General features: G+C 60.1%; 51 protein-coding genes, 1 tRNA gene and 1 riboswitch (2 of these 53 cut by a window edge). Of the genes, 25 read left to right on the plus strand and 27 right to left on the minus strand.

The window, feature by feature from the left end; all coding sequences use genetic code 11:
• The 3 genes in view from ACEWPJ_RS11380 to ACEWPJ_RS11390 are tightly spaced (at most 3 nt apart) and all read right to left on the minus strand, a layout consistent with a single transcriptional unit that may run on beyond the window.
• Positions 1-628, minus strand: partial view of an ImcF-related family protein gene (locus ACEWPJ_RS11380; protein WP_416513188.1) — the start only. The gene continues 1811 nt to the left of window position 1, outside the view; 628 of the gene's 2439 nt are visible here — the first part of the coding sequence; its start codon is at positions 626-628; its stop codon lies beyond the left edge, outside the window.
• Complete coding sequence (locus ACEWPJ_RS11385) at positions 625-1509, minus strand: M15 family metallopeptidase (RefSeq protein ID WP_416513189.1); 885 nt, start codon at positions 1507-1509, stop codon at positions 625-627. The genes ACEWPJ_RS11380 and ACEWPJ_RS11385 overlap by 4 nt, the downstream gene beginning before the upstream one ends.
• Before the next feature lie 3 nt (positions 1510-1512).
• Positions 1513-2268, minus strand: a complete 756-nt coding sequence (locus ACEWPJ_RS11390) for a PP2C family protein-serine/threonine phosphatase (protein ID WP_416513190.1) — start codon at positions 2266-2268, stop codon at positions 1513-1515.
• Between the two features lie 116 nt (positions 2269-2384).
• On the opposite strand from ACEWPJ_RS11390, the gene ACEWPJ_RS11395 reads away from it, so the two are divergent.
• The 5 genes from ACEWPJ_RS11395 to ACEWPJ_RS11415 all read left to right on the plus strand — a co-directional run bounded on the left by ACEWPJ_RS11395 (position 2385) and on the right by ACEWPJ_RS11415 (position 8291).
• Positions 2385-3113, plus strand: coding sequence for an OmpA family protein (locus ACEWPJ_RS11395; protein WP_416513191.1), 729 nt, complete (start codon positions 2385-2387; stop codon positions 3111-3113).
• Positions 3114-3195: 82 nt separating this feature from the next.
• Positions 3196-3474 carry a hypothetical protein gene (locus tag ACEWPJ_RS11400; RefSeq protein WP_416513192.1) on the plus strand — a complete coding sequence of 93 codons (279 nt, stop codon included), beginning with the start codon at positions 3196-3198 and terminating at the stop codon, positions 3472-3474.
• A gap of 14 nt (positions 3475-3488) precedes the next feature.
• The gene (locus ACEWPJ_RS11405) at positions 3489-5948 is read left to right on the plus strand and encodes a caspase family protein (protein WP_416513193.1); all 2460 of its coding nucleotides are present in this window, start codon (positions 3489-3491) and stop codon (positions 5946-5948) included.
• Between the two features lie 189 nt (positions 5949-6137).
• Complete coding sequence (locus ACEWPJ_RS11410; RefSeq protein ID WP_416513194.1) at positions 6138-7583, plus strand: caspase family protein; 1446 nt, start codon at positions 6138-6140, stop codon at positions 7581-7583.
• Positions 7584-7625: 42 nt separating this feature from the next.
• Complete coding sequence (locus ACEWPJ_RS11415) at positions 7626-8291, plus strand: hypothetical protein (RefSeq protein ID WP_416513195.1); 666 nt, start codon at positions 7626-7628, stop codon at positions 8289-8291.
• A 34-nt stretch (positions 8292-8325) separates the two neighbouring features.
• Here the strand turns inward: ACEWPJ_RS11415 and ACEWPJ_RS11420 are convergent, their stop codons facing one another.
• Positions 8326-9015, minus strand: a complete 690-nt coding sequence (locus ACEWPJ_RS11420; protein WP_416513196.1) for a UTRA domain-containing protein — start codon at positions 9013-9015, stop codon at positions 8326-8328.
• A 414-nt stretch (positions 9016-9429) separates the two neighbouring features.
• Between ACEWPJ_RS11420 and ACEWPJ_RS11425 the strand changes: the two genes are divergently transcribed.
• Positions 9430-9687 (plus strand): hypothetical protein, encoded by a 258-nt coding sequence (locus tag ACEWPJ_RS11425; RefSeq protein WP_416513197.1) that lies wholly within the window; start codon positions 9430-9432, stop codon positions 9685-9687.
• 110 nt (positions 9688-9797) lie between these two features.
• On the opposite strand, the gene ACEWPJ_RS11430 is transcribed toward ACEWPJ_RS11425, so the two are convergent.
• Entirely contained in the window at positions 9798-10121 is a 324-nt protein-coding gene (locus ACEWPJ_RS11430) for a hypothetical protein (RefSeq protein ID WP_416513198.1), read from the minus strand.
• 213 nt (positions 10122-10334) lie between these two features.
• On the opposite strand from ACEWPJ_RS11430, the gene ACEWPJ_RS11435 reads away from it, so the two are divergent.
• The 3 genes from ACEWPJ_RS11435 (at position 10335) to ACEWPJ_RS11445 (ending at position 17060) form a co-directional block, all read left to right on the plus strand.
• Complete coding sequence (locus ACEWPJ_RS11435; protein ID WP_416513199.1) at positions 10335-13553, plus strand: site-specific DNA-methyltransferase; 3219 nt, start codon at positions 10335-10337, stop codon at positions 13551-13553.
• A 3-nt stretch (positions 13554-13556) separates the two neighbouring features.
• Positions 13557-16334, plus strand: coding sequence for a BPTD_3080 family restriction endonuclease (locus tag ACEWPJ_RS11440; protein ID WP_416513200.1), 2778 nt, complete (start codon positions 13557-13559; stop codon positions 16332-16334).
• Positions 16335-16868: 534 nt separating this feature from the next.
• Positions 16869-17060 carry a helix-turn-helix transcriptional regulator gene (locus ACEWPJ_RS11445; protein WP_416513201.1) on the plus strand — a complete coding sequence of 64 codons (192 nt, stop codon included), beginning with the start codon at positions 16869-16871 and terminating at the stop codon, positions 17058-17060.
• A 75-nt stretch (positions 17061-17135) separates the two neighbouring features.
• On the opposite strand, the gene ACEWPJ_RS11450 is transcribed toward ACEWPJ_RS11445, so the two are convergent.
• A tRNA-Leu gene (locus tag ACEWPJ_RS11450) sits at positions 17136-17222 on the minus strand.
• Positions 17223-17349: 127 nt separating this feature from the next.
• Positions 17350-18693: a peptidoglycan-binding domain-containing protein gene (locus tag ACEWPJ_RS11455; protein ID WP_416513202.1), complete on the minus strand. Its 1344-nt coding sequence runs from the start codon at positions 18691-18693 to the stop codon at positions 17350-17352.
• A gap of 148 nt (positions 18694-18841) precedes the next feature.
• Here ACEWPJ_RS11455 and lipB point away from each other — a divergent pair, with 148 nt between their 5' ends.
• The 5 genes from lipB to ACEWPJ_RS11480 all read left to right on the plus strand — a co-directional run bounded on the left by lipB (position 18842) and on the right by ACEWPJ_RS11480 (position 23015).
• Complete coding sequence (gene lipB / locus ACEWPJ_RS11460) at positions 18842-19504, plus strand: lipoyl(octanoyl) transferase LipB (RefSeq protein WP_416513203.1); 663 nt, start codon at positions 18842-18844, stop codon at positions 19502-19504.
• Positions 19505-19591: 87 nt separating this feature from the next.
• A complete protein-coding gene (locus ACEWPJ_RS11465; RefSeq protein ID WP_416513204.1) occupies positions 19592-20077 on the plus strand; it encodes a c-type cytochrome in 486 nt (161 codons plus the stop codon).
• Positions 20078-20223: 146 nt separating this feature from the next.
• Positions 20224-21894 carry a cytochrome c oxidase subunit I gene (gene ctaD / locus ACEWPJ_RS11470; protein WP_416513205.1) on the plus strand — a complete coding sequence of 557 codons (1671 nt, stop codon included), beginning with the start codon at positions 20224-20226 and terminating at the stop codon, positions 21892-21894.
• Positions 21895-21969: 75 nt separating this feature from the next.
• Positions 21970-22521: a cbb3-type cytochrome c oxidase subunit I gene (locus ACEWPJ_RS11475; RefSeq protein WP_416513206.1), complete on the plus strand. Its 552-nt coding sequence runs from the start codon at positions 21970-21972 to the stop codon at positions 22519-22521.
• A 2-nt stretch (positions 22522-22523) separates the two neighbouring features.
• Positions 22524-23015, plus strand: a complete 492-nt coding sequence (locus tag ACEWPJ_RS11480) for a DUF2244 domain-containing protein (protein WP_416513207.1) — start codon at positions 22524-22526, stop codon at positions 23013-23015.
• Here ACEWPJ_RS11480 and ACEWPJ_RS11485 read toward each other — a convergent pair.
• Together ACEWPJ_RS11485 and ACEWPJ_RS11490 are read right to left on the minus strand one after the other, a co-directional pair.
• Complete coding sequence (locus ACEWPJ_RS11485; RefSeq protein ID WP_416513208.1) at positions 23012-23197, minus strand: DUF3008 family protein; 186 nt, start codon at positions 23195-23197, stop codon at positions 23012-23014. The genes ACEWPJ_RS11480 and ACEWPJ_RS11485 overlap by 4 nt on opposite strands.
• Before the next feature lie 88 nt (positions 23198-23285).
• Complete coding sequence (locus ACEWPJ_RS11490; RefSeq protein WP_416513209.1) at positions 23286-23741, minus strand: GFA family protein; 456 nt, start codon at positions 23739-23741, stop codon at positions 23286-23288.
• 805 nt (positions 23742-24546) lie between these two features.
• On the opposite strand from ACEWPJ_RS11490, the gene ACEWPJ_RS11495 reads away from it, so the two are divergent.
• Together ACEWPJ_RS11495 and ACEWPJ_RS11500 are read left to right on the plus strand one after the other, a co-directional pair.
• On the plus strand, positions 24547-24888 hold the full coding sequence (locus ACEWPJ_RS11495; protein WP_416513211.1) for a DUF4440 domain-containing protein: 342 nt from the start codon (positions 24547-24549) through the stop codon (positions 24886-24888).
• Positions 24889-24945: 57 nt separating this feature from the next.
• A complete protein-coding gene (locus ACEWPJ_RS11500; RefSeq protein WP_416513212.1) occupies positions 24946-25872 on the plus strand; it encodes a DMT family transporter in 927 nt (308 codons plus the stop codon).
• A 78-nt stretch (positions 25873-25950) separates the two neighbouring features.
• On the opposite strand, the gene ACEWPJ_RS11505 is transcribed toward ACEWPJ_RS11500, so the two are convergent.
• A complete protein-coding gene (locus ACEWPJ_RS11505) occupies positions 25951-26409 on the minus strand; it encodes a GatB/YqeY domain-containing protein (protein ID WP_416513213.1) in 459 nt (152 codons plus the stop codon).
• Positions 26410-26612: 203 nt separating this feature from the next.
• Between ACEWPJ_RS11505 and carA the strand changes: the two genes are divergently transcribed.
• Both carA and ACEWPJ_RS11515 read left to right on the plus strand, forming a co-directional pair.
• Complete coding sequence (gene carA / locus ACEWPJ_RS11510; RefSeq protein ID WP_416513214.1) at positions 26613-27800, plus strand: glutamine-hydrolyzing carbamoyl-phosphate synthase small subunit; 1188 nt, start codon at positions 26613-26615, stop codon at positions 27798-27800.
• Positions 27801-27889: 89 nt separating this feature from the next.
• Positions 27890-29800 carry a glycosyltransferase family 2 protein gene (locus tag ACEWPJ_RS11515; protein WP_416513215.1) on the plus strand — a complete coding sequence of 637 codons (1911 nt, stop codon included), beginning with the start codon at positions 27890-27892 and terminating at the stop codon, positions 29798-29800.
• On the opposite strand, the gene ACEWPJ_RS11520 is transcribed toward ACEWPJ_RS11515, so the two are convergent.
• Complete coding sequence (locus ACEWPJ_RS11520; protein ID WP_416513216.1) at positions 29791-30441, minus strand: GntR family transcriptional regulator; 651 nt, start codon at positions 30439-30441, stop codon at positions 29791-29793. The two genes, ACEWPJ_RS11515 and ACEWPJ_RS11520, sit on opposite strands and share 10 nt — an antisense overlap.
• A 102-nt stretch (positions 30442-30543) precedes the next feature.
• Here ACEWPJ_RS11520 and ACEWPJ_RS11525 point away from each other — a divergent pair, with 102 nt between their 5' ends.
• Positions 30544-31191 carry a pyrimidine 5'-nucleotidase gene (locus ACEWPJ_RS11525; RefSeq protein WP_416513217.1) on the plus strand — a complete coding sequence of 216 codons (648 nt, stop codon included), beginning with the start codon at positions 30544-30546 and terminating at the stop codon, positions 31189-31191.
• 62 nt (positions 31192-31253) lie between these two features.
• Positions 31254-32453, plus strand: coding sequence for a UbiH/UbiF family hydroxylase (locus tag ACEWPJ_RS11530; RefSeq protein ID WP_416513218.1), 1200 nt, complete (start codon positions 31254-31256; stop codon positions 32451-32453).
• Positions 32454-32458: 5 nt separating this feature from the next.
• Here ACEWPJ_RS11530 and ACEWPJ_RS11535 read toward each other — a convergent pair whose 3' ends face one another.
• The 3 genes from ACEWPJ_RS11535 to ACEWPJ_RS11545 all read right to left on the minus strand — a co-directional run bounded on the left by ACEWPJ_RS11535 (position 32459) and on the right by ACEWPJ_RS11545 (position 34572).
• Positions 32459-33592: an alanine--glyoxylate aminotransferase family protein gene (locus ACEWPJ_RS11535; RefSeq protein WP_416513219.1), complete on the minus strand. Its 1134-nt coding sequence runs from the start codon at positions 33590-33592 to the stop codon at positions 32459-32461.
• A gap of 66 nt (positions 33593-33658) precedes the next feature.
• Positions 33659-34117 carry an Lrp/AsnC family transcriptional regulator gene (locus tag ACEWPJ_RS11540; protein WP_416513220.1) on the minus strand — a complete coding sequence of 153 codons (459 nt, stop codon included), beginning with the start codon at positions 34115-34117 and terminating at the stop codon, positions 33659-33661.
• Positions 34114-34572 (minus strand): Lrp/AsnC family transcriptional regulator, encoded by a 459-nt coding sequence (locus ACEWPJ_RS11545; RefSeq protein WP_416513221.1) that lies wholly within the window; start codon positions 34570-34572, stop codon positions 34114-34116. The genes ACEWPJ_RS11540 and ACEWPJ_RS11545 overlap by 4 nt, the downstream gene beginning before the upstream one ends.
• A 128-nt stretch (positions 34573-34700) precedes the next feature.
• Between ACEWPJ_RS11545 and ilvC the strand changes: the two genes are divergently transcribed.
• Positions 34701-35723 carry a ketol-acid reductoisomerase gene (gene ilvC / locus ACEWPJ_RS11550; protein WP_416513222.1) on the plus strand — a complete coding sequence of 341 codons (1023 nt, stop codon included), beginning with the start codon at positions 34701-34703 and terminating at the stop codon, positions 35721-35723.
• Positions 35724-35815: 92 nt separating this feature from the next.
• Entirely contained in the window at positions 35816-36760 is a 945-nt protein-coding gene (locus tag ACEWPJ_RS11555) for a DMT family transporter (protein WP_416513223.1), read from the plus strand.
• Here ACEWPJ_RS11555 and glmM read toward each other — a convergent pair.
• The 8 genes from glmM to ACEWPJ_RS11595 form a co-directional block, all read right to left on the minus strand.
• Entirely contained in the window at positions 36757-38100 is a 1344-nt protein-coding gene (gene glmM / locus ACEWPJ_RS11560; RefSeq protein ID WP_416513224.1) for a phosphoglucosamine mutase, read from the minus strand. The genes ACEWPJ_RS11555 and glmM overlap by 4 nt on opposite strands.
• Positions 38097-39116: a dihydropteroate synthase gene (gene folP, locus ACEWPJ_RS11565; RefSeq protein WP_416513225.1), complete on the minus strand. Its 1020-nt coding sequence runs from the start codon at positions 39114-39116 to the stop codon at positions 38097-38099. Before folP ends, glmM begins: the two co-directional genes overlap by 4 nt.
• 38 nt (positions 39117-39154) lie before the next feature.
• Positions 39155-40087: a dihydroneopterin aldolase gene (locus ACEWPJ_RS11570; protein WP_416513227.1), complete on the minus strand. Its 933-nt coding sequence runs from the start codon at positions 40085-40087 to the stop codon at positions 39155-39157.
• A 95-nt stretch (positions 40088-40182) separates the two neighbouring features.
• Positions 40183-40875: a cell wall hydrolase gene (locus tag ACEWPJ_RS11575; protein WP_416513228.1), complete on the minus strand. Its 693-nt coding sequence runs from the start codon at positions 40873-40875 to the stop codon at positions 40183-40185.
• 168 nt (positions 40876-41043) lie between these two features.
• Entirely contained in the window at positions 41044-43650 is a 2607-nt protein-coding gene (gene ppdK / locus ACEWPJ_RS11580; RefSeq protein WP_416513229.1) for a pyruvate, phosphate dikinase, read from the minus strand.
• Positions 43651-43761: 111 nt separating this feature from the next.
• Positions 43762-45924 (minus strand): glycine--tRNA ligase subunit beta, encoded by a 2163-nt coding sequence (gene glyS / locus ACEWPJ_RS11585; protein WP_416513230.1) that lies wholly within the window; start codon positions 45922-45924, stop codon positions 43762-43764.
• Position 45925: 1 nt separating this feature from the next.
• Positions 45926-46447 carry a DUF6446 family protein gene (locus tag ACEWPJ_RS11590; protein WP_416513566.1) on the minus strand — a complete coding sequence of 174 codons (522 nt, stop codon included), beginning with the start codon at positions 46445-46447 and terminating at the stop codon, positions 45926-45928.
• Positions 46447-47376, minus strand: coding sequence for a glycine--tRNA ligase subunit alpha (locus ACEWPJ_RS11595; protein ID WP_416513231.1), 930 nt, complete (start codon positions 47374-47376; stop codon positions 46447-46449). Before ACEWPJ_RS11595 ends, ACEWPJ_RS11590 begins: the two co-directional genes overlap by 1 nt.
• A gap of 148 nt (positions 47377-47524) precedes the next feature.
• Here ACEWPJ_RS11595 and ACEWPJ_RS11600 point away from each other — a divergent pair, with 148 nt between their 5' ends.
• Positions 47525-49267 (plus strand): trypsin-like peptidase domain-containing protein, encoded by a 1743-nt coding sequence (locus ACEWPJ_RS11600; protein ID WP_416513232.1) that lies wholly within the window; start codon positions 47525-47527, stop codon positions 49265-49267.
• Positions 49268-49310: 43 nt separating this feature from the next.
• Here ACEWPJ_RS11600 and ACEWPJ_RS11605 read toward each other — a convergent pair whose 3' ends face one another.
• The 4 genes from ACEWPJ_RS11605 to metZ all read right to left on the minus strand — a co-directional run bounded on the left by ACEWPJ_RS11605 (position 49311) and on the right by metZ (position 54754).
• Positions 49311-50888 carry a 5-guanidino-2-oxopentanoate decarboxylase gene (locus ACEWPJ_RS11605; protein ID WP_416513233.1) on the minus strand — a complete coding sequence of 526 codons (1578 nt, stop codon included), beginning with the start codon at positions 50886-50888 and terminating at the stop codon, positions 49311-49313.
• Entirely contained in the window at positions 50888-52336 is a 1449-nt protein-coding gene (locus ACEWPJ_RS11610; protein WP_416513234.1) for a TrkH family potassium uptake protein, read from the minus strand. The genes ACEWPJ_RS11605 and ACEWPJ_RS11610 overlap by 1 nt, the downstream gene beginning before the upstream one ends.
• A 44-nt stretch (positions 52337-52380) precedes the next feature.
• The gene (gene folE2 / locus ACEWPJ_RS11615) at positions 52381-53484 is read right to left on the minus strand and encodes a GTP cyclohydrolase FolE2 (protein WP_416513235.1); all 1104 of its coding nucleotides are present in this window, start codon (positions 53482-53484) and stop codon (positions 52381-52383) included.
• A gap of 88 nt (positions 53485-53572) precedes the next feature.
• Positions 53573-54754: an O-succinylhomoserine sulfhydrylase gene (gene metZ / locus ACEWPJ_RS11620; protein ID WP_416513236.1), complete on the minus strand. Its 1182-nt coding sequence runs from the start codon at positions 54752-54754 to the stop codon at positions 53573-53575.
• Between the two features lie 64 nt (positions 54755-54818).
• Positions 54819-54897, minus strand: a riboswitch (SAM riboswitch).
• Between the two features lie 153 nt (positions 54898-55050).
• Between metZ and ACEWPJ_RS11625 the strand changes: the two genes are divergently transcribed.
• On the plus strand, positions 55051-55992 hold the full coding sequence (locus tag ACEWPJ_RS11625; RefSeq protein WP_416513237.1) for a hypothetical protein: 942 nt from the start codon (positions 55051-55053) through the stop codon (positions 55990-55992).
• Positions 55993-56025: 33 nt separating this feature from the next.
• A complete protein-coding gene (locus tag ACEWPJ_RS11630; RefSeq protein ID WP_416513238.1) occupies positions 56026-56733 on the plus strand; it encodes a glutathione S-transferase N-terminal domain-containing protein in 708 nt (235 codons plus the stop codon).
• A 9-nt stretch (positions 56734-56742) separates the two neighbouring features.
• Here the strand turns inward: ACEWPJ_RS11630 and ACEWPJ_RS11635 are convergent, their stop codons facing one another.
• Positions 56743-57193 carry the 3' portion of an inner membrane-spanning protein YciB gene (locus tag ACEWPJ_RS11635; RefSeq protein WP_416513239.1) on the minus strand. It continues 161 nt past the right edge of the window, so the window shows 451 of its 612 coding nt (coding positions 162-612); its start codon lies off the right edge, out of view — the gene reads right to left on this strand; its stop codon occupies positions 56743-56745.

The following is a 57193-nucleotide window of genomic DNA, read 5'->3' on the forward strand; positions in this document are numbered from 1 at the left end:
CGGCGCTGCTTGCGACCCGGTCGAGCGTCGCAGAAAGATCGGCGGGTTGAAGCGCTGGCGTCACGTGGCTGATCGCCGCCTCTGTATCGAAACTTGCCAACAATTTCGCGTGGTAGCGATAGTCGAGAAAGATGGCATACCCGCCGAGCGCCGCACAAAACCCGACGACCGCCAGTGCTGCAAACAACGGCCATCGGCTGCGCGTTCGGCGCAGCGTTGGGCTGTCCGCTTCCAAACGCTCCAGCAGCATCGTTAGAAACTGCGCCAGATCGCGGAATTCAGGGCCGGAGGACTCTGCCGTGTCGCGAAATCCGCGAAGCCGTGCGACGTTCATCTCTCGCCCGTCAAACAGCATCGGATGCGCGCCGGAAGACCACGTTTTCAAATTAATCCGCCGATTCCGCCGCGCCGCCTGGTCAATGACGACGGCCAGCGCGTATCGGGCGGGGGGGATAGTGCTGGAGAGCGCTCCGTCCCGCACTGCACGTTCCGCGAAGGTCGCCAATAGCTCCGCCGCGTCGGCCAATAGCGCCTTTTCGTCCGGACGGCGGGCCTTTTTCAGTGTTTCGGCGAAATGCAACAGCGGGCGCGCCAGCCCGGCGAACCGCCCCGGAGCGCGCTGCGTCATTCCGCGCCCGGGGTCAGCAGCCCCTCCGCCTGCCAGCGGCGCAGCGTTTCGACACCGACCTCGAAATGCATCGAATCCTCGCGGTTATAAGTCGCGCCCCAATACCAGCCTTCGTCGTTGAAATATTCCGCAAGGATCAGCAGTCCGAACTGCGTCCCACCATCCGCGAACCGGTCGAGCACGCCTTCCAGCTTGATGTCAATCGCGGTGCCCCAGCTATGGTTCGACACGGACCGCGATGACCCCCGGATTAGCCGCGCACATAACGCGCCCGCGGTGCCGACCTTGGCGTGAATATCGGGGTCCGACGCCTCCAACCGCGCCATGATCCGTTCGAGGGACTCAATCGCGGGCTGGATCATCGTCACCCGGATATTCGCGACTTGTGCGGTCTTAAGCAGCCCTTTCAAATTCGGGTTCGTGACCGGCTGGCAATCGGTGCCGTAGCTGCTGCGCGGCGGGCCGAGGATTTCGTGCATCACACGATTGTTCGGCTGTGAAACGCCGGTGTTGAAACGCGCCTTGGCCAGCTGCATTTCTTCGGTCAGTTCCTCGGTCTCACCGTGGTCAAACAGGACCACGGGAACATCCCCAGACGGCGTGGCAATCGGCACATTGCTTTGGGCGGTGGGGGCACGGTTCGCAACCAGTGACAGATCCTCACGTAGCGTGGCGATATCGGCCCGGACCTGCGAAAGCTCTGTTTCCAAAGCGCGGGCCTTTTCCTGCCATTCGACGGCCTCAGCCTCCAGCCGTTGCAGGCGAAGGTCAGTGCCGCCGTCGGCGGTCTGCAACAGCGCGCCGACCACTGAAAACGCGATGGCCGCCACGACCATCCCGATGGCGATAATCAATGCGCCCGCGATCTGGCCCGGCGACATCGCTTAACCCGCCCCGACGAAAACGGTGATGACCGACACATTGTCGGGGGCGCCCCGTCGCAACGCCTCATCAATCAGCGATTTGCAGGCGGTGCTGGGGTTCCGGGCGTCGTTCAGTAGTGCGGCAATGGTCTGTTCGTGGACGCAAGCGGTCAGCCCGTCACTGCAAAGCAGCAGCCAGTCGCCGGCGATCAGCGGAACCGCGCGGTGATCGACCTCAATCCGTTCATCGCCACCTATGGCCCGCGTGACCACATGGCGTTCCGGGTGGTGCGGTGCATCCTCCTGCCGCAAAAGCCCATCATCGACGAGGTCCTGCACAACCGTATGATCCCGCGTCAAAAGCCTGAGTTGCCCCGCCCGCATCAGATAAGCTCGGCTGTCGCCGACCCACGACACTTGCGCCATCGCGTTGTGTATCTGGACAACCACGACGGTAGACCCAAGCGCCCGCATTTCCTTCTGCCGCGCGGTCTTGCGGATGTCGCTGTTAGCCTGCCCCAGCGCGGTCGTAACCTGCGCCTTCAAATCACCATCATCGGGCAGCGTCACCAGATGGTTGATCACCGTCTCCGACGCCAGATCGCCGTGGCCATAGCCGCCCATCCCATCGGCAATCGCCCAGATCGCACCTTCTGGATCGGTCAGGATCGTGTCTTCATTCTCGGCCCGCACTTGCCCCGGATGGGTCAGCCCCGCCCCGAAAACACCGGGCGGCGTTCCACTGTGGATCGGGATAATGGTGGTCGGAGAATTCATTGACCGCATAAAGCCCCTGTTTGATCGGCGCCGCCGTACCCGCAGTGGCACATTGAACGGATGTCCATAATACAGTAGAATAGCTTACATATTAATTGTTTTTTGACGGCGTACCGATGACGAGACTGGCGATATTCGCCCTGTGCTTGTCCGGGTTGGCGGTCGTGTCGCAGGCTCAGGCACAGGATTATACCAGCGAAGAGCTTATCGAGCTTTTCGAAGCCCAGAGGGATGCCTTCACCGAAGTGCGCACCACCGGGCAGTCGCAAACCCGCGGCCTTTCGATCGTCACGGTCGACGATCTGCAAACCGATCCCGACATCAATACTGATACAGTTGCCCTTGATGGCCTGACCCCCGAAACCCCCAGCACCGACGCAACAGAACTGCAGCCGCTCCAACCCCTCGCGCCCGACACTGGCACGACGGAAGTTGCAACGGTTGTTGCTGGGGTCGAGGATAACGCAACGCCGGGTGTGACCCCCGTGGCGTTCGGAAAACTCGCGCCGGAGTTGCAGGTGAATGTTCGGATCGAATTTGACTTCGACTCCGCCGTGGTTGCGGATGCGCAGAAGCCGAAACTGTTGCAGCTTTGCGAGGCGATGCAGGCTGCGGATGTAAAACTGTTCCGTATTGCCGGGCACACCGACACGTCCGGCACCGATGCCTATAACGAAAGCCTATCGTTGTTGCGGGCCGAGGAAGTCATGCGCTTTCTGGTCGGCGAATGCGGTATAGCCGAAAACCGTCTGGAAGCCATCGGAATGGGCGAACGCTTTCCCTACAACACCGACGTTCCTAAAGCCCCGGAAAACCGCCGGGTGGAATTCCAAGCACTTAGCTAACGACGGGGCGGGCCGATGTGCAGACCGCCAGAAACAATGCTGCGCCAATACGACCGAATTGATTGTCGATAGGAGAGTTTTGATGCCTGCCAGATTGCTGAAGTCTTGTGTTGTCGTTCCATTTCTCGGGCTGGGTCTGTCCGGCTGTCTGGAAACACCGCCACCGGAACAACCACCAGCACCTGTTGTCCAGGCCCCCGCACCAGCCCCTGTCGCGGCCCGCCGGGTCGCTGCACCGGCACCGGCAGCTTCAACGCCCGCAGCCGCGCCGACGGCTCCGGCTGAACCTGCTGCGGTCAATCCTCTGCTGCTTCCTGAAATCGGCGGCGATGGCGGCGAAGGTGGTGGCGGCGGCTGGTAAAGGGGCGACCTGACATGCTGAAATCCATTCTCGGACGAACACTCGGCGCAGCTGCGCTGGCCTTGTTCATGTGCCCGGCCACGGTCAGCGCACAGCAATCGCAGTTCCTTGATACGATCATCCGGGGTGGCAACGCGCCCGGCCTTACCGGGCGCAGCATCGACCTTAGCGCACGTGCCACAAACCGCTACGCCATCGTGATCGGCAACGGGAATTACAGCGACGCGCCCTCACTAAAAAACGCTGTTGCCGACGCGCGGCTGGTCGCGGATTTCCTCAAGCTTCAGGGCTATGAGGTCAAGGAACACTACGACACCAGCAAGCGCGACTTCGAGGAAATCCTGCGACGCGCCCTGTTCGACATCTCCGAGGATTCTGAAGTCGTGGTTTACTACGCCGGGCACGGGTTTCAGATCGGGTCGGACAATTACATCGTCCCGGTCGATGCGAATTTCGATACCGCCTATGATGTGCCATTTGAAACGGTTTCCCTCGGCAGCCTCGTGTCGATCATCGGCGCGCGGGCGCGGGTGCAGACTGTGATCTTGGACAGTTGCCGCGATAATCCCTTCGCCGGCAGCAGCGCGATAACCCGGATCGGGAATGAACTCCGCGAAAGCGAAACCGGGTTTGCCACGCTCGCCGCCCCGGTCAATTCGCTGCTGGTCTATTCGACCTCGCCGGGGGCAGTCGCCTATGATGGCGACGGCGAAAACAGCCCCTTCACCAGCGCCTTTATTGAGGTCGCTGCCGAAGCCCCCGAACAGTCTGTGAACGAACTATTCGACCGGGTCCGACGGCTGGTCTACCAGCGCACCGAGGGCCGTCAGGTGCCTTGGGAAAGCTCAACTCTCGTCGAAAGCGTCAGTTTTCATTCCGAACCGGTCGAGATTACGACGCCGACCGACTCAGGCTCCGACGGCGGGGAAACCCGCGGGCTAACGCCGATTTCCGCGAACGTCCTCACCGCAACCCAAATCTCGGTGAATGCCGAGGCTGACCATGTCATCGGCGCGGCCCTTGAACGCGAAATTAACCTTGGAGCTGCGCTGGCCGAAGCGCTCACTCCGGCACCGGGCGATCAGTTCCGGATCATCGCGCCGCCTTCAAACGGCCGCCTCGCGCTCAGCGTTCCGGGTAGCACACAGACCCGGCCCGCCAGCGGCACTCTGACCACGGACGATCTGGCTAACCTCGTCTTCATCAGCGAATTTCAGCAGCAAAGCGGGCTTTCCTATGACGGCCAACCCTTGCTCGACACGGTGCAAATCGAAACGGGCGGCCAGCCAAAAACCATCGGATTGGAACTGCGCCCCTTCGCTTGTGATGTCGAAGCGGGTGATTACCTCGACCCGGACGGCACCGTTTTCGCGCGCTTCCCGAATGAAATCGTGCCCGAAGACGCGCTGAACGCCTGCCAGACCGATGTCGGCAATTACCCTGAAAATGGCCGCTTTCGCTATCAACTGGGCCGCGCCCTGACCAGCCTGCGCCGCTTTGACGAAGCACAGGCCGAATACGAACGCGCCCGCGATCTTGGCCATGTCCGCGCTTGGAACGCCCTTGGCGATGCGATCTCTGACAGCGTTCGCGAAACTGGCGGGGCCGCCCAGATTGAAGCGTCGGAAGAGGCGCTCGCCCACTACGCCGCTGGCGTCGAACGCGGCGATCCCTACGCCTATTATTCACTTGGCCGAGAGTTGATGCGCCACGAAACCGACCCCGAACGGCAAATCCAAGGCTACGACCTGATGATGCGTGCGCTTGAGGTCGGGCATACCTTCGCGATGAATGAGCTTGGGTATTTCTACCTCGATAGCGACAGCAAATATTATGAGCCTGAGCGTGGGTTGCGTTACTTACGCGAAAGTGCAGCGCGCGATGACATCTATGGGTTCAACAACATGGGCCTTGTCTACCTTAACGGCATGGGCGGTGTGACGCCCGACATGGCCGAGGCGCAGGAGTGGTTCGAAAAGGCCGCCAATGGCGGGCACCCGATCGCCCCGGCAAACCTTGGCCGCATGTATATGCGCGGCACGGCGGTTGAAGGCACCGACCTTGCCAAAGCGGTTGAATGGTTCGACATCGGCCTTGCCCGTGGCGACGCCTGGGCGGGCACCAATGTCGGCTTCCTGCTGGCCAGGAATGAAGTCCCCGGCCTGACCCGGGCCGATGGTGTGTTGCGCGCTGCCAAGGCCGCCGCCCTGCGCCATCCCGAAGCGGTCGCCGAAGCGCGCCGCCTGCTTGACGCCCTGCCCGCCAGCGATGTTGACGCTGGAACGCAAGCGCTGATGAACGAACTCGGTGCCGATCTGGTGGTCGACGGCGCGTTTGGCGAACAAAGCCAGCAGATGCTGAACGACATGCTATCCGCAAGCGGCGCGACCCCGCCCGAGGACCGGGTCGAACGGCTGATCGCGCTGGCCCGCGTCTTTTGGGAATCCTCGCCCTTTCGCGTTGATCTTTACTGAGCGCCACGAAATAGCGGCCGGCCCGTTTTCGTGCTATGATTGTATGTATTGAAGGTTAAGTCTTTTCTGGGTTGGAGTTTTCCGGTGTTCGTCGGAACGTCCGTTTCACATCAAAAAAGCCCTGTCTTTGGCAATTGCCCTGCCAAGGCATGCCGCCTGCGATCCCTAGGTCTGATCGCCGCGCTTCTAATGCTGATCCCCGCCGCCGCGACCGCTGCGGACCGCGTGGCGCTGGTTGTGGGCATGTCCGACTACAAACACATCCCCGCCCTCGACAACACGCTGAACGATGCGCGCGGGCTGGCTGAGACGCTCGAAGATATCGACTTTGACGTGACACTGGCCCTCGACACGCCATTGGCGGAACTTTCCGGCATCCTCGGAGATTTTGCCTTCAAAGCCGAAACATCCGAACTCGCGCTGGTTTATTTCGCGGGTCATGGGGTCGAGGTGCAGGGCGAAAACTTCCTGATCCCGATTGATGCGAACGTCCAATCCAACGCGGATGTGCAGCGGCAGTCTGTTTCGCTCGACCAACTGCTCGCCACCGTGGAACGCGCCCGGAAGATGCGGATCGTTATCCTTGACTCCTGCCGTGATAATCCATTGGGGGATCTTATCGACCTGACCTCCGCTGATACCGACGGCACTGCGGAAGCGTCAGGCGGCGGCCTCGCCCCCGCCTCCCCTGATCGCGGGCTTCTTGTTGCCTATGCTGCGAAGGACGGACAGGTCGCACTTGATGGCAGCGGCGACAACAGCCCCTATGCCACGGCGTTGATGGAGCGGCTGCCGGAACCCGGCCTCGAAATCAGTCTGATGTTTAGGCAGGTCCGCGATATGGTGCTGCAAACCACCGGAAACCGGCAAGAACCGCATACCTACGGATCGCTCAGCGGCGTGCCCTTCTACCTCGCCGGGGCGGCTGAGGGTCAGGAAGATGTCATCGCCGAAGACCGCAGCGTTGCATGGTCGACCCTGCGGCCTGAGCAGGAAGAACAGTTGCTTGCCCTCGCAGACACGGGCGACACGCGATCGATGTTGGGGCTGGCCTATATGCGCCTCAACCCGAATGTGAACACCTTCGACCCGGAATCCGCCGTCGGCTACCTGACCCGCGCCGCCGAAGCGGGTGCGCCCGAGGCGCAGTTCGAACTCGCCAAGCTCTACGAACGCGGTATCGGGGTGGAACCTGACCCCGCCCGAGCGTTGGAGCTTTATCGCGCCGCCGCCGAACAGGATTTTGCCGACGCGATCAATGATCTTGGGTTTTTCCATCACCAAGGCTCGCTGGGATTGATCCCAGACCCGCAGCGCGCCCTGACCTTCTTTGAACGCGCCGCTGACCTTCGGCATCCGCAGGCGCAGTTTAACTTCGCGGCCCTGATCGACGACGGGCTGATCCCATCGAAGGGGCCGGAGGACGCTGCGGGTTATCTGTATCAGGCGCTAAGGTCCGGCAGCATCGACGTGCTGAACCTGCTGACGGAACGCCCGACCATGTTCAAAACCGAAACCCGCCGCGCCTTGCAGGCCGAACTGCAAACGCACGGGTTCTACGACGGCGGCCTCGACGGGCAGATCGGCCCCGGAAGCATAACAGCGATCCGCCGGGCGTTCGGTTTGGAGGGGTAAAGCCGCCACCACCCGACGCCCAAAACGCCACAGGAGATCGATATGACACCGCTATTGAAATCCCGTTCCCTGCTCCGCGCCGCTGTGATCCTAAAGATCGTCTTAGTCGTCATCCTGTGTTCGGGTGCCCCGGTGATGGCGCAAGATGGTCAAGGACGATCTGATCCGCCAACCGGTGATGAAGACGATAACTACCGCCCCCCGCCCGGCACCGATGGGCTGGGTGTCATTCTGTCTCCGTTGCCCGACAATCTCAGGAACGTCCCGACCAACGTGATCGTCAAAGCCTTGAACGAAGTGCAGGATTTCTGCCGCAGGATTGAGCCGAAAGAATATCAAATCGACTGCCTCGCCGAACGGCTAGAGGCGACGGCGCGCAGCCTGCCGACCACGGGTGAATACGCCGATGTCCGCAGCGCAATTCTGGAGGCGTCGGAACGGCTGGCGGCGGTCGCTCGCAGAAACCGCAGCCCGTCGCTCCCCGCCGCGACGGCCCGCGCCGCAAACAACCCGACCCGCACGACATCCCGTCCGCTGGTGCCAGTTGCATCCGAACGGCTCGCCGCCGCAAATCGACAGGCCACCGCGATTATTGAAGAGGCCGAAACCACCCTCCTCCGTTCTGCCGAAAGCCCCGAAAACCGGATGAGCCATTATCAAAGGATCGCCGCCGCTGTCGGATCGAACAAAGTGCTGCTGCGATCCTAAGGCCCACCCGTAATGTCCGCTGGCCTCCGCCCGCCTAAAGCGCCGTCGTCATCTTGTATCCGCGTGCGAAATATAGCCGGGCGTGGGTGATGTTTTCCCCGTTCAGCCATGTCGTGCGTTCGACTGTGAACACCGCGTCGCCTTCGCTCTGATCGAGGAAATCGGCAACGTCCTGCGTCGCGTTCGTCGCGGAAAACGCGATTTCGGCCTCGGAGAAGGGAACTTCGCGGACCAGCCATTCGTTCGGCCCGATATCCTCGAAATCCTGCGTCCGCGCTTTCGGGATCGTCGCCAGATTGATCCAGCGATCTTCAAGCTGATAGGGCGTGTTTGCGGCGAAATGCATACATTTCAGGTGCAGCACCTCGCCCCCCTTGGGGATTTTCACAAGCGCACGCAACCATCCCGGCGCGGCGATGATTTCACGTTCGACAAGGGCGTAGCGGTATTCGGCCCCGGCTTTTTTGATCTCTTCCCGGATCAGCGAAATTGAAAAACGGGCGTTGCGGGTCGGAGACGCCTTGACGCGGGTTCCCGCTTTCCGGCGACGTTCAAGGATACCTTCGTCCACAAGCTCTCGCATAGCGCGGTTGACGGTCGCCCGGGCACAGCCAAACTCCTCTGCCAGCTCAATCTCGCCGGGCAGACCCGCGCCTGGGGGCCAGATATTCTGCCTGATCCGGTTGAGCACATCGGCCTTTATGTCGAGATAGCTCGTCCGCAATAGCTGTGCACCTTGCTGTTATGTCTGTAGTTAATATGGCTTTTGTCTAAACCCAGACAATGCCAATCGCAAGCTGTTCGTCAGTTTGAACAGCCATCAACACAACCATGCAAAGTGTCCCCAGCGTGTCCCAATTTGTGTCTCAGGAGGGCGCTAACATCATGATATATTTGAAAAACAATGCCCTCAAGGGGCTGTTCTGGTGCGGTCGAGAGGCACCGAACACCCGCAAAAACAAAAACATTTGAGAACAGACTTGAACAAGCTTCCCACCGTATGTATCTGAATACAAAGTGGAAAGCGTCCATTGACGCACACTCCGACACAAACAAATCACAGCAACCCCTGGCATGCTAGATGGCAGGCTGATTGTGCGGTCGGCCTCACCTGAAATCGTTATACAGGAGCCGTGCTATGAAGCTTACGGCAAAGGGCTTTAGATCTGGTGACTGGAAGCACCTGATCGAGCGCTGGTGCGGGCGATATATCAGTGACGATGACGTTCAAGTGGCTGCCCTTATGCATCCAAACATTCAAGGAAAATTCCCAAGCCTCAACATCGGGAAACGGTTGGTTCTCCCAAACGAGCGACGGCTAAAGTCCATACGACAAGCTGGCGCTCACTCCTATGAATCAGCAAGCGGCGACCGCTACGCTCACATTGAAGCCTGACAAGAGGTCAACTGGAAAGGAATTTATCGATGTTCAGCATCATTGGGCGAAAGGCCCGGAGAATGAAAGCCGACTATGAGGCCGCTGAGAGGCAAACTCTCGAGATCATCTCAAACGGCGATCGAGAGTACCCCACCTGGATTAACGATCCAAAGTGACAAAAAACCTTTGCGACGTCCACTTTGGAGGAAGCCGTGAATAATGGCATGTCCCACGAACAGGCCAAGATCTGGTTTTCTCAACAGGACGTCGCTGACGGTATCATGACTATGACCGCTCAACTCGAAAAAGCGAACTTCAGTAAGCTGGATCAGATATCGGGCGCAATGGAGTTCACGGGCAAGCTGGCCGCGGCTCAAGCCCGTCACTGGAACACATGAAGTGACCACATAATTTGGCATGGCCCAAAAATGCCCAACGACCTCGGATACCATTTCATGCTCCGCCAACACCCTTTGGGCAAACGCCCCCCCCGGGGTGCTTGAACCAGAGGCAACACCTCCCCACCCCTTCAATTCGATGAACCAGAGGAACACCACTACACCCGTAGGAGATAGCACTACCGAAAGAACCCGGTGGGCATCTGCTCAACCTCAGATTACGTTGTGCAAGAATCGTGTAATATTCCAGAGATTTGAGCAGCCCTAATGTCCGATCCCCTTGCAAACCTGATCCTGTCGCTCACGCCCGACGATGGCAGTACCATTGGCAACGGGGCAATGTACGCACTCTTGCAAGACCGGATGCCTGGCATCTCGGAAGAGGCCTACCAGACCACTCGCGACAGCCTGATCGACCAAGGGCTGTTGGTCAGGGGCAAAGGCCGCGGTGGGTCCATTGCAAGAAATCAGAAATATTCCGGAAATGCCGATGACGACACGTTTCAGCTGCAACCCACCGAAGCCCCTCAACTGCGCCAACGCGCGTCAGCAACGCGCAAACCTGGCGCGAAGCGGCGGGATGATCCGACCGAGGTGCTGTCGTATCGGCACGGCGAAACCCGCGTGAACAACCCCGAGGTGGGAATGGTCCATGCGGACACGGACCCGGATGGGGAAAAGACGCCTTGGCAGTATGATCCGCATCTGGACCCGGTGCTGAACTTTGACTCTGCGCGCGGGGCGATTGAGACGCTGATTGATGATGCACTGGCCAGCGATGATCCGGTGCGGATGAAGGACGCGTTGACAGAACTCAAACGCTTGCAGGCCCCCTACCTGAACTGGACGGGCAAGGCGGAGAAGACGAGCTTTGAGGTAGATACCGTATCGCTCCATGTCCATGAACGGGTGGACCCGGCGACGATCCTGGCGAATGCAGCCAAGCGGCTGAAGGGGCAGGACGCAAGCGCGCAGTGGCGGCAGCCGGACCTTTTCGCGGCCCCGTTCGAGAACCTGCCGCTGCGCCAGGCGCTGGATTTCTACCACCACGAAAAGGGCTGGTCGAACCGGCTGGTGGCGGGTGACAGCCTTCTGGTGATGAACTCGCTGCTTACCAAGGAAAGCATGGGCGGCAAGGTTCAGATGATCTACATCGACCCGCCATATGGGATCAAATACGGGTCAAACTTTCAACCATTCACCAACAAGCGCGATGTGAAAGACCGGTCAGACGCGGACCTGACGCAAGAGCCCGAGATGATCAAGGCGTTCCGCGACACATGGGAACTGGGCATCCATTCCTACCTCACCTATCTGCGCGACCGGCTGATGCTGGCGCGGGAATTGCTGACCGAGAGCGGGTCGGTGTTTGTGCAAATTTCAGATGAGAACGTGCATCGCGTTCGCGCTGTTCTAGACGAGGTGTTTGGTTCAGAGAATGCCATTTCAGAGATTGCCTTTCGGACGACATCTAGTCTGGGCGGTGACTTTATCGGGAAGAGCTTCGATTACATTCTTTGGTATGGCCGCGACAAAGCCAAAACTAAGTCGCATGATTTGTTTACTCCTAGAGGAATCGAGGACGATGTTGGTGGCCGCTACACGCGCTGCCAGTTGTCGGAGTATTCACGCCGGACGATGACAAAGCCCGAAAAGGCGCAACCTGAATCGCTTCCTGAGGGAGCAAGGGTCTATCGACACGACAACCTGAAATCGCAAAGCGGATCAGAAGCCTCCGATTTCCCGATCTTGCATCAAGGTGTGTCTTTTCGTTCGGGGAAGGGATTCTGGAAAACTAATGTTCTGGGTATCAGCCGGCTGGAGCGTTCGTGGCGTCTCGCAGCCCCAACACAGAACTCAGTCAGCTACGTCCGCTTCATTGATGATTTTCCTTACACGGGTTTGGCTAACGTCTGGGGCGACACGCAAACTGGCGCTTTCACGGCCAGCAAAGACTACGTTGTCCAGACGAATGAAAAGGTCATCGAACGCTGCCTCCTGATGACCACCGATCCCGGCGATCTGGTGCTTGATCCCACCTGCGGCTCCGGCACCACCGCATTTGTCGCCGAGAAGTGGGGGCGGCGTTGGATTACCTGCGACACCTCTCGCGTGGCGATCACGCTGGCCAAACAGCGGTTGATGACCGCTAGTTTCGACTATTACGCGCTGCGCTATCCGCATGAGGGGCTGTCAGGTGGGTTTGACTATGAAACCGTGCCGCATATCACGCTGAAATCCATCGCCAACAATCCAGACATCGACACGATCTATGACGAGGATCACCCCAAGATCACGGCGGCGCTGGAGGCTCTGAACGCCGCGCTCAAATCCGCGCCCCCGCTGCCGATCAAACCCACCCAAGGTTATCGCAAGGGCAAGCAGGTGTCGTTCCGCGATGGCGACGTGCTGGAGGAATGGGAGGTGCCCTTTGATCTGCCCGAGGGTTGGCCGGAAGCGGCCAAGGCCTCGTTCGAGGCCTTCCACAAAGCCCGTCAGGCGATGCAGCGCCGCATGGACCAGTCCATCGCCGATCACGCCGATCAGGAAACGCTCTACGACAAGCCCCGCATCGACAAAAACAAGCTGCGCATCACCGGCCCCTTCAGCGTCGAGGCCGTTCCTGCGCCCACCGTGCTATCGCTGGACGAAAGCCTGCCCGCGGAAGAGGCCGACAGCACCGTCGCCCGCTCTGGCGAAACCTCGCGCCAATCACTCTGGCGCGACGAGCTGTTGAAAACCGGTGTGCGTGGCAAGGGCGGCAACATGATGCGCTTTGCCGAATTCGAGGTGATCCCCGGCACCAAGTTCCTGCACGCCAGCGGATCGCTTACCGATACGGGCGAGCGCGTGGTGGTCAGTTTCGGCCCAGAGCACGCTGCATTGGAGCAGCGCCAGGTCGAAGAGGCGATGAACGAAGCCTACACGCTGATGCCCAAGCCCAAATTCCTGCTTTTTTGCGCCTTCACCTTTGATCCGGAGGCCGCCAAGGACATCGACGAGATGAACGTGCCGGGCATGACCTTCCTCAAGGTGCAGATGAACACGGATATGCTGACCGAGGATCTGAAAAAGGCGCGATCCTCGAACCAGTCCTTCTGGCTGATGGGTCAGCCCGAGGTCGATGTGCGCAAGCGCGCTGACGGGATGTGGGAGGTCGAGGTGCATGGCTTTGACTACTTCAACCCCAAGACCGGCGAGATCGAGGGCGGCGGCACCAAGCAGATCGCCATGTGGTCGCTGGATACGGATTACGATCAACGGTCGCTCATGCCGCATCAGGTGTTCTTCCCCATGGCGGACGCCAAGGGCGGCTGGAATCGGCTGAAAAAGACGATCCGGGCAGGGTTGGACGAAGACCTGCTGGAGCAGTTCCACGGCACGGTGTCGCTGCCGTTCGAGACCGGTGACAACAAGCGGATCGCGGTGAAGATCGTGGATGATCGGGGGATTGAATCCCTCAAGATCGTCGCGCTGGAGGGATAGGACATGTCCCTGATCATCAACCGCCCGTGGGAGCGGCCAGAGCAGCATTGGGTCGAGGGCAAAGGCGGTAAGCTGGAGATCAAGCCAGAGCGGCGGCCAGCGAGTTATGAGGTGTTTGACGCACGCAACAACACCAAGCGGACTGAGGTGCTGGCTATGGTCAACACGATCCGCGACCGCGTGGATCAGTGGCGCGAGGATGGCTGTCCCGGCGTGACCATTGTGACGCGCAAGCTGTTGGAGCATTGGCACGATGAGACGGCGCGTCAGCACCCGTTCTATTTCTGCCAGCTTGAGGCGATTGAGACGCTGATCTGGTGGGTCGAGGGCGCTGAGGCCTACAAGCAGGGCATCCATGTGCCCGGCGATGGCGGGGCCTGGGAACGTCTCTGCAACAAGATGGCCACCGGCGCGGGCAAAACGACTGTGATGGCGATGATCATCACCTGGCAGGTGCTAAACGCCCTGACATACCCGAAGCGCAACAAGGATTTCAGCCGCGCAGTGCTCATTGTGGCACCCGGCCTGACGGTTAAGGGCCGGTTGCAGGTGCTGATGCCCAGCGAAGGCAGCTACTACGACGAATTCAACCTCTGCCCGTCGGAGTCGATGCGTCAGAAGCTAAACCAGGCCGAGGTGCTGATCGAAAACTGGCACACGCTGATGCCCTTGAAAGATGTTCAGCGGTCGGTCGTTCAGAAAGGCAAAGAGTCAGACGAGGCCTTCACCCGCCGCGTTCTGGGCAAGCTGGCTGCGCATAAGGACATCATCGTCATCAACGACGAGGCGCATCACGCCTACCGCAAACCGCCAGAGGTGAAGATTTCGAAGAAACAGGCTGCGGATCAGGGGATCGATCTGGACGAGGCGACGCGCTGGATAGAAGGCCTGGACCGTATCCACAAAACCCGGCGCATTCAGCGCTGTTTCGATCTCTCAGCGACACCGTTTGCGCCAACCGGGAAACGGAACACTGACACCGCGCTCTTCGGCTGGATCGTGTCTGACTTCGGGTTGAACGATGCGATTGAGGCTGGGCTGGTCAAGACACCCCGCGTGGTCGTGCGAGACGACGCCTTGCCTGACACACAAACCCTGCGTTCACGGCTTTACCACCTGTATCGTGATCCCAGCGTTTCCGAAGACTTGAACAGAGCCAAGGCAGAGCCACATGAAGCGTTGCCCAAGCTGGTACAGGACGCCTACACATTGCTGGGCGCGGATTGGCGCAAAGCGCGGAACCAGTGGGAAAGGCAAGGGCACCACTCCCCACCCGTGATGCTCACGGTCTGCAACCGGACCGAAACCGCTGCAAGAATTGAGCATTATTTCAATAATGGTGATGCCAATTGGCCAGAGCTGCAATCGCCCGATCAGACACTTCGGGTGGACTCGAAAGTCTTGGAGAAAGCGGAACTGGGTGACACAGCCGCGTCCGATAAGGGCTATGACGAGCGCCTCAGGAAAATCGTAGATTCCGCGAATATTCCGGAAATGTCGCGACGGCGGCTTTCGATTATGAAGAAAGAGGAACTGCTGCGCGAAATCATCGACAATGTTGGAAAACGTGGGGGCGCCGGGCAAGACCTGCAGAACGTCATATCCGTTGCAATGTTGTCCGAAGGCTGGGACGCCAAGAATGTCACACATATTATGGGCTTGCGCGCTTTCACATCTCAGTTGCTTTGTGAACAAGTCGTCGGGCGAGGCTTGCGTCGTGTCTCATATGACACCGATGAAAACGGCTTGTTCCTTCCAGAATATGTGAACGTCTTTGGCGTTCCCTTGACAGTATTTGAGACCGATGAAGGGGGCGACGCCCCACCCCCACCAAGACCTTCAACCCAGATTGAGGTTTTGCCTGAACGCGCCAACCTGGAAATTCGCTGGCCCAATATCTTGCGGGTGGAAACAGTCATGAAGCCCGAGCTTCAAGTGATTTGGCAGCAGGTGCCCCCTCTGGTTCTGGATCCGAGCGAAACACGGATCACAGCGGAACTTGCCCCCGCGCTTGGTGGCGCAGCAGATATGGGCAGCATTTCGGCCATCGACCTTGAGCAGCTCCCGGACGGCTTTCGATTGCAGCGCGTCGTTTTTCAAGCCACCCGAAAGGCCTTTGCAGACCTAAAACACGGGTTTACGGCACCCCCAGAGTATCTGGCAGCACAACTGGTTCGGATCACCGAGGCTTTTCTCGGGTCCAGCAAGCTGGAGATCCCGTCACTGTTCCACAATGATCGCTTGCGACGGCAAATCTTGATCGCCTTGAATATCGATCTGATCGTTCAGCATCTGCTGCGCCATGTAAAGGAGCAGAACACAGAGAGACTGACACCCGTCTTCGACGAGGAAATCCCGATTGGCGCGACCGGACAGATGCGGACTTGGTTCACGACGAAACCCAACTTCCCTGCCGTGAAGTCGCACATTAGTCACCTGGTTGGCGATTCCACTTGGGAAGGGCATGCTGCAAACGTGTTTGAGGGCAGCGGATCTGTTGTCGCGTATGCCAAGAACGATCACCTTGGCTTTCAGGTCTACTACATGTGGGCCGGATCAAGACGCCGTTACGTCCCAGACTTTCTTGTTCGGCTGAACAACGGGAAGACCCTCGTGTTAGAGATCAAAGGCCAAGATAGCCCCCAGAATAGAGCTAAGAGGGAAGCGCTGGGTCAATGGGTCAATGCAGTGAACATGACCGGCGGCTTTGGTCAGTGGTGCTGCGATGTTGCCTTCGCTCCAAACCAGATGCAGGACATCATTGCCAAGCATTCTCACTGATAAAACCACGTGAGCAATTCCCCGTTTACGGTGATGAAAATGCCAGAACCTAAATGTCGCCAAGGTTGTCTTGCCGCCTATACACCGCCTAAACATCAAAACCCGGTCTTACCAAAGAAGTGTTCAAATCGACTCTCATTCAACCAACCCGAACCAGAGGCAAACCGAACACTGATGACAGCCTAAAGATCAAACTTTGATGGCAGCACAAGCCTGCACGACAAGCCACCTAAAACAAGATTACTGCAATACTTCGGGCATGCTGAAATCCGCATGATTATCTATATAAATTTTTGAAATTAATTGTATTTTCTGTTGCGCGGCCAATGTTGTTCTCGTATGGATTGATTTGTGGTTGAACACCATGATCGCCACCATTGAGACGTCTTGATGACCAAGGCTGCAAAGCCAGTCAGAAAGCATGACTGCAGCGCATACGCTGCTCTCTGGTTCCCCAAATGTAGATCCGTCGGCGTCCAGCTGGACAACGCTCCGGCTCTTGAGCATTGGCCCCGACACCATGAGGACCACATCATGACATCGAAAACTGAAAATCTTCCCCTCCTGCTAAACGTGCAGCAAGTCGCGGCATTGCTTGGCTGCCACAAGAACACGATCTGGAATCGTGTTCGCACTGGGTCCATCCCGAGCCCCATCAAATGGGAAGGCAAGACTGTTTGGAAGCTGAAGGAGATCGAGGTCTTCGTCGACCAACTCGCCGCGTAAGTGGCATGCCAATTGGCAGGCTGCGCAGCAGCCTGTCGGCTGACGCTTTTCTTTTCAGCATCTTACGAAGAATGATGGTGCGGTCGAGAAGACTCGAACTTCCACGGGTGTTACCCCACAGCGACCTCAACGCTGCGCGTCTACCAATTCCGCCACGACCGCACGTGATCAGGTAGGCTCGCGCCGTATAGCAATGGGTTTGGGGGATGTGAAGAGGGTTTTTTTTCCCCGAAATCGCAATTCGCGTTCGGCGGGGTGGTCGGGGGGCGTTTTGGCCCCCCGATCCGCTTTATTGATCGACAGAGAATGTCGGCAGCGTCGTCACCGGTTGCACCGCTTCGGGCGACGGAATCGCCGCTTGATCGCCCTGCCCGTTCATCTGAAACGCAGCTTTGCGGATCAGCGATGTGCGGTCCGGGTTGCCCGGCGCGAACACCGATGTTCCGCCGTTTTCCAGCGCGTCAAATCCGACCTGATACCAGGCCAGCGCCAGATCCGGGCGGGTCGATGTGCCGAAGCCTTGGGTCAGGTGATGGCCCATCAATTCGCCGTAAGCCTGTTCGCCAAGCACCGTCAGCAAAAGGGCCGATCCCAGCGTGACATCCATATTATCCGTGCGATAGCCGACGGACAGGCAGATCTTCGCGGTGCCGGATAGCTGCGCCGGCGACATGCCGGTCGACAGGATAAAGCCGCTGACGTCCTGCATGACCTCGGTATGCGGTTTCAGCGACAGCGCCGCGACGTGGTCTTTCATCGCCGGGCCGAACGCTTCGCATTGGGTGGCGATGTCAGCGCTGGTCGCGCCCTGGACGTTTGAGGCGAGCTGTTCGCCTTCGGCAATCGCGTAGGTGCGTGCAAGGCAGAACTGTTCGTTCAACGCGAAAGACGGGTCGGACATCGACGCCTCTGTCACGAATCCGCCATTGCTGTTGGTCAGCAGGCTGACCTGATTGCAATGCGAGGCGAGCGACACCTGCGCGCTGTCCCCGGCAAGGAAGTTCGGCAGTGCGGCGAACGTGGTCGCGCTGTCATCCGTCGCGACTGCGTCACCGCCTTCCGGGTCGGCTTTCAGCGCGAGCACGCCCTCTTCAGATCCTTCCGGGTCGCCATTCGGCAGCACTTTGCCGCCCTGAACCGGCGCGGTTGCGGTCGTAATGCCCGCAGCCTCATCCCGATAAAGATGCAGCAAACCACGCGAACCGTTCGGGTTTGATGCTATTTGCTGCGACGTCGTTATCCCGCCGGAAATGGCGCGATGATAGCTTCCGACAAGGAATTGACGCTCATACTCCGTCAACTGCCCGGTCGCGGGATAGCCCATGAAAACCTGATAATTCGACGCAGCCGCACGGGTCCGACGACCAAACACGCCGTCGGGCGAACCAGCCGGGAAGCCAAAGTAATTGAGCGATGTTTGCACTTCGCGATTTTGCTGCCGCTGGGCGGAACTGACGCGCGGCGCGGTGCGGCGCACGGTCGTCCGGCGATTCTGCTGTGCGCGGTTGCGGTTGCCTTCGTTCACGATGGCGCCGCCAATGATCCCGCCGATGATGCCGCCGACGATATCGCCGCCATCAGCCGCGACGCGACCCGCCGGTGTCACGGCCAGTGTTGCGGCGATGCATGTCATTACAATCTGCTTTGAAAACATCTCTCTCCTCCGATAATACCCTTAAATGCAATCGCCTGATCTTAGCACAGCTATTGCGGTTTCACGTTAAAAAAGTCTTTCCTGAACACTATATCAGAAGACTCTACGGCCAATTTTCGGGGGCGCAATGGTGGAATGGATTACCTCTGACGGGCTCACCCCCTATGAGGACGCGGTCGCAAAGATGGAGTCGCGGGCCGAACGAATCGCCCGTGGCGAGGCGGATGAAGCCGTCTGGCTGGTCGAACATCCGCCGCTTTATACCGCCGGAACCAGCGCCAATCCCGCCGATCTGACCGACCCGGATCGCTTTCCGGTATTTCCGACGAAACGCGGCGGGCAATACACCTATCACGGCCCCGGACAGCGGGTTGCCTATGCGATGCTGAACGTCGGTGCGCGCGGGCGCGATGTGCGGAAATTCGTGAACCAGCTTGAGGAATGGGTGATCGCCACCCTTGCCGAGTTCAACGTCACCGGCGAACGGCGGCTGGGCCGCGTCGGTGTTTGGGTCGTCCGTCACGACAAACCCCTGACCGCGGCCGGAGAGCCGCCCGAAGACAAGATCGCCGCGATCGGCGTGCGCCTGCGCAAATGGGTCAGCTTTCACGGGGTGTCGATCAACGTCGATCCCGACCTTAGCCATTTCGACGGAATCGTGCCCTGCGGCATCCGCGAACACGGTGTGACCAGCCTCGTCGACCTGGGCCTGCCGGTGACGATGGCCGATGTCGATGTCGCGCTGATGCGCTGCTTTGACCGGGTGTTCGCCGCCGAACAGGACGCCTAGCGCGCCCTGCGACATCGCCTACCCTTTAACCTCCCCCGAGAATCGTGGCAGGCTTTACCACCTAAAGTCACAACTCACGAGGTTCCCATGAAGACCGTAGCCATGATTGCCGCACTCGCCGCATCCACAGCCGCGTTGCCCGCCTTTGCCGAAGGCGACCCCGCAGAAGGCGAAGACGGCTTCAAACGCTGTAAGTCGTGCCACATGGTCGTCGACGGCGACAACGAAATCCTCAAGGGCGGCCGCACCGGCCCGAACCTGTTTGGCATTGTTGGCCGTCAGGCCGGCACCGTCGAAGATTTCAACTACGGCGATGATCTTGTTGCCGCAGGCGAAGCGGGCCTTGTCTGGGACGAAGAAAATCTTGTCGCCTACATGACCGACCCGACCGCCTTCCTGCGTGAATTCCTTGAAGACGACAGTGCGCGGTCGAAAATGACCTTCAAACTGCGCAATGGCGGCGAAGACATCGTGGCGTTCCTTGCCTCTGTCGCGCCTGACGCTGGCGAAGGCATGGAAGAGGGTGCCGAAGAAGAGGGCGAAGAAGCGGAAAGCACCGAAACATCCAATTGACGCCCATGCTCGTATAAAGAACGACAAAAAAACGCGCCCCGCGGCACTTAGGAACATTGCCCGCGGGGAACAACCGTTCTAATACAGGGTCGGAACGTGCCGCAGAGTCTGCTCTGCGCCTTAATTTTGGGAACTGGGAGGCAGATATGGCCGACGCAGCCATTCATGGCCACGAACATCACGACGAACGCAGCTTCTTCACCCGCTGGTTCATGTCAACGAACCACAAGGATATCGGTATCCTTTACCTCTTCACCGCAGCGGCGGTTGGCCTGATCTCGGTCATCTTCACCGTTTACATGCGGATGGAGCTGATGGAACCCGGCGTTCAGTATATGTGCCTTGAAGGCGCACGGATGATCGCCTCTGACGCGGTCTGCACCCCGAACGGACACCTTTGGAACGTGATGATTACCTATCACGGCGTCCTGATGATGTTCTTCGTGGTGATTCCGGCGCTGTTTGGCGGCTTCGGCAACTACTTCATGCCGCTCCAAATCGGTGCGCCGGATATGGCGTTCCCGCGGATGAACAACCTTAGTTTCTGGATGTTTGTAACCGGTGTGGCGCTTGGCGTTGCGTCGCTGCTGTCTCCGGGTGGCAACGATCAGCTTGGCTCTGGCGTGGGCTGGGTGCTCTATCCGCCGCTGTCGACGACCGAAGGCGGCTATTCGATGGACCTTGCGATCTTCGCGGTTCACGTGTCCGGTGCCTCGTCGATCCTTGGCGCGATCAACATGATTACGACCTTCCTCAATATGCGTGCCCCGGGCATGACGCTGTTCAAGGTGCCGCTGTTTAGCTGGTCAATCTTCATCACCGCATGGATGATCCTGCTGGCGCTGCCTGTGCTTGCAGGCGCAATCACCATGCTGCTGACCGACCGAAACTTCGGCACGACGTTCTTCGATCCGTCCGGCGGCGGCGATCCAATCCTCTACCAGCACATCCTCTGGTTCTTCGGCCACCCCGAGGTTTACATCATCATCCTGCCGGGCTTTGGCATCATCAGCCACGTCATCGCCACGTTCAGCCGCAAGCCCGTGTTCGGCTACCTGCCGATGGTCTGGGCGCTGATCGCGATTGGCGCACTCGGCTTCGTTGTCTGGGCGCACCACATGTATACCGTGGGGATGAGCCTGACGCAGCAGTCCTACTTCATGCTCGCAACGATGGTCATTGCGGTGCCAACGGGGGTCAAGATCTTCAGTTGGATCGCGACGATGTGGGGCGGTTCGATTGAGTTCAAGACGCCGATGCTGTTCGCCTTCGGCTTCCTGTTCCTGTTCACCGTCGGCGGTGTCACGGGCGTTGTGCTGGCGCAAGCCGGCGTCGATCGGGCCTATCACGATACCTACTACGTCGTGGCCCACTTCCACTATGTGATGAGCCTTGGGGCCGTCTTCGCGATCTTTGCCGGGATGTATTACTGGTTCGCCAAGATGTCCGGCCGCCAGTATCCGGAATGGGCGGGCAAGCTGCACTTCTGGATGTTCTTCATCGGCGCGAACCTGACCTTCTTCCCGCAACACTTCCTGGGTCGCCAAGGTATGCCGCGTCGCTACATCGACTACCCCGAAGCGTTCGCCTACTGGAACGTCTGGTCCTCCTACGGCGCATTCCTGTCCTTTGCCTCGTTCCTGCTGTTCATCGGCATCGTGTTCTACACACTCTTCGCCGGGAAACGCGTGACCGAGAATAACTACTGGAACGAATACGCCGACACGCTGGAATGGACCCTTCCGACCCCGCCGCCCGAACACACGTTCGAGCAGCTTCCGAAGCAAGAAGACTGGGACAAGGGCCACGCGCACTAAGTCGAAAGATCAAACACCAAAAACGGGGTCCGGGCACAAAACCCGGACCCCGTTTGCTTTCACGGATCACGCCTGATGCTGTATGCGCTTCTTCCCGTCGCCCTGCTGATCATCGTCCCGCTGGCGGAGCAGTTGCGCCGCGCCCGTCCCTTCATGCTGTTCGCGCTTGTCGCGGCGGTCTATGTGGTCCTCGCCGGGCTGACCGTGGCGATCTTCCGAACCCCTGCGCTGTTGGATTGGGTCACGCAGCCCGTGACCTCAGACCGCACGTATCACGATACCTATTACGTCGTCAGCCACGCCAACTTCACCCTGTCACTCGCCCTGATATTCGCCGTCATCGCCCTGATCACGTGGGGTCAAACTAAGGCGCACGCGCTTTATTACACACGCCTGACGACGTTCGCCTTCTGGGGGCTGCACCTTAGCATCCTCGGCACCGCCATCGCCCCGGTTGTCCTGCAAACAAACATGCCCCGTCGCTACGCAGATTACCAAGAGGTGTTCGATGGTCTGAACCGGATCACTAGCCTGCTTAGCTTCGCGGCGTTCCTGTTCCTCTGCATGCTCGCGGTTCTGCTGCTTTTGTCCATCGTCCGCAGGATCAGCAAGCGGTCCCACGATTAGCCATGCCCTACGAATGGACCACCACCGACGACAGAACAGAGGTGCTGAGCCTCTGGCCCTACCGCTCTCTTCCGAAACGGGGATTCGTGGTGTTCATCGGGATAACCGCCGGGCTTCTCGCCCTGCCGCTTTTGCCGCTGCTTGGAACGCAACTCTGGTGGGGTCTGCTGCCCTTCATGATCGGGGCCGTCGCGCTGATCTGGTATTTCCTGAACCGCAGCTACCGCGATGGCGAGGTGTTGGAAACCCTCACCCTGACGGCCGATGAAATCTTCCTGTTCCACACCGACAGCCGGGGGCGGATGCAGGACTGGTCGGAAAATCCCTACTGGGTCCGCGTGACGCTGCACCCGACGGGCGGCCCGGTGCCGAACTACCTGACCCTGAAGGGCAAGGGGCGCGAGGTCGAACTCGGCGCGTTCCTGACCGAAGACGAACGCGCCGCCTTGCGTGACGACCTCACGGACCGCCTGCGCCGCGTTACTGCGCGTTAGCGGCGCTCCTGCACTGGCAAACCGTCGTGCGAAACCAAGGCCATCTCCCTCAGTTCCCCTTCGGTCAACCACTCATACATATCTTTCGAGGCACCCCGCAGATCACCGACCCTGATGTCCCCCCGTTTTGCCGACAAGGCAGCCCCCGCCGCACACTGCCGAACTACCGATTCTGCGCGCATAATGGTCTCCTTTCGCTTGATGCAATAAAGCGGAACGCATGAGGGCAAAAGTGGTTCCCAAAAAATTGAAAGCGACCGCCAACGCCATTCACTCCACCTCCGCGAACGCCTCCATCAAGCCGATAAACTCCTCCATCGACGGAAACCCCGCGAACCCGTGCGGTGCAGGCGTTTCAGCCCAAGCTAGCTTCTCATCGGTCATGGTTTCGATGAACGGCGAAAACCAGTTTCGGTCGTCAAACAGGGTTGGGCGGACGTTGACGAACGCATCCAAACCAGTGATCCGGGTGAACATCCAAGTCATACACTCCGGGCAGAAGTAGTGGCTGAGGTCCGGGCCTTTCAGGCCGCCAACAACTGGGGCGCCTTGCGTCACTGAGAGTGCATCCACCGGGAAGGTCGCCGTCAGGGAATAGGCGCTACTGCTCATGCTCTGGCACCCGGTGCAGTGGCAGGCCGCAGTCATCACCGGAGGCGCAGTGACTTCAACAGTGACCTGCCCGCATCGGCACGCACCGCTCAGGGGGAATTTCGATGGTTTCATGCCGTGGGCTCCTCTCAAAAATTACGCCGTGACGCTTAGGCAGACCTACCCCAACCCAGGCGCTACCGCAATTTTCACCGGCGCGGACGAAACCCATCCGCGCCCGCCGCCCTCTGCTGTGCTTTTGATTCTGCGGGCATGGAACCCTCCTTTTTCGCTTCGGTTACGCAAAGGGAACGCTGGCGGTTTGGTGGGGGTTCCGGGGGGTAGTTACAACAGTTGTATTGAATAGCTACAATCTCGGGACGGAGGTGATTACACCACGCAATACCACGTCACCGTCGACCTCAATGGTGCACGCTCCCTCAATACGCTCGCCGGGGTTGTTTCCTCTCCGTTCTAAGAAAGCCCTAGCCTCTTCCTCGTTCGGAAGAGTGCAAATCGACCAAGCATCAGTGAGGTAGAACGGGACCTCCGATGGAAACCCCAAATATCGTCGCGATGATCGTTCGTCGGGAACATCGACCAAGATTGCCCGCATCCCGTTCTCAAACGACAACGAAAATGCACCCTCAGGCATCTCGGGCCTCTTATGCAGACCCAAGCGATAATAGTCGTAGATCGCGTAACCAACGCCGACCACAATCAGAAATCCGACTATTCGCTTCCACACATCACTACCCTTCAACCGTTACTGTTTTCTTTCACAGCAATAGTGGGCTTGCAATCGGGAGGGAGACGTTCGCCAACCATTTTTTCAGTAGGCATAGAGCGGCACATATCACGAATAGGCGGGAGCTTTGAAACCCATCCAGCCCCGCCCGCGTTACCCCCACATGGCCAACACAGCAAAGGAGGGCGCCTGATGGACGAAGAAATCCTCTGGGACAATGAACAGAGCTTCTGGCTCGACGGGCCGGACTTTTTCCGCGCGAATATGACCAAGGACGCCCGGATGGTGTTTCCCGACCCGGTCGGCATTCTGAAGGGCGACGAAATTCTCCAAGGGTTGGAAGGCGCGCCGCGCTGGGCCTCGGTTTCGTTTGATGAAAAATCCCTGTCGCAGACCGCGACGACCGCGGTTCTGACCTACAAGGCAACCGGAGAGCGGGACGGCGATGATCCCTATGCGGCGCTTTGCTGTTCAACCTATGTGAAGGCGTCGGGCGATTGGAAACTCCTCGCCCATCAGCAAACACCGGTCTAGGCCGCTTCCCGCAAGTTCCGGGTCGCCCCGACCGAGGCGCTCGCCTATCGTCGGAGCATGACACAACAACGCTCCATCCCCACCCGCGTCTGGGTCGACATCCTGCTTCTCGGCCTGATCTGGGGCGCGAGCTTTCTTGCCATCAGGCTTGCACTGTTCGAAATCGGGTTCGTGACCTCGGTCGCGCACCGGGTGTTCTGGGCGGCGCTGATCCTGTGGGGCTGGGTCTGGGTTCGTGGCTTCGACGTGCCGCGCGGCGCACGCGTCTGGGGTGCGTTCCTTGTCATGGGGCTGCTCAACAACGTCATTCCCTTTTCGCTGATGGCATGGGGGCAGCTTCACATCGAAACCGGGCTGACCTCGGTCTTCAACGCGGCCACGGCGATTTTCGGTGTGGTCGTCGCGGCCCTGATCCTGCCCGACGAACGGATGACTCTTCGCAAGGCTTCTGGAGTCGGTCTCGGCTTTGCCGGGGTGGCGGTCACCATCGGCCTTGACAGTTTTCAAAGCCTCGATCTGCGCTCCCTCGCGCAGCTTGCGGTGGTCGGGGGCACGATCTCCTACGCATTTGCGAGCGTCTGGGCGCGGATGCGGCTGTCCGGCCTCAGGCCCGAAGTCGCCGCGGCCGGAATGCTGACCGGATCATCGCTGGTGATGGTGCCGGCGGCCTTCCTGATCGACGGGGTGCCTTCCTTCGCGCTGTCGTGGCAGGCCACGCTGTCGGTCGGCTATTACGTCGTGTTCGCGACGGCGGGGGCATACCTGCTCTACTACCGGATTCTCGCGACGGCGGGGGCGGCGAACACGATGCTCGTGACGCTCATCATCCCGCCGGTGTCGATCATCCTCGGCGCCCTCGTGCTGAGCGAGGCTTTACCCCCAAACGTCTTCGCGGGGCTTGCGCTGCTGATCCTCGGATTGGTCATTCTCGACGGTCGACTGCTGCCCAAACGCAAAACCGCGCCCGCCCGGCCCAAGGCCTAAACGTATGCACAGTGTATGCACAGGTTGTGCACGCCCGGTGCATGAGGGTCATACGCGATTTTCGGGGGTTCGGGCGGCCTAGCCCAGTCGGTCTTTCACCATCGGTCCGACCCGGCCGAAATCCATCTGCCCGGTGTATTTCGATTTCAGTTCACCCATCACCTTGCCCATGTCACGGATCGAATCCGCACCGACCGTCTTGATGGCGTCCTGAACCGCTGCGTCGGTCTCTTCCTCGGACAATTGCTTGGGCAAGAAATGCTCAATAATGCCGATCTCCGAAAGCTCCTGCTCGGCCAGCTCAAGCCGCCCGCCCTCTTCATAGGCGCGCGCACTTTCTTGCCGTTGCTTGACCATTTTCCCAAGAATTCCAAGGATTTCATCGTCGCCGACGCTCTTGTCGTCGTCGCCTCCGCGCAGGGCGATCTCCCGATCTTTGATGGCCGCACTGATCAGCCTCAGCGTTGACAACCGCTTGCTGTCCTTAGCTTTCATCGCTTCTTTGAGTGCATCGTTGATCCGGCTTCGCATATCCATTGGCATCCCCATTCCACGGTCCTGCGGTTCATATCCGAAGGTCCGACCCTATCCGTTGCCGCCGCGCCTTACAACCTCTGGCGAAAATGCCAAGCCGTTGAAAACATGGCAAAACCCAAATTTACGTTGCGAAAGCGGTGTTTTGCTTGACCCCCCGCGCCACCCCCCCTAGTTTCTCGCAAGTTTGAGCCGGGAGTCGCACCATGCCTGCCACCAGCACCCAACCTGCTGACGTGAAAGAAAAAGACGCAAAACCAACAGCTTGCTTGGCGTTGGCGGACGGAACAATCTTCTACGGAAAAGGGTTCGGCGCGACCGGAGAGGCGGAAGCGGAACTTTGCTTTAACACCGCCATGACCGGCTATCAGGAGATTATGACAGACCCCTCCTATGCCGGGCAAATCGTGACCTTCACCTTCCCCCATATCGGCAACACCGGCGTCACCCCAGAAGACGACGAAACCGCCGACCCGTTCGCCGCTGGCATGGTGGTGAAATGGGACCCGACCGACCCATCGAACTGGCGCGCCGCCGAGACGCTTGGCACATGGCTGTCGCGTCGTGGTCGCATCGGTATTGGCGGCATCGACACCCGCCGCCTGACCCGCGCCATCCGGCAGCAGGGCGCCCCGCATGTCGCGATTTCGCACAACGCGGACGGAGAGTTCGATATCGAAGCGCTCACGAAAAAAGCGCGTGCATTCAGCGGGTTGGAGGGGTTGGACCTTGCCAAAGATGTCACCTGCGCACAGTCTTATCGTTGGGACGAAATGCGGTGGGCTTGGCCAGAAGGCTACACGCGCCAGAACGCGGCAAAGTTCAAGGTCGTCGCGCTCGACTACGGTGCGAAACGCAACATTTTGCGCTGCCTCGCCTCCGCTGGATGTGACGTCACCGTCATGCCCGCAACCGCAACAGCCGCAGAGGTTTTGGCGCACTCACCCGATGGTGTTTTCCTGTCAAACGGCCCCGGCGACCCTGCGGCGACAGGCGACTACGCCGTGCCGATGATCCGCGAAATCCTCGACACGACGGATCTTCCTATCTTCGGGATTTGCCTTGGACATCAGATGCTTGCCCTCGCTCTCGGCGCGAAAACCGTCAAGATGAACCACGGCCACCACGGGGCCAACCATCCGGTCAAAGACCTCGAAACCGGAAAGGTCGAAATCACGTCGATGAACCACGGCTTTGCGGTCGATAGCCAAAGCCTGCCGAACGGTGTGAAGGAAACGCATGTGTCCTTGTTTGACGGGTCCAACTGCGGGTTGCGCATGGCGGATCGCCCGGTGTTTTCGGTGCAATACCACCCCGAAGCCAGCCCCGGCCCGATGGACAGCATCTATCTGTTCGATCGGTTCACCGACGCGATGGCAACACGCGCCGCATAGTTTCGGCAGGATTCGGCGATATTTTCCAGCATTAACGGCGCGTTAACCCTAATCGCCCTTGAGTGGTCACACCCCATTTGGCGTGACCCATGCAGCAGACCCATCTCAAGCTCGTCCAGAACGAAGCGACGCCGGTTTTCCCCCATCCGCGCCCGTCGCGGCGGCGCCCGCTTGGCCAAATCCTCGTTGATCGTGGCGCGTTGTCGGTCGGGGATCTGGCGACTGCGCTTGCGATCAAAACCCGTCAGGATTGCCGCCTAAGCGATATTTTATTGGCACATCGGATGGTGAGCGAGGCAGACCTGTTCGCCGGGCTGGAACAGCAATGGGGTGCCAACCGCGTTGATTTGACCTTCGACAAACCGGACACGCAACTGGTGCAGGAATATGACCTGACCACCTGCCGGGCGCATGAGGTTGTGCCGTGGAAACGGATGCCCGGCGGCACGGTTTTCGTCAGCGCCCGCCCCGACCTGTTTACCAAGTTCCGCGAGGCTCTGCCCGATGACGGAAGGCAGGCCTACCTTGCCCTCGGTCAGCAGACCGAGGTGCACACAGCCCTGATGCGCGGGCATGAAAAGATGCTGACCGAACAGGCCGAAGCGCGGGTGCCGGAACCGGAAAGTTGCCGCCGTTGGAACACCGGGCGGCTTAGGATTGCGACCGGTGGCATCCTTTGTTTGCTGGCGATTGGTGCGATGACCTCCCCGGCCGGGTTGTTCGCCGTCGTCTGCGCTTGGGCCGTGCTGACGATGGTTTTGACGACCGGGCTAAAGCTCGCCGCCGCGATCACCCAGCTTCGCCACGCAAGGGACTTCGCCGCCGCAAGCGCCAGCACAGATCAGGCGATCCGGCTGCCTCAATTGCCCTGTGTGTCGATCCTCGTCCCCCTGTTTCGCGAGAAAGAGATCGCCGCCCACCTGATCCGCCGCCTGAAGCGGCTGAACTACCCGAAAGAGCTGCTCGACATCTGCCTTGTCGTCGAGGCGGACGATGTAACGACGCATGACACCCTCACCGCGACACGCCTGCCCTATTGGGTTCGGACGATCACAGTGCCTGACGGACAGTTGCGCACCAAGCCCCGCGCGATGAACTTCGCGCTGGATTTCTGCAAAGGGTCCATCATCGGGATTTATGATGCCGAAGATGCGCCCGATCCCGATCAGGTCCACAAGATCGTGCGGCGCTTCCGCGAACGCGGGCCAGAGGTCGCCTGCCTGCAAGGCATTCTCGACTATTACAACGCGCGGACAAACTGGCTGTCGCGGTGTTTTACCATCGAATATGCCACGTGGTTTCGCATCGTTTTGCCCGGTCTCGTAAAGCTTGGATTTGCCATACCGCTTGGCGGAACCACGTTGTTTTTCAGGCGCGAGGCGTTGGAAAAGCTCGGTGGTTGGGACGCCCATAACGTGACGGAGGATGCGGACCTTGGCATTCGCCTTGCCCGCCACGGATACCGCGCCGAACTGATCGAAACCGTGACAGAGGAGGAGGCAAACTGCCGCGTCGTGCCGTGGATCAAGCAACGCTCCCGGTGGTTGAAGGGTTACGCTGCGACATGGGCCGTCCACATGCGTTCCCCTCGCAGGTTGCTAAAACAGCTTGGTTGGTGGCGTTTTTTTGGTGTGCAATTGCTGTTCGTTGGCACGCTGTCCCAATTCGTCCTCGCGCCCATCTTGTGGTCGTTCTGGTTGGTGATCTTCGGCCTGCCGCATCCCCTGACGGGGGTCATGCCGGGCAGTTGGTTCGCCGCCCTGGGTGCGCTGTTTTTGCTGACCGAAGCTATTAATATCGCCGTCGGTATGATCGCGGTTTCCAGCGACAAGCATCGGTTTCTTCGCTGGTGGGTGCCGACGCTGCACTTCTACTTCCCGCTCGGTGCGCTGGCGTCCTACAAGGGGCTTTATGAACTGCTGACGCGCCCGTTCTACTGGGACAAGACAAGCCACGGCGTCTACGCCCCGACCCGCGCCGGACTCCCCAGTCAGGACTGAGAGACCCGATCCGCGTCAAGCCGCAAACGCGTTTCGAACGCCCGCGAAATATGGGCCTTGAGCGCATCATCGGCTTTGTCACCATCACCCGCTTCGATCGCGGCGACGATGGCGGAATGTTCATCCAGCGCATCCGCCCCGCGCCCCTCGGCGGCAAGCGACGTGGACGCCAGAAGCGCCATCGACCGGTGAACAAGGTCAAGCTGCTGGACGAGGTATCGGTTATGCGATGCGAGATGCACCTGCTTGTGAAAGCGCCGGTTCGCACGGGAAAGCGCGGACGGGTCGGCGAGCAGCGCACGGTCTTCCTCGACCATTTCGCGCAGCACGCGGATTTCCTCTGGTGCGGCGTGGCGGGCGGCCAGACGCGCGGCCAGCCCCTCAAGCTCCGCCCTGACGACGTAAAGCTCAGCCAGTTGATTGTGGTCAAGCGACGCGACGATCAGGCTGCGCCCGTCCCGCGTCAGCAGGGATTGCGTTTCCAGTCGCTGCAATGCCTCGCGGATCGGCGTGCGCGACACGCCGAAGCGATCGGCGAGATCGCTTTCAACCAGCCGGTCGCCGGGCTTGAAAACACCCACGTCAATCGCCTCCAGTATCAACTGGTAGGCGTCCGTCTGGGGCGGTTTGATATCGGGCATCCGGGTCTCCTGCATCGGTTGCGCGACACTAGCCCCCGCAATGACGTCCGATCAAGCCAAACCGCCATTGCAGAGATCGCGTGGCAGGATTAGCGTCGCGCCATGGTCGCCGAACAGTTCAAACATGTCGATGCGTGGGTCTTTGACCTCGACAACACGCTTTATCCGCCCGAGGCCGCGCTTTTCGATCAGATCGAAGTGCGGATGACCGCGTGGGTGATGGACGCGCTTGGCGTCGACCGGGATCGCGCGGACCATCTGCGCCGCCATTACTGGGCCGAATACGGAACTACCCTCGCCGGGTTGATGCGTGAACACGATGTCGATCCGGCCCCATATCTGACGGATGTGCACGACATATCGCTCGATCATCTGATCCCCGACAGTGAGCTTGCCGACCGCATTCTCGCGCTGAAAGGCCGGCGGATCGTCTATACCAACGGGTCAGAGCCTTACGCCCGCCGTGTCCTCGCCGCCCGTGGGTTGGAGGGGTGTTTCGACGCGGTCTATGGCGTCGAACACGCGGGGTTCCGGCCAAAGCCCGAACGTGTGGCGTTTGAAACCGTGTTTGCGCGGGACGGGATCGATGCACGTCGCGCCGCGATGTTCGAGGATGATCCGCGCAACCTCTCCGCGCCCCACGCGATGGGGATGCAGACCGTCCATGTCGCGCCGGAACCTCATGCCGCCGATCACATTACCCACTACACGGATGACCTTTCCGGGTTCCTCGCCCGACTTTCCGTCTAGGTGCCAAGGGTCGGACATCCTGACGCTTGGACCTTTCCGGTCCCCGTCCCTATGTAGGACATATGAAACGCGAATCTTTCGATATCTTGGTGTCGGGTGGCGGGGTCGCCGGGCTGATCGCCGCGACAGCGTTCGGCTCCGCCGGATATTCCGTCCTGTGTGTCGATCCGAATGCGCCCGTCACTGACGCCAATGACCCCGACGCCGACCTGCGGACCACCGCGTTTCTGCAACCGGCGCGGGCGTTGCTCGACACGTGCGGACTGTGGAGCAGCCTTGCACCCCACGCCGCGCCGCTTCAGATCATGCGCATTGTCGATGCCGGCGGCGAAACGCCGGAGCCACGCGTCGTCAAGGATTTTCGGGCCAGCGACATCTCGGATGAACCGTTTGGCTGGAACCTACCAAACTGGCTGCTGCGCCGCGAAATACTTGGCAGAATAGGCGATCTGGCCAATGTCGAATTCCGCCCCGGCGTGTCGACACAATCCGTCCTGACGCGTGAGAGCGAGGCGCTGGTTTCCCTGTCAGACGGCACGCGCGCGTCGGCAAAGCTGCTGATCGCGGCGGATGGGCGAAACTCTCCGGTCAGGGACGCCGTCGGAATCGACGTAAAGACGACACGCTATGGGCAAAAGGCGCTCGCCTTCGCAGTCACACACCCGATCCCGCATGAAAATATCTCGACAGAGGTTCATCGCTCTGGCGGGCCGTTCACGATGGTGCCTTTGCCGGATCGCGACGGGCAGTCCTGCTCCGCGATTGTGTGGATGGAGCGTGGGGCCGAGGTCAAGCGCCTGCAATCGTTGAACAAAGACGCCTTTGAGGATGAGATGAACACCCGCTCCTGCCACTTGCTCGGGCCGTTGACGCTTGCCAGCCGCAGGTCGGCTTGGCCGATCATCAGCCAGATCGCGGGGCGAATGTCTGCCGAACGCACAGCGCTGATCGCCGAAGCCGCCCATGTCGTGCCGCCCATCGGTGCGCAGGGGCTGAACATGAGCCTTGGTGATCTTCGCGTGTTGCTGGAACTGGCAGAGGGGGCGCCCGATACGCTCGGCTCTCGCCCCATGCTCGACACGTATCACAAGCGGCGGCACCCGGATGTGCGCCTGCGTGTCACCGGGATTGATGCGCTGAACCGGGCATCGATGGTCGGCGCACCGGCCCTGCGCGATCTCAGGGCTGCCGCGCTGAATGCGTTCTATTCGGTCGCGCCGGTTCGCAAGACGCTGATGCGAACCGGGCTAGGCAGCCGATAACACCCCTACTTGGCAAACACTTTGTCAATGGCCTGTTCCAGCCGTGCCACGCTCGCGTCGACGTCATAAAGCTTATCAAGGCCGAACAGGCCAAGGCGGAAGCTCTTGTAGTCCGGTCCCTCATCGCACATCAGCGGCACGCCCGCGGCAATCTGGAGCCCTTCGGCCGCGAAGGCCTTGCCGGTCTGGACCTCGGGATCGGCGGTGTAGCTGACAACCACCCCCGGTGCGCCAAATCCGTCAGCGGCGACGGATTTGATCCCCCGCTCTGCCAACAGCGCCCGCACGCGCACGCCCTGTTCCCACTGGGCGTCACGTAGCTTGTCAAACCCGTAGTCGCGGGTTTCAAGCATCGTATCGCGGAAATCGCGCAAGGCATCCGTTGGCATGGTGGCATGATAGGCATGGCCGCCGCCTTCATACGCTTCCATGATCGAAAGCCACTTACCAAGGTCGACCGCAAAGCTGGTCGATTGGGTGGCTTTCACCTTCTCAACCGCTGCGTCGTTCATCATCACCAGCCCGGCAGAAGGCGAGGCTGACCACCCCTTCTGCGGCGCGGAGATCAACACGTCGACGCCGGACACCTTCATGTCGACCCAAGCGCAGCCAGAGGCGATGCAGTCGAGCACAAACAGCCCACCAACCTCATGCACAGCGTCCGCCACGGCCCGCAGGTAGTCATCCGGCAGGATCATCCCGGAGGACGTCTCAACATGCGGGGCGAAAACCGCATCGGGCCGTTCCGCCTTTATCTTGGCGACAACATCGTCGATCGGCGCGGGCGCAAACGGGGCGTCGACCGCGTTCCCGGCGCGGCGGGCTTTCATCACGGTTTCGTCGGAAACGGTAACGCCCGCCTCAAAAATCTGCGTCCAGCGGTAGGAGAACCAGCCATTGCGTATCACCAGCGCCTTTTTCCCCGTCGCCAGTTGTCGTGCCACCGCCTCCATCGCGTAGGTGCCACCGCCGGGGACGAGGGCCACCGCATCCGCGTTGTAAACCTGCTTCAACATGCCGGAAATGTCGCGCATCACTTGCTGAAACGACGCGCTCATGTGGTTAAGCGACCGGTCCGTGAATACGACAGAGTATTCGAGCATCCCGTCGGGATCGACGGTGTCCAGAAGGGCAGACATGGCAATTCTCCTTAAAGCTTCGCAAACAGGCGTAGCGTCTGGCCAAGGCAGAGGCAAAGGCTTTTCTCAGCCAATCGGTCCGGGGCGGCGTTCTTCAGACAACAGGACGTTGGCCTCGACATTGCCGACACCCGGCAGCGTCATGATCCGCCGACGCAGCACCCGTTCGAAATCCGGCAAATCGCGTGCGACGACCCGCAGACGATAATCATATAGGCCAAGAACATGACGCACGGTCTGCACTTCGGGGATGGCTGTTACGGCGCGTTCGAAGTCTTCAAGGCTGACGCGGCCCTTGGTGGCGAGTTTCACGCCAAGAAACACGGTCACGCCGAACCCCAGCGCCTCTGCATTCAGGGAAATGCGCCGCCCGGACAGGACGCCGGATTCCTCAAGCCGCTTGATCCGCCGCCACGCCACGGGCTGGCTAAGGCCGACCTTCTTGGCGAGCGCCCCGGTGCTTTGGCTCGCGTCGCCGACGAGGGCACGCATCAGCGTGCGATCAATGTCATCAAGATCAATCACAGCGGCACCCCGTCGGTTTCCTTGATGTTGGCGACCTGCATCAACGCCTCGATATCCGCGATATGCGGCAGCGTCAGAATCCGGGTGCGGTAGATATGTTGATAGTGCTGCATGTCCCGTGCCAAGACCGACAGGCGCACGTCGACGCGGCCCAGAAACGTCTGTATCTCAATAACTTCCGGCACGTCGCGGGCAGCGTCCATAAATTCATCGAATGCGCGGGATTGAGTTTTGTCGAGCGTGATGCGCAGGCTGACCTCAACCTCATAACCCAGCGCGGGCCAATTGATGACCGCGTGCCGCCCCAGCAAAATCCCAGCAGATTGCAGTTTTTCCAACCGCCGCCAGCAGGTCACAGGGCTGACGCCAGCGCGATCCGCAAGCTCGGCGTTGGTCAGTTCGGGGCTGACTTGCAGATGGCGCAGCAGCCGCCTGTCTGTGTCATCAACTTGCATTATAATTTCTCTTATTTTGTAATAACAGAATAATTATTCCGTATATCAGCAATAATCCGCAGTCAATGAAATGCCATTCGGCCCACCCCTGCTATTTTGGCGGCAATTCACCAACATAGGACAAGACCATGAGAGTTTACTACGACCGCGACTGTGACGTTAACCTGATCAAGGACAAGAAAGTTGCGATCCTTGGCTATGGCTCGCAAGGGCACGCGCACGCATTGAACCTGCGGGATTCGGGCGCGAAGAACCTTGTTGTCGCCCTGCGCGAAGGCTCTGCCAGCGCGAAGAAGGCACAAGGCGAAGGGCTAGAGGTTATGGGCATCGCGGAAGCCGCCGCGTGGTGTGACCTGATCATGTTTACCATGCCCGATGAGCTTCAGGCCGAAACCTACAAGAAATACGTCCACGACAATATCAAACCCGGTGCGGCGATTGCCTTTGCTCACGGTCTGAACGTCCATTTCGGCCTGATCGAGCCGAAGGAAGGTATCGACGTCATCATGATGGCCCCGAAAGGTCCAGGACATACTGTGCGCGGCGAATACACCAAGGGCGGCGGTGTGCCCTGCCTCGTCGCCGTTGATACGGATTCTACCGGCAAGGCGCTTGAACTCGGCCTCAGCTATTGTTCAGCGATCGGTGGCGGGCGGTCCGGCATCATCGAAACCAACTTCCGCGAAGAATGCGAAACCGATCTGTTCGGCGAACAGGCGGTTCTGTGTGGCGGCTTGGTTGAACTGATCCGCATGGGCTTCGAAACGCTGGTCGAAGCGGGCTACGCGCCTGAAATGGCCTATTTCGAGTGTCTGCATGAGGTGAAGCTGATCGTCGACCTGATCTACGAAGGCGGCATTGCGAACATGAACTACTCCATCTCGAACACGGCGGAGTATGGTGAATATGTCTCTGGCCCGCGCATCCTGCCTTACGATGAAACCAAGGCGCGGATGAAAGGCGTTCTGACAGACATTCAGAACGGTAAATTCGTGCGTGACTTCATGCAGGAAAACACCGTTGGTCAACCGTTCTTCAAGGGCACGCGCCGTCTGAACGACGAACACCAGATCGAAGAAGTCGGCAAGAAACTTCGCGGCATGATGCCGTGGATTTCAGCCGGGAAGCTGGTCGACCAAGAAAAGAACTAAGCCAATGGTGGCCCTGCCCGTTCGGGTGGGGCCGCATACCGATCCGGCACGCTGATTTGGCATGGCCCGATCACCCATAGAACGGATCGATCATGCAAACCCAACCGCCCCCTCCAAGCTTGACGAACTGGGTGCTGATGCTCTCAGTCGCGTTGATCTGGGGGTCGTCCTTCATGCTGGTCGAGGTCGCGTTGACCGGGTTCGGGCCGATCTCGGTCGCCGCTTACCGCGTGACGCTGGCCGCCGTATTGCTGCTGACGCTGACATTCGTGACGGGGCACGGGCTGCCGCCTGTGCGCGGGCCGAAGGCCGGGTTCGTCTGGGCCTCTGCCCTTGGGATGGGCATATTTTCCAATGCCTTACCGTTCTTCCTGCTGTCCTGGGGCCAGCAATACGTCGCATCCGGCTTTGCCGGCGTCACGATGGCGGCGGTGCCGCTGCTGATCCTCCCGCTCGCCCATATCTTTGTGCCCGGAGAACGGATGACGTGGTTGAAGAACGCGGGCTTTATTCTTGGTTTTGCTGGCGTTCTTCTTTTGATCGGGCTTGAAGCATTTCAGAATATGGGCGTCGACCGTGAGGCGACCGGGCGCATGGCCTGCCTTGCCAGCGCGATGTGCTACGCCACCGGGTCGATCATCACGCGGCTGTGCCCCGCCGTGTCAAAAATCGCCCTAGCCGCGGGAACCATGTTGCTTGCGAGCTTGCTTATCCTACCCCTCGCGCTGATCCTCGAAGGGCCGCCGGATAGCGTGGCGTTCCTCCCCATTCTCGCGGTCACGACGCTGGGCATATTCGCGACGGCGGGGGCAAAGCTGATCCAGGTGAAAGTGGTGCGAGAGGCGGGGCCAAGTTTTATGGCGCTGGTCAATTATCAGGTGCCGGTCTGGTCGCTTGTCATCGGCTGGGCCGTGCTGAACGAGGCATTGCCAGCCAAGTTTTTCCTCGCGCTGATGATGATCATCTGCGGCATGGCACTTGGTCAGTGGAAATCGTTGCGCTCGCTATATCGCCGCACGACGACGCCGGTGGCCTAGGCCGACGCCTCAACCGTCGCGACGATGTCGTCGATGACCGATTCAAGCCGGGTTTCGTCATCACATTCGCCCATGACCCGGATCAGCGGCTCCGTCCCCGACTTGCGGATCAGCAAGCGGCCGGAGCCCTTCAGCTGCTCCTCGCCCGCGGCGATGGCCGACTTGACGGCATCCGTGGCCAGCGGATCGGCCCCGTCCTGATACCGCACATTTTTCAGCATCTGCGGAACCGGCGTGAAATTCTGCGTCAGCACGCTGGCCGGCTTTTCACTGCGCACCATTTCGGACAGGAATTGAAGGCCCGCCACAAGCCCGTCGCCGGTCGTGCCGTGATCGGTCATGACGATATGGCCGGATTGCTCACCGCCGAGGTTGAAGCCCCCCGCCCGCATCGCTTCGACGACGTAGCGGTCGCCGACCCCCGTCCGGTGAAGCGCGATGCCTTTGGCCGCGAGGTGTTGTTCCAGCCCGAGGTTTGACATCACTGTTGCCACCAGCGTGTTTCCGGCCAGCCGCTCCTCTTCCGCCCAGCGGGTCGCGAGCAGCGCCATCAACTGATCGCCATCCGCGACCTTCCCGTTTTCATCGAGGATGATGACGCGGTCCGCATCGCCATCAAGGCAGATGCCGACATCCGCGCCGTGCTGGATGACCGTTTCGGCGGCGACGCTTGGGTTTGTCGACCCGCAACCATCGTTGATGTTGAAACCGTTGGGGGCAACGCCGACCGGGATCACCTCAGCCCCCAGTTCCCACAGCACCTCGGGCGCGGCGCGATAGGCTGCACCGTTGGCGCAATCGACCACGACCTTCAACCCCGACAGGCGACGCTTTCCGGGGAAGGTTGTCTTGGCATATTCAACATAGCGGCCCCGGCCATCGTCGATCCGTTTGGCGCGCCCGATGTTCTTTGGCTGTGCCGGGTGTAATTCGCCATCAAGAAGCGTTTCGATCTCGGCCTCGGCCTCATCCGACAGTTTGAAACCGTCCGGGCCGAAAAACTTGATCCCGTTGTCGTGGTGGGGATTATGGCTTGCCGAGATCATGATGCCGAGATCGGCGCGCATCGAATGGGTCAGCAGCCCGACTGCTGGCGTCGGCACCGGCCCCAGCAGCAGCACGTTCATCCCGGTTGAGGTCAGCCCGGCGGTCAGCGCATTTTCCAGCATATAGCCCGACAGCCGCGTGTCCTTGCCGATCACGACCCGGTGCCGGTTCAAACCATCCTTGCGAAAATATCGCCCGGCGGCCGCGCCGAGGCGCAGCGCCATTTCGGCGGTCATCGGGTAGGTATTCGCGCGACCACGCACACCGTCGGTGCCAAATAGTTTCCTGCTCATTCCGTATCCTCAATATTGTGATGAAGCGCCTGCCAAAGGGCGACCGCCTGCTGCGTTTCGCTTACATCATGGGTTCTTATTAACTGAACGCCTTGCGAAAGGGCAGCAAGCGCTGTCGCAATCGACCCCGGCGCGCGATCTTCTGCTGACGGCACATTCGCAATCGTGCCGATGAATTTCTTGCGGGAAACGCCCAGCAAGATCGGGCAGCCAAGCCCGTGGAACAGGCTGATCCCCCGCAACAACGCGAGGTTGTGAGCCAGCGTCTTGCCAAACCCGATGCCCGGATCGACGATAATCTGATCACGCGCGACGCCCTTCGCAACCGCTGCATCAATCCTGTCGGACAGGAAGTCGTAGACGTCCAGCAACACATCGTCATAGATCGGGTTCTGCTGCATCGTCGTCGGATCACCCTGCGCGTGCATCAGGCAAACGGGCGCGTTTGCTTGCGCCGTGACCTCTGCCAGCTCAGGTTCAAACGTCAGGGCCGACACGTCATTGACGACATTCGCGCCGGCCTCTAGCGCCGCCCGACCAACCTGGGCCTTGCGGGTATCAATCGAAATCGGCACGCCCGAGCCCGACCGCACCGCCGCAATCACCGGGATCGTGCGGGCGCATTCTTCGTCCACCGGCACGAAATCCGCGCCGGGGCGGGTGGATTCCCCACCAATATCGACGATATCCGCGCCCTTCTGCGCAAGGTCGAGCGCGCGGGCCAGCGCCGCGTCGGGCGCGTTGAACTGTCCGCCGTCGGAAAAGCTATCTGGGGTAACGTTCAGAATGCCCATCAGCACGGGGGTATCGAAATCCAGACCGGCAATCGACGCGCGGGGGGCCGAAATCGCATCGCGCACCACATCGGGCACGTCGTCCACGCTGACAATCGCGCGGTCGCCATCACGACTGATCCGCTCAGCCTGTGCGAACCATCCCGGTCCGCCCGCCACCGGACAAGCATCGGCCGGGCGTGCGGCATCAAAACTGACGATTGGTCTGAAGTATTCCCTCATCCCGACGTTCTGCGAGACACCGGGCGAATTTGCAAGCCTCAGATCAAGTCCGATGCTGAAGGTGAGACCCGCCGCGCGGGCGCTGGAACGCCGTCGTTTGGCGCGTCATCGACGACGATCAGCTCCGACGCGTCGATGATCGTCGCGAACCACAGGGCGAGGGAAAGCCCGTCAGACGACGACGCGGGTGGACCATCCACCGCATCAAGAACGATTTTCGACGGCGCCCAGACGCTGATCTGGCCGTGCTTCATCGCCCAATCAAGTTCTGTCCGGGTCGACACGACCACGCAGCGGGGATCAAGGCCCGCCAGGACCCATGCGTTTTGTTCGATGGCAAGCAGGTCGATGTGACGTTGCGACGGTGCCGATGCCGATTGCGGCCCCTTCAGATCAGGCGCGCCGACGCACAAGGCGACCGGAGCACCGCCCTTCTTCAGCCCATCGATCCAGCCGGCGAGGTTCGACGACGCGGTAGCGGCATTGGAAAGGTAGACGACCACGGGCTGCGGGTCGTTTTGGCACGCGGACGCACCAACATGAGCAGACGCCTCGCCTTCAGACCGCACGATTTCCACGCCAAGCGCCCCTGCCCCGCGATCCAGCTTTTCAATCCGCACGAACACCCGCACCGCTTGCGGTTCAAGCAAAATGCGGTCTGCGACTCGTTCGGCGAGGGTTTCTAGAAGGTTCAGACGTTCTGCTTCCAGCTCGGCAGCAATCGCATCGGTCAGCGCGTCGTAGCTAAGAATGCGATCCACGTCGTCGTCAAGCGACTGGTCGTGCGGCAAAACCTCAACCACGACGTTGAATTTCACACGCTGGGTCGTGCCCCTCTCGGACTGAAATGCGCCGATTTCGACCTCAACAGTGTAATCGCGCAGCGAAATCCGGTCGCGCCCGTCATCCGGCGCGGTCGCCGCCGCCCGTTCTGAGGGATGGGAAAATGCAAGGCGGATATCGTCACTCATCGCGCGTCCTTCGGGGCCAGCGTCACGGCGGCAAGAAGCCGCCGCAGCCGCAATAGCCGTTTTGAACGCAGCAAGCCAGCCACGACGGACATGAATTAGCCGTTAGATTGGCCGTGCTGGCGATAGAAATAATGCACACCGATGGTCGCAGTCTTGGCAAGGCGCGACGCCCAGCGCGGATTCACGGCACGGGTGTGGTAGTGCGTGGCACCGTTCGTCAGGCTCCGTTCCGCCCCATCAAGCATGGCCCGCGCAATCTTTCCAACCCGCGAATATGCGCGGGGTTCGTGGATCACTTCGGCATTGCCATCGCAGGTATAGGTAAACTGGCACTGATACCGCTGGCCTGTTCCCTGGTTGATGACGCCGCAAACCGAATTTGGATAGGCAGGGCTATCGACCCGGTTCAGGATCACTTCGGCAACCGCAAATTGCCCGGCAACGGTTTCACCACGCGCCTCGAAGTAAAGCGCTTCTGACAGGCACTGCCACTCCGCCCCGCCGGACGCGGCGGGTTGTGACGCGAGCCACGTCGCAGACTGGATCACACCGGACACATCGCTGGTGTTTTCCCCGCGAGGTTTCGGCGGCACGGTCAACAGCCGCATTTGGTCAGGGCGGACAGCGGAAAGCGCTTGCCGCTCCTGCCCCAGAAGTTCGGTCAGGCGAGTGTCGAGCACCGCCGTCGGGTTCGTCGCGCTAGAGACACGCACATCTTCAGCTTGGCCTTGGCTCGCAAAAGACAAGAGACCTGCCATGCACATCGTCCACGTCAGCCGCATACGCATTTGAAAAACACCTTCTCAGATCGGACAGCAATCGCCGCGCCCCCACGGCAGCGACGGGAGGGGAGATAGTGCATTTCCCGCCTCGCGTCCACCCACGCGACAATTTTGCAACTATGCTGCGATTTGGGGTATGATTGTTCGCGTCAGAAAAACAATCTGAAAACCAGATCAATCATCTGATTTCAATACATTTTCTTCGAATTCTGGGCGATCTTTAAGGGCAAGTTGCGCCGCCGCGAGCCGTGCCACCGGCACCCGAAAAGGAGAGCATGAGACGTAGTCAAACCCGGCCCTGCGACAAAATGCTATAGATTCGGGGTTGCCGCCATGCTCTCCACAGATGGAAAGCATGACATTTTCATTCGCCGCACGCCCCCGATCCGCCGCCAGCGTCAGCAATTCACCGACGCCTTCAGTGTCAAGCATGTGAAACGGATCTTCGGGGTAGACCTTCTGATTAACGTAGTCGCCCATGAAGCGACCCGCATCGTCACGTGACAAGCCGTATGTCATTTGCGTGAGGTCATTGGTCCCGAAACTCAGAAACGCGGTGTGTGTCGCGATATCTCCGGCGCGCAGTGCGGCGCGCGGGGTTTCGACCATAACGCCCAAGCGGTAATCAAAGCTTTCGCCCTCAACCATCCGAACGGCGGCGGCGACGGCATCTATACGGGCCTTTACGATTTCAACTTCCCGCTTCGCACTGACAAGCGGGATCATGATCTCAGGCACAATCGGCGCACCGGCGCGGCTGACTTCGACCGCCGCCTCAAAAATCGCGCGGGCCTGCATGTCGTAGATTTCCGGCACGGTGATCCCCAACCGAACACCGCGCATCCCGAGCATCGGATTGAATTCCGACAGCGCATCGACACGGCGCGTCACATCGGACATCGGCAGGTCAAGGGCGCTTGCGACTTCCCGCATACCTTCGCGGGAATGGGGCAGGAACTCGTGCAGGGGCGGATCGAACAGGCGGATGCATACCGGCTGGCCCTGCATAATCTCGAACAGTCGGATGAAATCGGCGCGCTGCATGGGCAGGAGCCGCTCCAGCGCCGCCTCGCGATCACCCGGCGTGTCGGCAAAAATCATTTCGCGCATCACGGTCAGGCGGTCATCTTCAAAGAACATATGTTCCGTGCGGCAAAGCCCAATGCCTTGTGCATTGAACCGCCGGGCAACGCTGGCATCATCCGGCGTGTCGGCGTTGGCGCGGACACCGATATCGCTTGCCTCATCCGCCCAGGACAGAAGCTCCTGAAACACCTCATCAAGCGCCGGTTCGACCAGTGCCGCCGCGCCGGACAGCACCTGCCCGGTCGTGCCATCAATCGTGACGACGTCGCCTTCCTCAAGCACCCGACCACCGGGAATCGCCAAGGTCTTTTCGCGGGTGTCGAGCACCATGTCGGACGCCCCAACGATACACGGCAGGCCAAGCCCGCGGGCGATCACCGCCGCATGGCTTGACATGCCGCCGCGTTCGGTCAGAACAGCGCTTGCCGCGTGCATACCGCGGATATCTTCCGGCGCGGTTTCGCGGCGTACGAGCACGCAAGCCTCGCCCCGCGCGGCGCTGGCCTGCGCGGCTGTCGCGGAAAACACGATCCGGCCCTGCGCCGCGCCGGGGCTTGCCGCGATGCCGCGCATGATGATGTCGCGGCTGCCTTTCGGGTCGATCTGATTGTGCAGCAAGGCCGTCAACGCGCGCGGTTCAACCCGCAGCAGCGCCTCTTCCCGGCTGATGACGCGATCCTCGGCCAGTTTCACGGCAACACGAACCGCCGCGCGGGCGCTTCGCGTGACGCGGATCGCATCGAGAATGCTGAGCTTGCCATTCTCAATCGTGAATTCGATCTGCATTTCTTCACGCAGCCGGGTCCGGCAAACCTCACCGTAAGCCGCGAGTTCCTTGAAGCAGTCGGGGCGCAGCTCCTCCATCGATGGGCCGCGGTCATCGCGGGTCAGGAACAGCGCGCCCTCGCCCACGATCAGCGCGTCGCGCCCCTGACTTTGGCTAAGGTAGCGCCCCTTTATCAAAGGCTCACCCGTTTGTTCGTCGATGAATTGGATCACGCCCGATCCGCTTTCGCCCGCGCCGACACCGAACACCATCTGCTGCACGACGAGGCCAAGCCCGGCATCCGCGGGCGCGCCTTTTGCCTGCCGCAGCAACCGGGCGGTGGTCCCTTCCCACGCCCGCGCCATCGACCGCAAGACGTCTGACAATTGCCGCGCGGGGTCTTGAGGGAAAGGCTCGTCCGTTTCTTCCTCGTAAACCCGGAGCAGTTCCGCCAATGCGCGGTCGGGGGAGTCTTCGGCAACCTCGAATTCGTCAGGGTCAAGCCGCGCGACATGAACCGCATAGGCCTGCACGAATCGCAGGTAAAGTGCGCTGGCCGCCGCCTTTCCGATGGTTTCGGACAGCGCCTTGTGGCGGGCGTCGTTCATACCGATGTTGAGAATCGCCCCCGGCCCGCCCCAATCCGGGTCTTCAGAGCTTGGACGCACAGACACGATCGGAGAGTCGCCAAACGCCGCCATCATCGCAGTCGTGTCGGGCAAGTGGCCCATCGCGATCTGGTGCATCGCGTCGAAGGACAGCGCTAGCGTCTTGGGCACCGGCAGGTCAAGGCGGATCAGACGTTGCAAGCACTTCGCCCGCCCCCCGTGGCGCGCGTTCCTTATCCCCGCATCGGCGGTGATTTCGGTAAAGCCCGGAGTGATCGACTCTTTCCGCACTGCGGCATCCTTTTTGCGTCGCCGCAGCATAGCGCAGGATTATGGTCAGACAAGGGCGTCCCGCCTGCCGGATCGCCCGATACGCACAGCAGGAAAAGATTTCATGCCTCCGGCGGGGATATTTAGCGAAAGATGAAGCGTTCAGCCTTCCAGCTTGGCGAGGTCGGCGACGGACGTGCAGATCGCGCGGATACGGTGGAGGAGGTTGAGCCGGTTGCGGCGCAGGACTTCGCTGTCGGCGTTGACCTGCACCGCCTCGAAAAACGCATCAATCGGCGCGCGCAGGGCGGCCATGCCAGACATGGCGGCGGCGAAATCCTCCGCCTCCATCGCCTTGGCGATATTCGGCTCGGCGGTGTCGAGCGCCTTGAACAGCGCTTTTTCCTCATCCGTTTCGGCGAACTTAATGTCAGCGCCGAAGGAGTATTCGACGCCGTCCTTTTCTTCGGCCTGCGTCACGATGTTGTTCGCGCGTTTGAACCCCTGGAGGAGGTTTTCACCGTCGTCGGTTTTCAGGAACGCGGCAAGTGCTTCGGCCCGTTTGACGAGAAGCGTGAGGTCGTCGTTGCCGGGCATCGCCAGGCAGGCGTCGATCACGTCGTGGCGAATGCCTTGGTCACGCAGGTGAACCTTGAGGCGGTCGTGGAAGAAGGAGAGTAGGTCATCGGCTTGTTCATCGATAGGCGTGGTTGGCCGTTTCCCGATCGAATGCATGTCTCCCACCTGATGCATATCACTGACGCGGTGCATGTCGATAGCAAGGACGGCTTCGTATTCTCTTTCAAGCTGCGCAAAGAAGATGCCTGTCAAACTAGCACTGACTTTATTGGAAAGAACCAACCGAATAACCCCCAACGCCGCCCGCCGCAGCGCAAACGGGTCCTTGCTCCCCGTCGGTTTCTCGTCAATCGCCCAGAACCCGGTCAGCGTGTCGATCTTGTCGGCGAGCGCGACGGCGACGCTCACGGGCTCGGTCGGCACGTCGTCCGAGGGGCCGAGCGGCGCGTAGTGGTCTTCGCAGGCGGCGGCGACTTCGGGCGCGAAGCCGGCGGCTTCGGCGTAGTAGCGGCCCATAAGCCCTTGAAGTTCGGGGAATTCGTAGACCATTTCCGACGACAGGTCCGCCTTCGCGACCTCTGCCGCCTGCGCGGCCGGATCGGGATCGGCACCGACGACGGGCGCGATTTCGCGGGCGAGCGCCTTGATGCGGTCGATGCGGTCCTTCTGCGACCCCAGCTTGTTGTGGAAGGTCACATCGGCAAGGCTGTCGAGCCATGGTTGCATCTTGGCATCCTTCGCCACGCGCAAGTCGTTTTCCCAGAAGAACTTGGCATCGGCCAGCCGGGCGGACAGGACTTTCTGGTTTCCGGCGAGGATCGTCGCGCCACCATCGGCGGTTTCGCGGTTCGCCACTGTCACGAATCGAACAATTTTTCCGGACTTCGGATCGCGGACCGAGAAGAATTTTTGATGTTCCTTCATCGAGGTCTGCAAGACCTCCGGCGGCAGGTCAAGGAATTCGGCGTCGATTTCGCCCATCAGGACGACAGGCCATTCGACAAGGCCGGCGACTTCGGCGAGCAGCCCCTTGTCTTCGACCACCTCAAGCCCCTGCGCGAAGGCCATGTTGGTGGCATCGTGCCAAATCGTGTCGGCGCGCTTTGCCGCATCAAGGACGACATGCGCCTTGGCGAGTTTCGCGGAGTAGTCGTCGAACGACGTTACCTTGATCGCCCCCGGCCCCATGAAGCGATGGCCATGCGTCACGTCACCTGCCGCCATCCCGTCGATGGAGAGCGGCACGACCTCTGCCCCGTTTTCATCGCTGAGGATGCACAGGATCGAATGAAGCGGGCGGACCCAGCGCAGGCTGCCCGCGCCCCAGCGCATTGACTTAGGCCATGGGAAGTTGCGGATGGTCGATTCCAGCAACTCGGCCACGATCTCTGCCCCGGGGCGACCGGGCTTTTCGATGGTCGCGAAATAGACCTGCCCTTTCTTTTCGTCCCGAACCTCAAGCTCATCCCGGCTGACGCCCGCGCCGCGCAGGAACCCTTCGATCGCCTTGTCGGGCGCATCGACGCGCGGGCCTTTGCGTTCTTCGCGGGTTGTCGGGCTTTCGGCGAGCATCCCCTCGACCGACAGCGCAAGACGACGGGGCGTCGAGAACGCGCCAGCAGAAGCATAGGTCAGCCCAGCCTCAACCAAACCATTGGTCACCAGCTTTTTCAGATCGTCCGCCGCACGCGTCTGCATACGCGCGGGGATTTCTTCAGAAAAGAGTTCAATCAGCAGATCGGGCATATCAGTTGCTTTCCGGTGCGGGCGGGCAGCCCTCTGGTGCGGGTTGTCCGTCGAAAACTTCGGCGCAGTCGTTCAGTTGGTGCCAGACAAAACCGCGCCCGTCATCCATGACTGCGACCACCCGGTCAAACCCGTATGCGATGTTTTCGGTGCCCATGAAGGCCAACGCGCGGCCTTCTTCCAATGCGGCGCCGATGGCTTGCGAGTCGAAACACTCAAACCAGCCGGGTGCGTTCAGCGGCACGGCGTCTTCGTATGCGAAATAGGTTTCCGTCAACATCGCCTGGCTGTGGGGCGTCGTGAAACACGCGCGGTAGCGAAGCGGCGAGCTGTCGGAGTCGATCCCCTGAAAATCATCCGTGACAATCGGATCGGGCGTGCCCGTGGTGAAAGAGGTCAGTAGCACGGCGGCGTTGGCGTCAACCTCCACCTCATCATAGAAGGCGTAGACTTGGGTGTAGTAGAGCGCTGCTCCGGCAATCAGGGCGAACACGACAATACTCCCGGCTAGGAATTTTCCCATCATGCGGAATGTCCGCCTGCTTCGGTTTGCACGAAGGCATCGGCACATTTCTTGGCAAGCGTGCGCACGCGGCCGATATAGGCCTGCCGTTCGGTCACGGAAATGACGCCGCGTGCATCGAGCAAGTTAAAGACATGGCTGGCCTTGATGCACTGATCATAAGCCGGATGCGCCATGATGATGCGCTTGCCGGTCTTTGGGTCCTCGTGGGGTTCGGCAAGAATGCGGTCACACTCCGCCTCAGCATCCTTGAAGTGTTGCAGCAGCGTCTCGGTGTCGGCCACATCGAAATTCCAGCGGGAATATTCCTGCTCGGTCTGGCGGAACACATCACCATAGCTAAGCGCGATTGGTGCGTCCGGGTCGTTGAACGGCATGTCCATGACGTGATCGACGCCAAGGATGTAGATCGCCAAACGCTCCAAGCCGTAGGTCAATTCCCCCGAAACGGGATGGCAATCATGGCCGCCAACCTGTTGAAAATAGGTGAATTGGCTGACTTCCATGCCATCGCACCAAACTTCCCAGCCCAAGCCCCACGCGCCGAGTGTTGGGGATTCCCAGTCATCCTCGACAAAGCGGATGTCGTGCATCTCCATGTCGATGCCGATGGCTTCGAGACTGCCAAGGTAAAGCGCCTGAAGATCGGGCGGCGACGGTTTGATCAGCACTTGATACTGATAATAGTGCTGCAAGCGGTTCGGGTTTTCACCGTAGCGGCCATCGGTCGGGCGGCGGGATGGCTGAACATAGGCCGCCGCCCACGGCTGGCTGCCGAGCGAACGCAGCGTCGTCGCCGGGTGGAAGGTGCCCGCCCCAACTTCCATGTCATAGGGCTGCATGATCGCGCAGCCCTTTTCGGCCCAATAGGCCTGAAGCCTCAGAATGATCTCCTGAAAGCTGCGTGGTTTGCCGGATTTCGTTGCCATTGCCTGCCTTTCCGAAAAGCGTGTTCTGAATAGGCAACGCGAGCAGGAGGGTCAATCGGCACTCACGGATTATTCGAGTGCAAAATCTGCCGCCTCTGCTAGTTTGCGCCCGGAATCGCACACTAAATGCTGCGGACGCGAGAGGGTTATGAAAAAACTAGTCTTTCTGTTTGTTCTGGTGGCGTCCGTCACTATCGGCAAAACCGTCACCGCTCAGGAAACGGCCTGGGTTCAAATTGAATCGCAACCGAGCTTGCAGGCTGGCGAAACCCGCGCGCGGGCCTATTCCGGCGCGTTCGATAACGTCGCCGGGTTTGCGATTGGTGGCAGTTGGTATGCCATCGCGCTTGGCCCCTACACGCGCGAAGACGCAACGCGCAGACTGCGCCAGCTTCGGCGCGAAAACCTGATCCCTTCGGACAGCTTTGTTGCGTTTTCGCGATCCTTCCGCCAACAGTTCTGGCCGGTCGGGGCGAACGTGCTGGCCAACCCGCCAATCCTGCCCGAGCGCGGCGATGATGACGCGGTTGCGGAAATTCCGACAACACCGGAAGAAGTTATCATACCCGACGAAACGCCCCGCCAAGCCCGGCGGAGCGAGGCGCTGCTGTCCCGCGAAGAACGCGAGCTGCTGCAAACCGCGCTGAAATCCGAAGGGTTCTATGACGCCGCCATTGACGGCGCGTTTGGTCGCGGCACCCGCGCCGCTATGGCCGCCTATCAGGAAGCGATGGGGTATGAAGCATCGGGCGTCCTGACGACCCAGCAACGGCTGGAGCTGATCGAGGCTTACAATTCCATCCTCGACGGCCTCGATCTAGAGATCGTGCGCAACGAGGAAGCCGGGATCGAAGTGAAAATCCCAACCGCCATGGTGGAGTTTTCGCGGTTCGAACCGCCCTTCGTCCACTACGATTCCACGACGGACGAGGGTATTCGCGTGCTGCTGATTTCGCAGGAAGGCACGCAGGCGACGCTGTTCGGGCTTTACGACATCATGCAAACCCTCGAAATCGTGCCGCTTGAAGGCGAGCGCGAGCGCAAAAGCGCGAGCTTCACGCTGACCGGCCAGAATGATGAGATCAGCAGCTACACCTACGCCGCGCTGGTTGAAGGGCAGATCAAAGGCTTTACCCTTGTCTGGCCCGCGGGCGACGAACGCCGGATGCGGCGCGTTGTGCGTGAAATGCAGGCAAGCTTTGCGCCCTTCGGTGAGGCGCTTGACGAAATGCTTGGCGCACCGGATGAAGATCAGCGGATCGACCTGCTCGCCGGACTTGAAATTCGCCGCCCGGACGTGTCCCGAACAGGCTTCTATATCGACGCGCAGGGCACCGTTTTGACGACGTCAGAGGTCGTCAGCCAATGTCGGGAAATCACGCTGAACGAAGACCAGGAGGCCGAAGTCGCCTTTGTCGACGAGGCGCTCGGGATCGCTGTGCTGCGCCCGACGTCTTCCCTGTCGCCCATTGCCTACGCGTCGTTCCGCAACACCGTCGCGCGCATCAAATCAGACGTCGCAGTCGCGGGTTTCCCCTATGGTGGCGTGCTGAACGCACCCACGCTGACCTTCGGGCAGCTTGAGGATATTCGTGGTTTGGATGGCGAAGAAAACCTGAACCGCCTCGCCCTTGCCCCGCGCGAAGGGGATGCGGGCGGCCCGGTGTTCGACTCCGCCGGGGCTGTCATCGGAATGCTGTTGCCAAAACCCACGGGCGGACAGCAATTGCCGGACGAGGTCAGCTTTTCTGCCAAGGCGCAATCCGTGAAGGACGCGCTGGAAGCGAACGGCGTGACCGTATCGGACGCCGAAGCCAACGAGCAGATGGCACCGGAAGCACTGACGCGACTGGCAGCGGACATGACCGTTCTGGTGAGCTGCTGGAACTAAGCGATTGGCCCCGGACATCGGCGCGCGCAGATGTCCGGGCGTGCTAGCCCAAAATATCAGGTGTGACGTGAATAAGGGTCGGGCCATCGGCCGCGAACGCGGCCTGCACCGCATCCTGTAGCTCTGCCAGTGATCCGGGCGCTGCGGCTTTGGCCCCAAACGCTTCCGCCAGTTTGCAGAAATCCGGGTTGCGCGCGAAGACCGCATTCGGCGCGATCTGGCTTTGGACCATGCAATCCTCAATCTCTTTCAGCTTGGCGTTGTCCCAAAGAACGATCGGAATGTTGAGACCAAGCTCCACCGCGACGCCAAGTTCCTGCATGGTGTAGTGGAACCCGTAATCGCCCATGATCGCGGCAACCGGCTTGTCACCCACACCGATCTTGCCGCCAATCGCAGCCGGAAGCGCATAGCCGAGTGTGCCGAACCCATAGGGATGATGCCAATGGCCGGGATATTTCATCGGCCAGATTTCCTTCGCCACATAGGCAATCTGCGTCATGTCGGAATAGATCATCGTGTCGTCCGGCAGGGCATCACGTAGGGCGTCGCAGATAGGGATGATACCGGGATAGGCCGCGTCCGCCTCTGCCCGCCATTTGGCACGGGCGGCGGCGACTTCGTCGCTGGTCCAATCGGTCGCCGCGCCATCGTCGGAAAGCTCTATCACCAGATCCACGAAATCAGCGGCATCAGCGTGAACGCGCACCTCGGCGCGCTGCTGATCGAAAAGGCATTCCGGGTCGATATCGACGCGGATCATTGGGCAGGAATGGCCAAGGTGATTGCGCTGGATATCGACCGCTGCAAGCTCCGTCCCAATCGCGATGACCAGATCGGCGGATGCGACAACGTCTGCACTGCTCGCGTAGGACAGCGTCGCCCCGAAATCGAGCGGGTAGTCGTCCCCGACAATCCCGCGGGCGGCGTAGGTTGAAAAGCAGGCGGCTCCGATTTTCTCAACCATCATCCGGGCGTTTTCGGTCTTTGCCCCCGCCCCGAAAATCACGAGCGGGCGTTTGGCTTGGCGCAGGTAGGGCAGCACGATCCCCTCAATCGCATCGGCGTGGTGCAGTCGCCCATCGCCTTCTCCGCCGCTTGGAAAATCAGGGGCATCCGTTCCCAGCAATTCAATCGGTACCTGAATATGCTTCGGCCGTGGGCGCGCGACGTCGAACTCCAACAGCGCCCGGTCGATCAATTGGTAGGCGGCCTTTGCCGTCCGCGCCTCCTCGGACCAGTCGCAGACCGTTTCGGCGGCGGCGCGTTGATCTTTCATCTGGTGCAACTGCCCGCGCGTCGCGGCGGTTTCGTCCAGACAACTTGAGATCACCAGCATCGGAACGGAGTCTGAATACGCCTGCCCCATCGGCGTCATGATGTTGCAGACCCCCGGCCCGGTGATCACATAAGCCACGCCAGGCCGCCCGGCCGCACGGGCATAGCCGTCGGCCATAAACCCCGCGCCCTGTTCGTGGCGGGCGAGCACATGGGTGATCCCCGCTTCCTCAATCCCGCGATACATTTCGACGTTGTGAACGCCGGGGATGCCAAAGATCGTATCGACCCCGCGATCCTTCAGCATATGCGAAATTTGTGCGCCAAGCGGTCGTTTAGTCATCAGTTTTTCCAAAATCGGATGGTGAATAGAACGTAGACGGCCATCAGCTCCAGCCGTCCGATCAGCATGGCGGCGATTAAGATCCACTTCGCCGCGTCGTTCAGGCCCGCGAAGTTGCCCGCCGGGCCGATCTTTGATCCAAGCCCCGGCCCGATATTCGCCAGCGCCGCAGCAGCGCCGGAGACCGACGTAATGAAATTCTGCCCGGTGAGGCCAAGCAGCACCGAAATCACGCCGAGCGTCACGACGAAGAAAACAAAGAACGACATGACAGAGCTCAGCACATCCTCCCCCACCGCGCGGCCCTGATAGCGCGGGGTGAAGATGCCGTTGGGCGAATGCGTTTTCTGAATCTGCGCTTTTACGGATGCAAAGAACAACTGATAGCGGAATATCTTGATCGAACATGACGTAGACCCAGCGCAGCCGCCGATCAAACCGATGAAAAAGAACATCGCAACCGCGAACGATCCCCACAACATGTAATTCTGGCTGGCGTAGCCCGTCCCGGTCAGGATGGACGTGACGTTAAAAATCACCTTGCGAAAGCTCTCCTCCCCGATGGCGTCCTGCCGCATCCACAGCCAAAGGGTCAGCACGATTGTGATGACAAATGCCGTGCCGAAAAAACCGCGTATCTGGCTGTCTCTCAGCAAAGGCTTCGCGCTGCCGCCGACAAGTTGAACAAAGCGCACAAAGGGAAGTGCAGCCAGCATCATGAAGATGACCGCGACGTATTCCACACCCGGCGGGAATCCGGCGAAGGACGTGTCGTAATTCGCGAACCCGCCCGTCGCAACGGTGGTCATCGCGTGAACGATGGCGTCAAAGCTATTCATCCCAAACAAGAAATACGCAAGCGCGCAGGATGCCGTCAGCGCGATGTAGATGACCGAAATGCGGGACGAAATCTCTGTCGCGCGGGGGAGGATTTTGCCGAAGGTGTCAAAACTCTCCGACTTAAAAATCTGCATCCCGCCGACCCTAAGCTCGGGCAGGAACACCATGGCGACAACAATGATGCCAATGCCGCCAAACCACTGCATCAACCCACGCCAAAGCAGAAGGCCGCGCGGCAGCTCCTCCAGATCGGAAAACACGGTGGAGCCGGTGGTCGTTAGACCTGACATCGCCTCAAACACCGCATCGACAAGGCGAGCATCCGTCTCGCCAAGCAGGAACGGCACCGCCCCGAACAGGGGCAAAGCCAACCAGACGCCGGTGGTCAGCAAAAAGGTCTGCTGAATCGTCAGCCCTTGGCGCACACCGTTCATGCAAGCAATCGCAATCAATCCGCCAAGCAGGGTCGTGACAATCGCGCTTTCAAGAAACACATGCCAATGCGGATCACCGTCGAAAAAATCGACCAGCAACGGCGCAAGCATGGTTAGGCCCAGAAAGGCGACAAGAAGGCCGATTACATACCCGACTGGGCGCAGGTCAAACATGGTGCCAAGGCTTGGCTTTGGCAGCCCAAGGTGTCAAGCGCGGATCAACCGACGTGGAAGAGTGTGTTAAACAGCTTGGGGTCGAGGCTTTCGGTCAGGAACGTCTCACCCTCCGTCAAAACCGTGACGGCGTCGTGGCTGTGCAGGCTTTCCTGATGGCTCGCGATCACGCGGAAGTCGCCGACCCGCGGATCATCCTGCAACTGTTCGCAAAACAGCCGCGCGGCATCCTCAACAAAAACGGGGTTTGCGGCGTTGAGTTCTGCAAACGCCTGTTCGTCTTCGCGTTTGACCATGACTTGCGTTTCGGTCGGCATGGCGCGGCGGCAGAGATCAATGAGGTCTTCGAACCACAGGCAGGCTTCTTCATCCCGCACGACCACGGAAATACGCGCGACGGAGCGTTGGGAATGCGGCGTCGCAAGCTGCCCGCGCGTTTGGCGGGCATGTTCGGAAAGTTCAAGGGAACAGGGGCAGGTGGACGAGTAAACATAGTCCAGATGTATGATTTTCTTGATCTCGCCGCGCGTTTCGACCAGCTCAAGCGCGATGTCGTAGTATTGATATCCCTCAAGTTTCGAGCGGAGCGAACGAACCTTCATCGGGAACGAAAACCGCATCTGAATCCGCGCGTCAAAGCTGTCGAGGTCGGCTTTGTAATCCATCAGCGCGGCTTCGATCACTTCAAAACTGAATGTCTTTTCGGCGTGACCATAGAAGGTGCGCATAATGCGGGACATGTTGATGCCCTTCTTCTCGGCCTCAAGGCTGACGGTGCCGGTGACCGATGCCTCAAGCGTCAGGTCGCCGTTGTCACGCCGGTGAAACCGCACAGGCAGCCGAAAATTGGAAATCCCGACATGCTGGATATGCCGTTTCGCGCCACGGATCAGGCTTTCCGGCCCGTTTTGCAGGTCAGGGAGCGAGGCTTTGTAAGCCTCATCCACCGTGAATTCTTCGGGATAAGCGCGGACGAGCGCGGGGTAATTCAACAACTCATTCCCCGGCAATAGCCGGGCAATCGCGGGGTGAAGTTCCGCCACCTCGGTTGGTGTTGCCGTCTTTGCCCATGTTTTCAGGGTCGAGAGCGCCTCCTCAGCGGCATCCCGATCCGGTGTTGTTCGTCCTGTCGGCTTTTGGATATTCATCCTGAGCCCCCTTTCGCGCAGCACCTATAGTTTAGGCCTGATCGCCCGATTGTCCAAGGCTTGCGCGAAATTCGACCGTGTGCAGGCATCAGACCGCGTCAAGCGCGCCCATAATATCCGCGATCAGGTCGTCCGTATCTTCAATTCCGACGCTGAGGCGCACGAGTCCGTCGCCGATTCCCAGCGTTTCGCGCTGTTCTGGTGTCAGGCGTTGATGCGTCGTCGTCGATGGATGCGTAATGATGCTTTTCGCGTCTCCGAGATTATTTGAAATCGTGATGATTTGCAGCGCGTTCAGGAACCGAAACGCCTCGGCCTGCCCCCCCTTCAGAACCAAGGACAGCACTGTGCCGCCCTTTGTCATTTGCGCGCGTGCCAGATCGTATTGCGCGTGGCTTTTCAGATGTGGAAACAGCACGCGGTCGACTTTGGCGTGCCCCTCTACCGCCTCGGCGATGGCCAGCGCGGAATTGCCTTGCGTCCGACATCGCAGGTCAAGTGTCTCCATCCCCTTCAGCATCACCCAAGCGTTGAACGGGCTCATCGAACCACCGGTGTGCTTCATGTAAGGCTCAAGCGTCTTGCGGATATAGTCGCGCGTGCCAAGAACGACGCCGCCAAGGCACCGCCCCTGCCCGTCGATATGTTTGGTCGCCGAATAAACAATGACATCCGCCCCAAGGTCGAGAGAGCGCTGGAAGATCGGCGTCGCGAAGACGTTATCCACAACCACAGTCGCGCCAACCTCATGCGCCAAGTCCGAAACTTTCCGGATGTCGATCACTTCAAGCGTTGGGTTCGACAGCGCCTCAAGAAAAACCACCTTGGTGTCCGAGCGCATCGCGTCGCGCCATTGGTCAATTTCGGTCCCGTCGACAAAGGTAATCTCAACCCCGAACCGGGCAAGGATATCTTCGAGAACATAAAGACACGATCCGAACAGTGCGCGGGCGGACACCACGTGATCGCCCGCCTTCAGCAGCGACATCAGCGCGCCGTTCACCGCCGCCATGCCAGAGGCGGTTGCAAACGCGTCCTCTGCCCCTTCAAGCGTCGCGATACGCTCTTCAAACATGCGCACGGTGGGGTTGCCGTAGCGGGCATAGATGAATTCGTCATCGCCCGATTCAATGAATCGCTCTTCCGCCTGCTCCGCCGTGTCGTAGACGAAACCTTGGGTAAGAAAGATCGCCTCTGACACCTCACCGTATTGGCTGCGGCGGGTGCCGGCGTGCACAAGGTTCGTACGGGTGTTCCAGTCTTTCGTCATTGTCCATCCTCCGTGCCTGAAGGCACAAAAAAACCCCGACCGTGCAAAGACGTCGAGGGTTCACGAGGGAACATCCCAGACCTCTTTAGCAGAATATTTAACGTGGCCCGCAATCCGGTTAACAAATCGCCACAACCGTTCGGATAGCCCCCGTTGGCCCGAACGTCAAGCTTTTGTCACGCTTTCGTCACAGCGGGATAACGGGTTCTTCACGCCCTAGCCATATCGTTGTTGCATACCCTGATTAGGGCTGCGCTCAGAACATCCACGCAGCCATGTGAAGCGGGAGGCCAAAGATGCCCCTGATGCGAGTGAACATAGAAACAGATACCGCCGTCCCGGTCGGCCCCGATCCGAGGCTTGGAACGGTGCTACGCGAACACCTTGCCAATGCGCCACACGGGCCGATCGTCATTCTGATTCACGGCATGACCTTTTCGCCGAGTTCGTCCCATCACTGCCCCCATCATCACATCCTGTCTCTTGATCCCGCCTTGAAAGCGAAACACGTCGTTAGCTGGCCGCGCCACCTTGGTTTTGGACGAGACAAAAGCGACGAAGGCCTTTGCATCGCCGTTGGATGGGAGGCGCGCCGAGGGTTCCGCGCAGCCTATCGCGCCGCTGCGGACGCTGGTCTTGGCGTGGCGAAACTGGTCGCGGCGATCCACGATCTTGCGCCTGATCGAAAGGTCAACGTCGTCGCCCACAGCCTTGGTGCGCGGGTGTTTCTGAGCGCGCTACGGTATAGCCCCAACACCTACGGGCGGGCGATCCTGATGGCCGCGGCAGAGTTGGGAGAGGTCGCGACGACCCTCATCGATTGTCCCGCGGGGCGTTCGGCTGAGGTTATCAACGTCACCAGCCGGGAAAACGACATATTCGACCTGCTTGTCGAACGCGGGGTTCGGCCACTCGGGTTCAGGTCGCGGGCGCTTGGGGCGGGGCTGAACGAGGGCAATGCCCGATGGCTCAACCTGCAAATAGATTGTGAGCGGACGCGCGACGGGCTTGACCAACTTGGCTTTCGGATCGCGCGACCCGTCAGGCGGGTTTGCCATCGCTCGGGCTATCTGCGGCCGGGCATGTTCCCGCTTTATGCCGCGTTGCTGCGCACACCGGAGACTTTGCCGCTGAACCTGCTCCGCACCGCGATCCCACCGGTGCCAGCGCCGCGTTGGTCACGGCTATTTCAGCGCCCCACGGCGGTGCCCCCCTTGCCTTTCCTGCGCAAAGCGTGATCTGACTCCTCCCAACACGCGAGGGAGGATAAGATGCAAAATCCAATTGATCTTTATTATTGGCCGACGCCAAATGGCCGCAAAATCTCCATCGCGCTGGAGGAGATGGGCTTGCCCTACAACGTCCATCTTATCAATATCGGCGCCGGCGACCAGTTTGAGCCTGAGTTCCTGAAAATCTCGCCTAACAATCGGATGCCGGCGATTGTCGATCCTGAGGGGCCGGACGGAAAGCCGATTTCGATCTTCGAATCCGGCGCGATCCTGCAATACCTCGCCCGCAAGACCGGCCAATTCGGCGGCCCGACGGAACGGGACCGCATCGCGGTCGATCAATGGTTGATGTGGCAGATGGGCGGTGTTGGTCCGATGGCCGGGCAAGCGCATCATTTTCTGAAATACGCCCCGTCGATGGAACCACCGAACGATCTGCCCTACGCGAAAGAGCGTTACCGGAACGAGGTCAGGCGCCTTTACGGCATCCTCAACAAGCAGCTTGCGGATCATGAATTCGTTGCGGGCGATTTTTTCTCTATCGCGGATATGGCGATCTGGCCTTGGGCGAAGGGGTGGGAAGGTCAGGAACAAACGCTGGATGACAAACCCCATATGGCCCGCTGGCTGGATGCGGTCGGCGCGCGTGAAGGTGTCAAACGTGGATTCGCCGTGGCGGAAGATCAGCGGTCTGATCTGCAAGGCGACCGCAAGGCGCAGGATTTGCTGTTCAAGGGTAAACGCTAGCGCGATCCGTCAGGTCGACGACGTATCCTCATCCTCAATCGCGTAGGTCTGCAACAGCCGCCCCTGCGTCATGAAAAACACGAAGATCGCGGCGGTCAGGCCAAAGGTTTTGAACGTCACCCAAGCTTCTGTCGACATGCTACGCCAGATCACTTCGTTCAGCACGGCAAGCGCAAGGAAGAAGGCGCACAAGCGGCGGGTCAGGATCATCCAGCCTTCGTGCTTCATCGGCATTGCGTCTTCCAGAACCAGTTGAAGGTAACTCTGCCCGCGCAGCAAACCGACGCCAAGCGCCCCGCCGAACAGCAGATAAATCATCGTTGGCTTCATCTTGAAGAACCGCTCATCATTCAGCCAAACGGTCAGCCCACCAAAGACGATGACAAGAACCAGCGTCACGATCTGCATTTTCGACAGGTGGCCCGTCAGCCGGTAAAGCGCGAACGTGGTCGCGGCAAGC

The organism is Aliiroseovarius sp. YM-037, from assembly GCF_048060095.1.
GTDB lineage: Bacteria > Pseudomonadota > Alphaproteobacteria > Rhodobacterales > Rhodobacteraceae > JBLUOA01.

Coding starts and splice junctions, on each gene's coding strand:
- ACEWPJ_RS11385 (WP_416513189.1), bottom strand. CDS start 1,509: ATGTCGCCGGGCCAGATCGCGGGCGCATTGATTATCGCCATCGGGATG.
- ACEWPJ_RS11390 (WP_416513190.1), bottom strand. CDS start 2,268: ATGAATTCTCCGACCACCATTATCCCGATCCACAGTGGAACGCCGCCC.
- ACEWPJ_RS11395 (WP_416513191.1), top strand. CDS start 2,385: ATGACGAGACTGGCGATATTCGCCCTGTGCTTGTCCGGGTTGGCGGTC.
- ACEWPJ_RS11400 (WP_416513192.1), top strand. CDS start 3,196: ATGCCTGCCAGATTGCTGAAGTCTTGTGTTGTCGTTCCATTTCTCGGG.
- ACEWPJ_RS11405 (WP_416513193.1), top strand. CDS start 3,489: ATGCTGAAATCCATTCTCGGACGAACACTCGGCGCAGCTGCGCTGGCC.
- ACEWPJ_RS11410 (WP_416513194.1), top strand. CDS start 6,138: ATGCTGATCCCCGCCGCCGCGACCGCTGCGGACCGCGTGGCGCTGGTT.
- ACEWPJ_RS11415 (WP_416513195.1), top strand. CDS start 7,626: ATGACACCGCTATTGAAATCCCGTTCCCTGCTCCGCGCCGCTGTGATC.
- ACEWPJ_RS11425 (WP_416513197.1), top strand. CDS start 9,430: ATGAAGCTTACGGCAAAGGGCTTTAGATCTGGTGACTGGAAGCACCTG.
- ACEWPJ_RS11430 (WP_416513198.1), bottom strand. CDS start 10,121: ATGGTATCCGAGGTCGTTGGGCATTTTTGGGCCATGCCAAATTATGTG.
- ACEWPJ_RS11435 (WP_416513199.1), top strand. CDS start 10,335: ATGTCCGATCCCCTTGCAAACCTGATCCTGTCGCTCACGCCCGACGAT.
- ACEWPJ_RS11440 (WP_416513200.1), top strand. CDS start 13,557: ATGTCCCTGATCATCAACCGCCCGTGGGAGCGGCCAGAGCAGCATTGG.
- ACEWPJ_RS11445 (WP_416513201.1), top strand. CDS start 16,869: ATGACATCGAAAACTGAAAATCTTCCCCTCCTGCTAAACGTGCAGCAA.
- ACEWPJ_RS11455 (WP_416513202.1), bottom strand. CDS start 18,693: ATGACATGCATCGCCGCAACACTGGCCGTGACACCGGCGGGTCGCGTC.
- lipB (WP_416513203.1), top strand. CDS start 18,842: ATGGTGGAATGGATTACCTCTGACGGGCTCACCCCCTATGAGGACGCG.
- ACEWPJ_RS11465 (WP_416513204.1), top strand. CDS start 19,592: ATGAAGACCGTAGCCATGATTGCCGCACTCGCCGCATCCACAGCCGCG.
- ctaD (WP_416513205.1), top strand. CDS start 20,224: ATGGCCGACGCAGCCATTCATGGCCACGAACATCACGACGAACGCAGC.
- ACEWPJ_RS11475 (WP_416513206.1), top strand. CDS start 21,970: ATGCTGTATGCGCTTCTTCCCGTCGCCCTGCTGATCATCGTCCCGCTG.
- ACEWPJ_RS11480 (WP_416513207.1), top strand. CDS start 22,524: ATGCCCTACGAATGGACCACCACCGACGACAGAACAGAGGTGCTGAGC.
- ACEWPJ_RS11485 (WP_416513208.1), bottom strand. CDS start 23,197: ATGCGCGCAGAATCGGTAGTTCGGCAGTGTGCGGCGGGGGCTGCCTTG.
- ACEWPJ_RS11490 (WP_416513209.1), bottom strand. CDS start 23,741: ATGAAACCATCGAAATTCCCCCTGAGCGGTGCGTGCCGATGCGGGCAG.
- ACEWPJ_RS11495 (WP_416513211.1), top strand. CDS start 24,547: ATGGACGAAGAAATCCTCTGGGACAATGAACAGAGCTTCTGGCTCGAC.
- ACEWPJ_RS11500 (WP_416513212.1), top strand. CDS start 24,946: ATGACACAACAACGCTCCATCCCCACCCGCGTCTGGGTCGACATCCTG.
- ACEWPJ_RS11505 (WP_416513213.1), bottom strand. CDS start 26,409: ATGGATATGCGAAGCCGGATCAACGATGCACTCAAAGAAGCGATGAAA.
- carA (WP_416513214.1), top strand. CDS start 26,613: ATGCCTGCCACCAGCACCCAACCTGCTGACGTGAAAGAAAAAGACGCA.
- ACEWPJ_RS11515 (WP_416513215.1), top strand. CDS start 27,890: ATGCAGCAGACCCATCTCAAGCTCGTCCAGAACGAAGCGACGCCGGTT.
- ACEWPJ_RS11520 (WP_416513216.1), bottom strand. CDS start 30,441: ATGCCCGATATCAAACCGCCCCAGACGGACGCCTACCAGTTGATACTG.
- ACEWPJ_RS11525 (WP_416513217.1), top strand. CDS start 30,544: ATGGTCGCCGAACAGTTCAAACATGTCGATGCGTGGGTCTTTGACCTC.
- ACEWPJ_RS11530 (WP_416513218.1), top strand. CDS start 31,254: ATGAAACGCGAATCTTTCGATATCTTGGTGTCGGGTGGCGGGGTCGCC.
- ACEWPJ_RS11535 (WP_416513219.1), bottom strand. CDS start 33,592: ATGTCTGCCCTTCTGGACACCGTCGATCCCGACGGGATGCTCGAATAC.
- ACEWPJ_RS11545 (WP_416513221.1), bottom strand. CDS start 34,572: ATGCAAGTTGATGACACAGACAGGCGGCTGCTGCGCCATCTGCAAGTC.
- ilvC (WP_416513222.1), top strand. CDS start 34,701: ATGAGAGTTTACTACGACCGCGACTGTGACGTTAACCTGATCAAGGAC.
- ACEWPJ_RS11555 (WP_416513223.1), top strand. CDS start 35,816: ATGCAAACCCAACCGCCCCCTCCAAGCTTGACGAACTGGGTGCTGATG.
- glmM (WP_416513224.1), bottom strand. CDS start 38,100: ATGAGCAGGAAACTATTTGGCACCGACGGTGTGCGTGGTCGCGCGAAT.
- folP (WP_416513225.1), bottom strand. CDS start 39,116: ATGAGGGAATACTTCAGACCAATCGTCAGTTTTGATGCCGCACGCCCG.
- ACEWPJ_RS11570 (WP_416513227.1), bottom strand. CDS start 40,087: ATGAGTGACGATATCCGCCTTGCATTTTCCCATCCCTCAGAACGGGCG.
- ACEWPJ_RS11575 (WP_416513228.1), bottom strand. CDS start 40,875: ATGCGTATGCGGCTGACGTGGACGATGTGCATGGCAGGTCTCTTGTCT.
- ppdK (WP_416513229.1), bottom strand. CDS start 43,650: ATGCTGCGGCGACGCAAAAAGGATGCCGCAGTGCGGAAAGAGTCGATC.
- glyS (WP_416513230.1), bottom strand. CDS start 45,924: ATGCCCGATCTGCTGATTGAACTCTTTTCTGAAGAAATCCCCGCGCGT.
- ACEWPJ_RS11590 (WP_416513566.1), bottom strand. CDS start 46,447: ATGGGAAAATTCCTAGCCGGGAGTATTGTCGTGTTCGCCCTGATTGCC.
- ACEWPJ_RS11595 (WP_416513231.1), bottom strand. CDS start 47,376: ATGGCAACGAAATCCGGCAAACCACGCAGCTTTCAGGAGATCATTCTG.
- ACEWPJ_RS11600 (WP_416513232.1), top strand. CDS start 47,525: ATGAAAAAACTAGTCTTTCTGTTTGTTCTGGTGGCGTCCGTCACTATC.
- ACEWPJ_RS11605 (WP_416513233.1), bottom strand. CDS start 50,888: ATGACTAAACGACCGCTTGGCGCACAAATTTCGCATATGCTGAAGGAT.
- ACEWPJ_RS11610 (WP_416513234.1), bottom strand. CDS start 52,336: ATGTTTGACCTGCGCCCAGTCGGGTATGTAATCGGCCTTCTTGTCGCC.
- folE2 (WP_416513235.1), bottom strand. CDS start 53,484: ATGAATATCCAAAAGCCGACAGGACGAACAACACCGGATCGGGATGCC.
- metZ (WP_416513236.1), bottom strand. CDS start 54,754: ATGACGAAAGACTGGAACACCCGTACGAACCTTGTGCACGCCGGCACC.
- ACEWPJ_RS11625 (WP_416513237.1), top strand. CDS start 55,051: ATGCCCCTGATGCGAGTGAACATAGAAACAGATACCGCCGTCCCGGTC.
- ACEWPJ_RS11630 (WP_416513238.1), top strand. CDS start 56,026: ATGCAAAATCCAATTGATCTTTATTATTGGCCGACGCCAAATGGCCGC.